The following is a 52,230-nucleotide window of genomic DNA, read 5'->3' as shown; positions in this document are numbered from 1 at the left end:
CGCTCGACCGTGAGGTCGAGCGGCGGCGTTGTGGTGATACGGGTTGGGGAACAGCCGGTCAGAGGTGATGGCCCAGAAACGCGCGGACGAGAGGAACGACCTCGTCCAGAGCGCTCTCGAGCAGGAAGTGGCCGCCGGGCACCAAGTGGACCTCGGCGTCGGGCAGGTCGGTGGCGAAGGCGAGCGCCCCGGCGGGTCCGAAGATCGGGTCGCCCTTTCCCCAGATGGCGAGCAGCGGGACCTCCCGCTCGCGGAAGTACTGCTGCACCTTTGGGTACAACGCAAGGTTGGTGGCGTAGTCGAGGAACAGCGCCAGCTGCGCGCGGTCGTTGTCGGGCCGCGACAGCAGGTCGTGATCGTGAGTCCAGGTGGTGGGGTCGATCAGGCTCTCGTCGGTCACGCCCGCGAGGTATCGCCAGCGGGTCAGCTCCAGACTGAGTGCCTCACGAACGCCGGCCTCGGTCTGGGGGGTCTGCTCACGCCAGTAGTCGCGCACCGCGGTGAAGAACTCCGGCTGCAGTCCCTCGTCGTACGCGTTGCCGTTCTGGGTGATGATCGCCGTGACCGCGGCCGGTGTCCGCAGGATGAGCCTCCACCCGATCGGTGCGCCGTGGTCGTGGACGAACAGGCAATAGCGCTCGATGCCGAGCTGGGCGAGTAAATTTCCGGTGATGTCGGTGAGCGAGTCGAAGGAGTACGTGAACTCGTGTGCCGTCGGCGCGTCGGAGAGTCCGAAACCGAGATGGTCGGGTGCTACCAGGTGCCAGCGGTCCGCCAGCCGTGGCAGGAGGTGCCGGAACATCAGAGAGCTGGCGGGGAAGCCGTGCAGAAGCACCACGGTGGGCCGGTGTCTCGGTCCGGCTTCTCGGTAGAAGATCTGGTGGCCATCGACCATGGCGTACCGGTGATGAATCTTGACCATGCGCTGTGCCGCCTTCGCCCGGTGTGCCCGCTGCATTGGGGGTGCTCACTGGAATGTAGGAACCCCGTGTGGACGAATTCTGAAGTCGCGGCACAGCGACGCGTCTGCCCGGTGTCAGCCTTTGAGGATTGCGGCCGCAACCCGTTCAAAGAGCCACTTTTTCGTGCGGTCGACGCCCCACCCGAACCCCTCCACGGCGAGGTCGATCTGAGGAATGCGGAAGTGGAAGTAGATGATCTTTGCCGTGTCCTCGATCGAGAGCCCCTCGGCCAGGTCGCCGTCGGCGGCGATGCCTCTGACTATCGTCTCCAGCGCCTCGATGTGGCGTTGGTTGGCGATGTCGAGAAATTCCTGGGTGGCCGGAGAGCTGGCGGCGGCGCGCTCGACGATGCGCACGATGTCGCCGGCCTCCGCGCGGATGTCGAAATAGCCGTCGGCCAGGACCTCCAGCTTGGCCAGACCTGTGGGCGGGGCCAGCGAGTCGATGATGATCCGTTCCACCGTCGGACTCGTCGTCCAGATGTCCATCAACGTCCGAAGCAGACCCTCCTTGCCTCGGCACTGGGCGTAGACAGTGGCTGGGGAGACACGCGCCTCGCGTGCGATCTTCTCGACCGTGGTCTGTGTGTAGCCGTGCTCGGCAAACAACTTCCGCGCGGCTTTGACGACTTCCTGCCGAGTCATCATGGCGTACTCATCGCGACGGCTCAGTGCCTGCCCTGACAACGTCTCACTCCTCGTCCTGGCGGCGACCTGTGTCGCCGGACCATGCACGGCCGAATGCTCTCATCAAGGTCCAGGCGGCACCGGTCGCGCTCTCGGACTCGAACGCGTCACGTCCCAGATCGGCCGAGACGCGGGTCCGAATCATGTCCAGTTCGCGTGCGTCGTCGGGGTCAGGTACCTGGCCCAGGGAGACAAAGGCCTGGTCGGCGAACCCGAGCAGCCGCGCGGCCAATGTCATGTCGCCGTCCGCCGACGCGAGGGCGGCGCCGGCAAGTCCCAGGTAGGGCAGGAAGTCTCGGTAGCCGGATCGGAAGACGCGCTCGCGGCTCTCCTCGATCAGTTGACGTGCCCGCTCCACGTCGCCGAGGTGCAACTCGACGAGGGCCAGGTTGTGGTACTCGGAGTGCACGTGCTCGTCCTGGCCGAGCGCCCGGTTGAGTTCGATGCCGGCCTCGTAGAGGTCCCGCGCCCGCTCGTGGTCGCCGGACAGCCGGGCCACGGCGGCGAGCACGTGGCGCGGCCGTTCCTCCAGGCGACGCTCACCCGCATCCTGTGCCACGGCGAGGGCACGCTGCGCCAGGCCAGTGGCCCGCTCCAGGTCTCCGCCGCGCAGGGCGACCCGGGCCAGGCCGTACAGCCCCTCGATCTCACCGGCCGGATCGCCTGCCGCCCGCGAGCGCTCGACCTCCGCGTCCGCCATGCGACGCACGGCATCGGTGTCGCCCTGCCTGAACGTCGCGCGGAGGTGTTGTCCGTCCGTCACCGTGCCTCGCCTGGTGGAAAACTGGGACTGGCTAGAGTAACACTCCAGCGACTAGAGTATGAATGCATTCATGCTAGCGCGACTCCACCCCTGCGTAAAAGCGAGTGGTGGGACCGGGGCGGGGCCACCTAGGAGGTCGCACATGACATCACCGCTCGCCCTTGCCGGAAGCGCCGACGAGGCACGGGGACTTCCGCGCAACGACACCCTCCGCCTGCAGGTACTGGGGCCGTTGCGCGTATGGCGGGGCGAGAGCGAGGTCGAGGCCGGACCGCGCCAGCAGGCGTACCTGCTGGCCCTGCTCCTCGCTCGCGGAGGCCGGCCGACCGGCGTCGATGAGCTGATCGAACTGATCTGGGGCGAGAACGCGCCGGCCAGCGCCCTCAACGTGATCCACAAGTACGTCGGCTCGATACGACGCCTGCTGGAGCCCGACCTGCCCCCTCGGGAAGCGGGCGCCTACCTGCTGAAGCGGGGCAACGGCTACCTGTGCACGGCCGGAGCGGACCTTCTCGACCTCACGAGGTTCCGGCAGCAGTCCCGCGCCGCCCGGAAGGCGCGGGCGGACGAGCACGATGCCGCGGCACTGGATCATTACCTCGACGCACTCCGCCTGTGGAGCGGCCCGGCCGGCGACGGGTGGGCGCACGGACCCGCAGCCGCACCGATCTTCGCCGGCCTCAACGACGAGTACTTCCAGACCTGCATGGAGGCCGCCGATGTCGCGCTGCCGCTCGGGCAGCCGGCGCGAGTGCTGTCGGCCCTGAACCTGGCTGCCACGATGGCCCCGCTGCACGAACCCGTGCAGGCCAGTCTCGTCACTCTGCTGGGCAGCGCAGGCCGACAGGCGGAAGCCCTGGCCGTCTACGACACCGTACGCACACGCCTCGCCGACGATCTCGGGATAGACCCCGGGCAGGCCCTCAAGGCCGCCCACCAGCGGGTGCTCACCCAGACTCCCACGACCCGGGCTCCTGCCACCCGGCCTTCGGCCGCCGAGGCCCCGACCGCCGAGATCCCGGTCGCCGCACCCTCGGGCACGCCGACCCCATCACTGCCGCCGATCCCGCCGATCGCGCCGACTCCCCCGCCGGGCGAAGTCGACCGGCTGGTCGGTCGGACGGAGGAGCTCGCGGCGCTGCGACGCGCTGTCGAGCCGGCCCTGGAGAACGGCACGGCAGTGGTGCTGCTGGAGGGTGAGCCCGGAGTCGGGAAGAGCCGGCTCATGGAGGAGATCGCCGACCACGCCGAGGATCGCGGCGCCCTTGTGGTCTGGGGCCACTGCCTCGAAGGCGAGGGCAGGCCGACGATGTGGCCGTGGGTCGAGACCGTGTCCAGCCTGTTCGACGTCATGCCACCGGCACAGCGGGAGCAGTGGGCGGCTCGCGATCTCGGTCACCTCGTCGGCTCCCGCGTGGAGAGGCCGGCCGCACCGGCGATCCCGGACAGCAACGCCCGATACCGTCTGCTCGAGCAGGTCGTCGACCTGATCGCCGAGGCGTCCGGCGAGCGGCCGGTCGTGTTGATGTTCGACGATCTGCAGTGGGCGGACTCGAGTTCGCTACAGCTTCTGGAACATGTCATCTGCCGCCTCCCCGCCGGCACGGCTGTTGTCGGCGCGCTGCGCAACCCAGGTCCCTCGCCCAGCCTGGAGCTGGTCCGGACGCTGGCCGCCGCCAGTCGCGCGACCGGTCACCGGCGGCTGTCGGTCGGTCCCCTGAGCCCCGCCGAGGTGGCCGAGCTCATCCACCTCGAAACCGGTGTCCGCCTTGCCCCTGACGTGGCCAGATCAGTGCACACCCGCACGGCCGGCAACCCGTTCTTCGTCCAGGAGCTGGGTCGGCTGTGGGCCGCCGACGGCGAGGTCACCCCAGAGACCGTGTTGGGCAGCACCGTCCCGATGACGGTGCGCGACGTCGTACGCGATCGCCTCGTCGTGCTCGACACCGACATGCAGGAACTGCTGGACATCGCGGCACTGGTCGGCAGGAGCGTCGAGCTCGTGCTGCTCGCCCGGACGGCCTCCCTCGACGTGGGCTCCTGCCTCGAGCGCCTCGAACCCGTCCGCAGCCTCGGTCTGGTCGGCCCGACACCCGGCGACCCGTTCTCCTACCGCTTCACCCACGACCTGGTGCGCCAAGCCGTGTCGGAGGCGATCCCGCCCGGTCGCGCGGCAGCTCTGCACGGCTCCATCGCGGACGCCATCGAAGAGGTCGGCCTGAACGACGAGTCCGTCCCCGAGCGGCTGGCACACCACCTGTGGACCGCGGGCCCCGTGGCGGACCCGGCCCGTACCGTCGCGGCCCTGGTTCGCGCCGGCGCCCAGGCCAAGGCGAAGACGGCGTTGGGGGCAGCCGAGCGCCACCTCGGATCCGCGGTGGAGCTGACGCGCAAGGCGTCGCTTCTCGAACTGGAGCTCGGGGCTCTCTCACAGCTGATCGCGGTCGTCGGGATGCGCTCGATGTACGGCACCGCCTCCGTCAGCCTGCTGGAGCGAGCAGAGCAGATCGCGCGGCGCCTCGGGCGCGACCGCGAGGCGGCCGGGTTCCTCTTCTCCCGCTGGACCGCGCACGGCCAGGCCCTCGAGCTGCACCGCAGCAGTCCCCTCGCCCGTCGGCTCGAGGAGTTGGGCAGCACCTCCGAGGACCCGGTGGTGAGGTGTTACGGCAAGGCCGCGGTGGGAATCCACGAGTGGTGTCTGGGGAACATCGGCGCGTCCTATCAGCAGCTGAGCGCGCTGAGTCCCGACATCTTCTCCGCCGACGACGACGATGAGTACGATCCCGTGCGAAGCGGCGTGCAGCTGATGACAGCGGGGCTGTTCGCGGAGATCGCGGGCTACCACGGACAAACGGCCCAAGCGCGCGCCGTGCTCGGCACCCTGGCGAAGTCGGCAGGCGACGACCCGTACGCGGTCACCGTTGCGTCGTCCTTCGAGGTGCGGACCGCCTCGGTGATCGGTGACCCCGTCTGGGCGCTGCGCGCGGCCGAGCGCGGGATCGCCGTCGACCCGCACTTCTCCTTCGCTTCCCTCGGCACCTACCTGCGCCTGGCCCGGTGCTGGGCGCTGGCGATCACCGGGCAGGGCCCGACGGACGCCGCGGACGAAGCCGAACGGCTCATTCGCACCCACCTGGTCAGCCCCGCCCGTACCTGCGTCTCGACCTGGTACGCGTTGCTGGGCGAGATGCGCATCGCCGCAGGCTCGCTGGACCGGGCCGCGGCAGCACTCGACAGCGCCGAGGAGTATCTCGAGCGCTACGGACAGCGTTCCGCAGAGGCGCTGATCATCCTGGTTCGCGCGCACCTGGAGCACGCCAACGGCAACGACCGTGCCGCCGTACGCGTGGCCGAGCAGGCCCGCACCGTGGCCCTTCGGCAGGGGGCCCATCTCTTCGCGCAACGCGCCGCCCGCTTCCTCGCCCGACGTGGTCAGCCAGGCGCCCAGGCGCGCGGCGGTCCAGAATTCCTTCACTCCTCGTCCACCGCCCACTCCTAGGTTCTCGACCCAAGAACGGCGGGCCCCAAGCAGCGTCCCCGCCCAGTGAGCGAGGTCGACACCAATGACTACGTCCGTTGTCTTCGTCCATGGCCTGTGGATCCACTCCGTCTCCTGGCGGCCCTGGCAACAGCTCTTCGACGAGCGGGGCTACCGCACCCTCGCGCCCGACTGGCCGGGCGACGCAAGCACCGTCGCTGCAACACGTGCAGACCCGGGGCGGCTCCTGGACGTCGGCGTCGACGCCGTCACCGACTCCTACGCACAGGTCGTCGAGAACCTGCCCGAGGCCCCGATCGTGGTCGGCCACTCCTTTGGAGGCCTGATCGCGCAGAAGTTGCTGGACCGCGGTCTGGCCGCCGGCGCCGTGTGCATCTCACCCGCTCCGATCAAGGGCGTCCGGGCCGTGCCATTGAGTCTGCTGCGCTCCAGCTTTCCGGTGCTCAGGAGCCCCGCCAACAAGCAGAAGGCCGTTTCACTGACGGAACGTCAGTTCGCCTACTCGTTCGGCAACGCGATCTCGGCGGAGGAGTCCGAGGAGTTGTACCGCGATCTCACGATCCCATCCCCAGGGCGTCCCCTCTTCGAGGCTTCCACCGCGAACTTCCGAAAGAACTCGCCGACCGCGGTCGACACCCGGCGTGGCGACCGCGGGCCCTTGCTGCTGATCGCCGCCGGCAAGGACCACACCGTGCCGGCCGTCGTCGTAGAAGGAACACACCAGCTGTACGCTCGCGGCGGCGCACCCGCCGAGCTCCGCACCTACGAAGACCGCGGCCACAGCGCTCCGTTCGACCACGGCTGGCGCGAACTCGCCTATGACACGCTCACCTGGCTCGATGGTCACGGTCTGAAGCCATGACGCGGTGACGACTGACCGGCTGGACGCCAAGGGCGCAGCCAAGGGTGCGGCGACTTCCGCGAGTGGCAGGTCTCGCTGCTCACCGTATGGGGAAGGGGCGAGCCGATCCTCGGACCCGCCGGGGCCCGCGCCTACGCCACAGACCTGCCGGTCGCCCAGGTCCACATGCTGCCCGGCGGCCACTACCCGCTGGACATCGCCCTCGACGAGACCGTGCCTTTCGTCCGGGCATTGCTGAGCAGCCACCTCTGACAGTCCCTGCCCCGTCGACGCGGTTCACAGATCGGTCACTGGCCGTCCACCGCTCCTCCTTAGCGTAGTGAGCGGTCGCAGGGGCTCCCCACGAGGAGCAACCGACATCTCATGTACGCGCCGGACAGCGCGTTCCCAATACCGCCAACGGCGGTTCACCAGAGGAGAAGTCATGTCCAACACGCCTACCGTGGTCCTGGTTCACGGAGCTTTCGCCGATGCTTCCAGCTACGCCCCCGTCGTCACGGAACTGCTCGCCGACGGCACCCGCGTGCTCGTCCCTCCCGTACCCAACCGCGGTCTCGCCGACGACGCGGCGTACGTCGCCTCCGTCGTCCGGCAGATCGAGGGACCCGTCCTTCTCGTAGGGCACTCCTACGGCGGCGCGGTGATCACCGTCGCCGGCCGTGAGGACAACGTCGTGGGACTGGTGTACCTGGCCGCCTATGTCCTTGACGAGGGTGAGAGCCTCGGGGAACTGCAGGGCCGTTTCCCCGACTCACCTCTGGCCGGGGCCCTGGTCTTCAAGCCTTTCCCCGTCGAGGGCTCCGACGAGCCCGGCACCGATGTCTCGGTGGACATCTCCGCTTTCCCGGAGATCTTCGCCGCCGACGTGGAGGATGCCCTCACCCGTGTCCTGGCCGTCTCCCAACGACCGCTCGCCGCTGTCGCCTTCGGCGAGCCGGCCGGCACGGCGGCCTGGAAGGACCGGCCTTCCTGGGGGATCGTCGCGTCCTCCGACAAGGCCATCAACCCTGACGTCCAGCGGTTCGGCTACGAGCGGGCCCAGGCCAAGGTCACTGAGGTCGACTCCTCGCACCTGGTGATGCACGCCCACCCGGCAGAGGTCGTCAGCGTGATCCGCGACGCACTCGCCGCCGTGACCGTGTAACCACGCAGGCATCCGGCCAAGCGGTTCAGCATCGGGAAGTACGGGTGGGGCGCGCGGGTCGTTCCCGGCGCCGGCGGCGACATCTGATCCTTCGCCCAGCCTGAAGGTGGTGGTGACCCCGCGGTCGAATTCGCCGCCGTTCTTCGCCGGCCGGAACTCCCTATGACTTGCACGTCGACCAGATGTCGAGGCGACGTGGCAGTCGTGGCTGTCCGGACTCACACCGTCGAAGCGAGCCGCAGCGGAGTCGCTTCCTCCAAAGGCCCTGGAGGGACGGCCGGCGGGTCCTCGGCGCAGGGCCCCGGGCCCGATACTCCCGAAAGGATGGCGTGAGGCGATGCAGTCAACCCAGGCCGGCGAGCACTCCGTCGCTTGTTCGGCAAGTGCCACCAAGACTTCCTGATGGACTGTCGCCTCACCTGGGAATCAGCCCCAACCCGGCGAAAGATCTGATAGTTCACCAACGATAGATTTCACAATGAAAGCGAATGAGAGGCCACCCCCGGCCACTGACACGGAAATTCCATGCTGCCGGCTTATCGGCCTGATTCGCCGAGCGGGCCACGAGAGAAGCTCCCTGTTGTAGCATCAACCCCAATATCACCCGGGCCCACAATGGGTCGAAATTAAGGAGTTCCATGCGATCACGCGCACTTTCTCTCACCCTTGGCATGGTCGTGATGATTGGCGGTGCAATTTTTGGGGTGACACCGGCCCAGGCCCAGACATCGGACTGCCGGGCAGGGCACTTCTGCATGTGGAATGACGAAAGAAGGAGCGGTGCGCTGGACAGCATGTACGCGATAGCCTGGCAGCGCGGCAGAATATCGCAGCAATACGTTGACAGGGTGTCGTCGGTTTTTAACAATTCTCCTCGGCATGTGCGAATATATCAGGACTACGATCAGGGTGGAAAATTCATCCAGCTCGCCCCGGGTGATTTCTTGCCCGACCTGAGGGGCGTAGTGATCTACAACCCAGATGGCTCTTTCTTTGATGTGAACACCTTCAACGATCGCGCGTCTTCGTACTACGTGATTTAAATCCCGTGGCTGCGTAGGTTGCAAGCGAGAGCACTTGTCGGTGGGTTCCAGCAGCACCCGTTGGCCGGGAGGCCGAGGAATGTCGGTGAGAAGTACAACTCACTTATAAAGCCAATGGCGTCCAAGCGAGTCGCGGGCCGGTACACACAGACCCGGCGCCTCATGGAAGCCGAGATGTGGGCGCCGCGGTGTAGGTGCCGACCCCATGTGGGCTTGAGCTTCCCGCCGAACAGCTCCCGGCCGCTCGCGTCGCCCTCCGCCATCGCCTCCGCTGCCCGATTGCGCCGCGTCCGACCGGGGCGGATCATCCGGCCACCGTTGCGAGGGCGCCGTCGCGTGGAACGGCCGGCGTGAAGCCGGCCCGCAGCGCGAGACGAGGCAGCGGGTCGCCGAGCACGCGCAGCATCGTGCGATCGCCCGTGAAGGCGGCGCGGGCGTGCAGCCACCGGTGGTTGTCGATCACGTAACCGCACCCCGGTGACGTCTCCACCGTCACCGTGTTCTCCTCGATCACCTCCCGCAGCAGGGCCAGGTGCAGGTGGGCCGCGGGCGAGAATCGCGCGAGCTCGTCCTGGCGCAGCCGTATAGCCCAATGTCCCGGATTCACCCGTGCGAACACCGACCCCAGGTGCCCGTCGCCGCGTCCGAAGAACGCCGACCGGGGCGCCGCCAGCGCGTGCGCGGCGTCCGGCGACCGATGGGCCAGGTCCGCCAGGACGGCCCGCCCGTCCACGAGCCGGCACTCGCCGCCCGAGGTTGCGGGCGTCACGCAGACCAGGAGCATGAGGCGTGGTGGGTAGGGCAGTTGGGAGCGTTCGGTGTGGTGCAGGAGTTCTCCGGCGCCCAACCCCGCGTATCCCGGCGTGTGGGCCTGGGCGCCGATGTCGTGGATCACGGTCGCGCCGTCCGGGTCGGCGTCGGGGTGGGGGCGCGTCGCCATCAACTTCTCGGCGAGCCGTAACACCGCTCTACGGGAATCCGCGCCCAGCACGAGCGCCATGCCGTGCTCGCGCACCTCCCGTCCCACGCCCGCGACACCCTGCGGGTCACGCACGTCCAGCACGTCGGGCAGCGTTGACACCTTGGGCATCCGTGTCTCCTTCGACAGCCGTCACTCGGTCCGGGAACGACACCCTGGCCCCACGCCCGGCTGGCCGTAAAGTGACAGATTGTCAACACGGCGTGATCGGCGAAGCCCTCCCGGACCGGTCCGGACCGGTGCTAGGTTCCGAAGGTCCCATGCCCGAACGACTGCCTGCGAAGGACCCCATGGACACCTCCACACCCCATGCCTGGCCCGTCTCGGTCAAGGGCGTGGTCGTCGACCACGAAGGCCGGGTCCTGCTCCTGCGCAACGAACGCCAGGAATGGGAACTCCCGGGCGGACGCCTGGAACTGGGCGAGGAACCGGCTGAGTGCGTGGTCCGCGAGATCGCGGAGGAGACCACCTGGAAAGCCAGGACGGGGCCGCTGCTCGACACGTGGGTCTACCAACCCATCCCCGACCGGCACGTCCTGATCGTCACCTACGGCGTCCACCCCCTCGACACCAGCACGGCCCCGGTCCTCAGCCACGAGCACAAGGAGGTCGGCCTCTTCACCCGCGCCGAGATCCCCGACCTGTTCATGCCCGACGGATACAAGCGATCCATCCAGACGTGGTTCGACCACCCCCGGCGGGCCTGACCCGGGCATGCGCGGAGCAGTCGACCCGGCGACGATGTGGCGGTGGGCCACGCCCGCCGGACAAGCAGTCCTCGCCAGCCGCGACCTCGCCCGGATCCTGCGCCACCACCGCACGGTCAACGCCCTGTCCCAAACGGCGCTGGGCGAAGTCCTCGGCTACGACAAGACGTTCATCTCCGCTGTGGAAAACCACCGCCGGGTCATTCCCGACGTCGAGTCCCGGCGGCGCGTCGCGGCCCGCCTCGGCATCCCGCCCCACGTGCTGGGCGTCACCGACGCCGCCGACACGGACTTCGCCGCGATGCTCCAGTTCGGGGACTCCACCCTCCGCCTCGCCGAGATCGCCCGCCAAAGCGGCCAAGCCACCACGGCAGTCAACGAACTCTGGCCACTGGTCGCCCGCCTTGAGGCCCGCGTCGCCGACGGACACACCGAACGCGACGTCCTCGCCCTCCTCGGCCGCGCCCGCACCAGCCTCGGGGTCGCCCTCGGACACATCCTCCCCGAGGAACGCATGGCCACCGCAGCCCACTGGACCGGCAAGGGACTCGCCGTCACCCGACGCCTCGACGACCGCCCCGCACTGGTGCACGCCCTGCGCATGCACGGCAACGAACTCCGCAAGACCGGGCTGCATTGGGCCGCCCTGGACAGGCTGACACACGCTGCTAACCTCGCCACCACCGATGCCGAACGCGCTGCGGTCCAACCACTGCTCGCCCGCGCCGCAGGCGCCGCAGGCCGCTCCGGGCTTTTCGACCACACCTGCGCCATCAACCGGCGACTCCTCGACCGCGCGGAACACGACGCGCTGTTCAACCCGCTCGCCCACCACGAAATCCACCTTCGCGGACTCATGACAACCGGCCGCATCACCCAAGCCGCCGGCCTCGCCGCGAACGCGCCCGACCCCACATGGCACGTCACCCCACAGTGGCGCGTGATCGAACACGTGACCACCGGGCGGGTCCTCCTCGCCGCAGGTGACACCACCGGCGCCCGAGACCGCCTCCTCGCTGCTGTCACTCTCGCCACCACGCTACGCCTGCCGCACCAGCTCCAACGGATCATCCGAGCCTCCACAGGCCAAGCCCATGTGCGCGACCAGGCACTGACGTCTCTCGCTGAGCTGCGTTCCGCGATGGCGGCGTAGGTCTCACAAGGCTCCCCGACGGGCGTCGCGGTGTGATTCGGGGTGGTGGTCTTCGGTGGGTGGGTTGTCCGTCCCGGTGGTTCGGTCATCGGGCGGAGGCGAAACGGTCGCTGGGCTGGGTGGTGGGCGCTCGCTCACGGCGGGGGACCCTTCTGCGCGGAGGGGGCTCGTGCTCGGTGTCAGGTCCAGCCGATTTCTGTATAGAGGCAGCCCGCTTGGATGGCTTGGATCGCGGCGCGTGTGTAGGGGACGGTCGGGTCCGGCAGGTCGTGGGGGTGCCACCACCCCCAGCCGAGGCACTTGTCGGGTTCGAGGACTTCGGGAGTGCCCGTCCACCGCCGGGCCCGGAAGATCATCTGCATGCGCGGTCGCGTTCCCGGCGGATCCACGAGGTGGACTACGTGTGCGAACTCGACGTCGTCGGGGCGGATCACCAGTCCGGCTTCCTCCCGGGCTTCGCGCACGAGGCAGGCGACGGCGGACTCCTGCTCGCAGTGCCCGGCCAGGAAGTGGTGGGTCGAGGGAGCGTAGAGGGAATCGGGGTGCCGCAGCCCCAGCAGGACCCGGCCCTGGGAGTCCTCCAGATAGAGGTGGGCGCCGAGGACGTTAAGGACGCCCCGCAAATCGGACCCGATGCGCCGGTTCGGTGCCGTGACGCGTTCCTCGCCGCTCATCGAGACACCCCCAGCGACCGGCAGTCCCCGGCTTCGACCTGTGGTCTCGTGACTGCGCCGTCTGTGCAGGCCGGATCGAGAAGAGCGGTGTACGGACGACGGAGGATCGATCTGGGTCTCATTACGCGGAGTGTAGAGACCCCTACTGACAGACACCGGTGTGCGTAGGCAAGACGGGGCTGCCTCTCTCGCCGCCGCTGCGGGCCGCAGGCCGCGCGAACGATCGCCCATTGGGCAGGTCACAGTTGCCGGCGGAGTGCGCTTTCGGCCATGTCCACGGCCGCGGTCAGGGCGTGCGAGTGGGTCGTGGAGAGACTTCCGGCGCCGAGCCCCGATGTGGTCAGCACGGCATGGAGTGTCCGTGCCTGCCCACTGGTCAGATGGGAGCGCATCGGCTGGTGGTTCAGGACGTCGCGGGCGGCGTATGCATCGAGGGCGCCCACGTCGACGAGAGCGTCCCGCACGAGAGCGGCGTCGGGACTCGCGGGGTCGCGGCTCAGGTCGAGCGCGGTGAGCACTGGGCCGCCTCCGCGTCGGTTTCGACCGTGGGCAGGCCGAGATGCATCGGGCCCGTCTGCGGGAACAGGTGCCAGAACCGGCCCGTCATCGACCCGGCCGCGCGCGAGACGGTGGCCACCCGAAGCCGGAAGTCTGCACGGTCCAGGGCCCGCGTCGAGGCGGCCTGGACCTGCACACACAGTTCGAGGTGCGGCGGGCAGCACGTGGGCTTGCCCGCCGCGGCCTCCAAACGCTCGATCTCCACGCCGGAGAGCACCAGCGATCTGGTGCCCTCGACGGCCGCGGTGCCGGCCAGTTCCAAAAGCAGCCGATCGCGGCGGGTCATCGGGCGGGGGGCTCGAAGACGTGGTCGAATCCCTCGGGGAAGCCCAAGCCCCTGTCAGGGTCCGTCACCAGGTCCAGCGGCACCTCGACGCCCTCCCCGAACCGGTCGGCGAACCGCTCGGCGTAGCGGCGCCATGCCCCGATCCCCGTCGGGTGCGTGGCGAGCCTGGTCAGAACGGTCGCGGCGGTCTCCGCTTCCGTCTCCACCACCGCCGGCAGCCGAATCGAGGCGTCCAGTCGCAAGTCCGGTGCCGTCGTGCTGGTGTGGATGTTCCGGAGCAGGTCCGGCGGCAAGGCCTCGGTGGGTTCGACGACGGTGGCGGGTGCGCGCAGCGACGACCGCAGCAGACGCACCCGCAGAAGCTGTCCCAGCAGCCCGATCCGGTGGCGTTCGTCCGCGTCCGGGAATTCGGCGGCGAGCTTGTCCGCCAAGGCCGAGTACCGGATCGGTGACCGGGCCGCGTCGAGCACCAGTGCGACCGCAGGCGTCAGCGCGAGTGAGAACTCCGAAGCGCCCTCGGACGGGACGTGGACGCGGCCGTTCCGCAGACTGGCCAGGTTGTTGGCGCACACGTCGACGTCCGCCATCCTTGCGCCGTCCGTCTCCCACTCCCCGATCGCCGCGTCCAGCGCCACGGGGTCCGGCCGGGCGACAACCCGGTGCCGGTCGCCGAAGCGTGCCTGCGCCACGTCGCCGAACTCGATCGGGGCCAAGCCGGCGAACAGCCCGAAGGGCGTGGAGCGGTGTGTGTACCTGATCGCGTACCGGGCGGTCGCCAGGGCCGCCCGGCGTACCCGACGTACCTTCGCCGGTCGCCCGTCAAGGATGGCCCCGACGTGGCGCTCCAGATCGGGGCTTGCCTCGGACACGGCCTGCCGGAAGGTGTCGTCGGCCCACACCGCGCCCAGCCACGAACGCCAGTCTTCGAGCGAAGCTGCGGGCCCCGGCCAGGGCGGCATGTCCGGCCCGGTAAGGTTCACCGCCGCGCGCAGCATCCCTGCGCCGGCACCCCGGTACAGGCTGTGTCGTAAGCGCGTCATCACCCACACTCCGTTCGTGGAGGAGGGGCGCTCGGGCCGGACGGACGGCTCCGTCCGGCCCGCGCTCCCGGGCCGACCTGGGCTACGAGGTGGTGCAGGCGCTTGGGCAGGAACTCCCGCAGTTGTCGCCGGTGCTGCACATCAGCACCGTCTCGGTCGCCGGCGTGTTCTCGATGATGGTGATGTCGAGCCGGAACGGGTCGTCGGCGGCGGCGCCGAAACCGGCGTCGTCCTTCGGCGGCTCGACGTTCGGCGCGATCGTCTGCGTGGTCATCTGTGCTCCTGATCCTTGTCGGAGGAACCCTGACGGGACGTGCGGCGGCGGCCTGGTGCCACCGCGTGGCCCGGCATCGCCGGGCGCGGACTTCCACGGCACCCGGTGACGAACCCGGGGATTGAGCACACCGCCCCGGGCCGTTGCGGGCATAGGGCGCGCACTGCTGCGAACCGTCGCGGACCGTTGCGCGCCGCGTGGCGAAAGGGTGTTGCGAATCGTTGCGAATCCCGCTCCCACCTCCCCACGAACACCCGCCACGGCTACGGTCGAGAGGCAGTGCCCAGGGCGTGGAAAGGAAGACGGGGATGACACCCAAGAGTCCTCGGGCGACACGTCGCAACGACGCGCTCGCCGCCTGGATCCGCCAAGCCGGGGTCAGCTACCAAGAGCTGGCCGTGGCGCTGCGCCACACCGCCGCGGACCAGGGCCGCAGCGACTTGCGCCCCGATCGCACCCGCATCGGACACTGGGTGTGCCACGGCGAACCCGACCACCCTTGCCGCGCATCCTCGCGCTGACCCTCAGCCGATTATGCGATCGCCCGCTGACTCTCGGCGACCTCGGCTTCCCCGAACCGGCCCTACCCAGCGAACCCCAAAGCCCAGCCGCGCCACGACCGGTCACGGCGCCCGCCCGCGAATCAGGTGATCCCACGAACCGCCGTCAAGCCCTCGCGCTCCTCGGCGGCGTCACCACGGCACCCCTGCTGCTCCCGGGCAAGGCCGCCGCCGACACCGCCACCCTCTACACCACCGCAGCCACCACCAGCGATCTCCAACCCGCGGACCTGAACGAGATCGACTTGGCCGTCCACGACCTGAGTGCGACCTTCTCCGCACGCACCCCCGACCAGTTATGGCCGATCGCCGCCGCGTACCGCCACCAGGTTCACCAGCTCCTGCGCCGACCCCACACCCTGCGCGAGGGCCGCGAACTCACCCACCACGCCGGCATGTTGTCGGTCGTCCTCGCCTGGATCGCCCACGACTACGGCGACACCGCGACCGCCTTCGCCGCCGACGCCTGGGCCCACGGCGAACAGGCCGACGATCCCGAGGTGTGCGCGTGGGCCGAAGACGTACGCTGCACCAACGCCCTGTACGCGGATCGCCCCTACGACGCGCTCACCGCCGCGACACGCGGGCTCGCGGTCGCGCCCCGCAGCGGCACCGCCATCGTGCGGCTGTCGACGCAGATCGCCCGCGCCCACGCCAAAGTCGGCCAACGCGACGCGTTCGAGACCGCCGCCGCCGGCGCACGCACCTACATGGACCGCATCCCCACCCACGGCGCCGGCCTCTTCGGCGTCGACGCCGTCCGCATCCTCAGCTACGAGGCATCCGCCCACGGCTGGCTCGGAAAACCCCTGGAAGCCGGACGCGCCGCCGAGGAAGCGATCCGCGAATACGAGGCCGTGACCGGGCTGCGCCAAGCCCCCACCCGCCTGGCCATCGCCCAGCTCGACCTAGCCCTGTCACGCGTCGCGTTGGGCCAACCCGACAGCGCCGTCGAACTGGGCCGAAGAGCCCTGTCCGGCGACCGGGTCGTGGACTCGATCCGCTCCCGCGCGCGGGACCTGGACCGAGCACTGCGGCGCAACTACCCCACCGTGTCCGACGTGCGAGAGTTCTCCGGTCAGGTGCACGCCCTGCGCGGATGACGCCCGTTCACCACGCCGAGGTCACCCAGGGCGAGACATCAAGCGCGTCCATCCCCGCAGCCCGCGCGGCGGCCAGACCCTCCTCGGCGTCCTCGACCACCAGACACCTGCCCGGAGGCACCCCCAACCGGCGAGCCGCCTCCAGGAACAGGTCCGGTGCCGGCTTGCCCCGCGCCGCGTCCTCCCGCGTCACCACGACATCGAACGCACCCTCCAAACCAACGGCTCCTATCGCCGCGCGGACGATGACGCCCGCACCACCGGACGCCACAGCACACATCCGCCCCTGCGCCCGAGCGCGCCCCAGCATCGCCGACACGGGCGCGTGGACGGACAGACCCGAGAGCCGACCGGCGATCAGGAATCGGCAGGCGTCGAGGATCTCGGCCAGCGGATCCTCCACACCGAGCTGCACGAGCAGATCGTCGGTGGACGTTCCGATCCTCTCCCGGTACCAGTCCCGATCCAGGACGATGCCGCGTGGCGCCAGTACCTCTCGCAGGCAGCGGTAGTTCAGGGGCTGGGAGTCGACGACGGTACCGTCCCAATCGAAGAGCACGGCGTCGTAGGGGGCAAGGTCCATGTCCATGGGCAGACCTTCCGGTTCTCGTGCCGTGGCGGTCAATACCCACGGCCCTCAACGAGATGTCGAGGTATCGGGCGGATCTGGCCGCCGCCGCGGCGGCCCTGTACCCCCAGGCTGAGCGAGTTGAGGGAACGTCCCTCCTGGCGAACTCCTCGTGGACACCGAGTGGTCCGGTTCCCCTGGACCGAATCAGCCTCGTGTGGGGGCCGGACGTCCCCGCTCCCATGCTGAACGGAGGTTCCGAGCAGGCCCGTCACGTCCTGCCGCCGTATGCGCCGGGGCGGTTCTTTCGCCAGTACAGCAGTGCGATCCGCCACCTCGACAGGCCCCGGCTGTTCGAGAACCGCCCCAGCTACCGCCTCACCGCAGTGGACTGGGAGCGGGCCACTCTCTCGTTCGCCGCCACGACGTACTAACCGCAAGAGGAAAGGCAGCGGGGGCGGCAGACCCGTCGGCCACGACGCCGACCTCTACAGGGAACGGAACACCGTTGAGCGCCTGATCAACAGGCCCAAGGCCTGGCGCGGCATCGCCATCGGATACGACAAGACCCCCGAGAGCTACCTCGCCGCCCTCCATCTCCGCGCCGCGATGATCTGGATCAAAGACCTCAGCCGGGGCTCCTGCTGATCTCAACTGGATACGCGCCCTAGCGAGGTCGGGGAAGTCTGCGTACGGTCTCCCAGGGTCATGCGCGGGTATTGGAAGCGCCCCGAGGAGACCGCGGAGGCGCTGCGCGAAGGATGGTTGCACACCCGAGACCTCGGCCGGCTCGACGCCGATGGATACCTGACCCTGGTCGATCGCATCGAGGGCAACATTCGACGGATGGATGGTGACGTCCACACCGCCGTCGTGGAACGCGTCCTGGAATCCCACCCTCTCGTCCGCGACGCCGTCGTTCCCGGCGTCCCCGACGCCGACCTCGTCGAACACGTACACGCCGTGGTCGTGCCCGCTGCCGGAACATGCGTCCGTACACGGGTCCTGCGCGAGCTCGTACGCGCCGAACTCGGCGACGTGTACGTGCCCACCGGCGTCACCCCCACCACCGAACTACCGCTCACCCCCATCGGAAAACCGGACAAGACCGAACTGCGCCGCCGGATCGTGCTCGCGAACGGGGAATGACGCCGACGGCTCGCCGGGATCCCGACAGGAGGGAGATCGTCTCCGGAGCCCCGCTCGACGCGACGCCGGGTGCCGATCGGTCCGGAACCGTTGTCGGTTCGACATCCTGTGGCCCCGATTCGGGCGGGTGCCCCGACCGTGCGCCCCCTGGTACGGCAACGCCCCGCGGCGGCGCTTCGTTCGTGGTCTGTCGAAAGTTGTGGGTGTACGCGACGTTCGGGAGATGTGGTGGGAGTCGGTCGCTTCGTAACGTCGGGGCATGATCACTTTGGAACGGGTCGACAAACGCTTCGGGGACACGGTCGCGGTCGACGATCTCAGTCTGGTCGTGCAACCGGGCCTGGTCACCGGCTTCCTGGGGCCGAACGGCGCCGGGAAGTCCACGACGATGCGGATGGTGATGGGTCTCGACCGACCGACATCGGGGCGGGCCCTGGTCAACGGGCGGCCCTACGCGCAGTTGCGTCGGCCGCTGTGCGAGGTCGGCGCACTGCTCGACGCGAAGGCGTTGCACCCGGGGCGTTCGGCCCGGGATCATCTGCGGGTCTTGGCCCGCACGCATCGCATCCCGATCCACCGAGTGGACGACGTCCTCGCCCGGGTCGGGCTGTCCGAGGTCGCTCACCGCCGTGCGGGGACGTTCTCCCTGGGAATGGGACAGCGCCTGGGCATCGCCGCGGCGCTGATCGGGGATCCGGGTGTGCTCGTCTTCGACGAGCCGGTCAACGGACTGGATCCGGACGGGGTGTTGTGGGTGCGAGGGCTGATCCGGTCGCTGGCCGGCGAAGGGCGCACGGTTTTCGTCTCCAGCCATCTCATGAGCGAGATGGAACTCACCGCCGACCGACTCGTGGTCATCGGCCGCGGCCGGCTCGTCGTCGACGCGCCGCTCTCCGAGGTACTGGCGAACGCCCGCGGCACGGGCATCACCGTCCGGGGGCCGGAACTGCGCACACTCGCCGAGGTGTTGACGGCGAGCGGTGCCCGGGTGCGCGACGAGGGCGAGCGATTGCGGGTCTCGGGCGCCTCCCTCGAAGAAGTGGGCCGCTGTGCGCACCGTCTCGGTGTACCACTGTTCGAGTTGAGCCCCGCACAGGCCTCGTTGGAAGAGGCGTACATGGAACTGACCGCCGACGCCGTGCAGTACGGAGGCACCCGATGACCGGAATCCGCGCCACGTTCTCGTCCGAGTGGCTCAAACTGTGGACGGTGCGCTCGACATGGTGGTCGACGGGTACGGCCGTCGTGTTGATGCCCGTGTTCGCCGCCGTCATGGGCGCGGACTTCGCGGGTGACGTGTCCGAGGGCGAGATCACCGACGGCGTCACGAGCATGGCGATCACCGAGCCCGCCGCCAACGCGGCGATGATCGCGCAGTTCGGCCTCCTCGCGTTCGCGATGATGTCGGTTACTGCGGAGTTCGCCACCGGCGCCATCCGGAGCACCTTCGCAGCCGATCCGGCGCGGGGCCGCGTCCTGCTGGCCAAGACGTTGGCGGTCGCCGCGGCCGCCCTGCCCGTCGCGCTGGTGATGGTGGTCCTGGGCGTGGTGGTGGGCGATGCCGCGCTCGGCGAGTACGGCCGCGGTGGCGGAGTGGTTTCGGCGGTTGCCTCGTTCAGCGGATACCTGGTGCTGTCCGCGGTGTTCACGGTCGGGGTGTCGGCGCTCGTGCGCAGCGCCGTGGCAACACTCAGCACGGTGATCGTGCTCCTGCTGGCACTGCCCATGATGTTCACCACCGGTGTGTGGAACTTCCTGCCGGGTGGCGCCGGGTATGTCCTGCTGGGACGCGAGGACCCGCCGTTCTCGCGGATCACGGCCGCCGTCGTGCTCGCCGCCTGGGCGCTCGCGGCGCAGGTCGTCGGCGTGCTCGCGGTGCGACGGCGCGACGCGTGAAGGACCGCTCTCCCGAGGTCCGCGGCCCCGCCGATTCCTCGTGCGTCGGCGGGCCCGCGGTGGCGGGTGGTTCAACCGACCATGCCGGCCTCGTAGGCGAGGATCGCGGCCTGCACGCGGTTGCGGACGCCCAGGCGGGTCAGGATCGCGCTCACGTGGGTTTTGACGGTGCCCTCGACCAGGCCGAGGCGTCGGGCGATGTCGGCGTTGGACAGGCCCTCCCCGACGAGGGTGAGCACGTCCCGCTCGCGCGGCGTGAGGACCAGGACCCGCTCCGCGGCCCGCGAGGCGCGTACCGTTCTGCCCATCGCGTCGAGGACTCGTTTCGCCACGCGCGGCGACAGATAGGCCGCGCCCTCGGCGGCGGCGCGGATGCCCGCGACCAGTTCACGGGGATCACCGGACTTCAACAGGAAGCCGGTCGCGCCGCCGTCGACGGCCCGATCGATGTGCGCGTCCTCGCCGAACGTCGTCAGGATCACCACGGCGACCTCCGGCAGCAGTCGGCGGATCTCCGCCGTCGCCGCCAGGCCGTCGAGCCGGGGCATCCGGATGTCCAGGACCGCCACGTCGGGGCGGTGCTTGCGGGCGAGTTCGACCGCCTGGGCGCCGTCCTCGGCCTCGGCGACGATCTCGATACCGGGATCGCCGGCCAGGATCGCACGCACACCGGCCCGGATCAGCGGTTCGTCCTCGGCCAGCAACACACGGACGCGAGCAGTCATCGGGCAGGGTCCTTCCCGGACACGGAAGCGGGCGTGGGCACAGCGGAGGAGGTGGGGGCGGACGTGCGCGCGGTGGATGTGGTGGGCAGGGGAACGCGCGGGTACGCGAAGCGGGCGACCACCTCGAACCCGCCCCCCTGCGGACCCGCCCGGAACGTGCCGCCGGTCAGCCGGACACGTTCGTCGAGGCCGATCAGCCCCATGCGGCTGCCGGGCGCCGCGCGCGGCGACGACACGGGGTCGTGGTGCTGCGACCGGAACGCGGACGCCGCGCGGTCGTCGACCGACGCGGGGCCCCCCTCGCCCGCGCCGACCTGCCCGTTACGGCCGCCTGGCGGCCCGTTGACCACCCGGATCTCGGCTGCGTCCGAGCCGTAGTCGACCGAGACCCGAACCGCGGCGCCCGGCGCGTGCTTGGCGGCGTTGGTGAGCGCCTCGCGGACGACACGCTGCACCGCGAGGGAAAGCGCCGGGACGTTTGGTGACCGCCCGGCCGTCTCCAGGACCACCTCCATACCGGACGCTCGGGCACGGGCCACCAGGTCGGCCGGCGACTGATGTACCGGTTCGACGGGCACGCTCGCCGCCGCGACGTCCTGGGCCGCCCGCGGGTCGAATCCGCCGGTGAAGTCCGCGTCCGCCTCGCCCTCCGAGCGCAACACGCCGATGATCTCGTGCAGGCGATCCGTGGCCACCGCCGCGCTCCGCCGCAGGTCGGCTGCCTTCGCCCGCTGCTCGTCGTCCAGACCGGGGTCGACCTCGAAGACGGCCGCGCGCAGCGCCAGAAGACTCAGGTCGTGGCCGAGCGAGTCGTGCATGTCCCGGGCGATCCGGGCCCGTTCACGCAGTCGCGCCCGGTCGGCGTGCATTTCCTGCTCGCGCTCGAGGTGGCGGGCGCGCTCCCAACCCGCCGCGGCGAGCTGGCGCCGCTGGCGCAGGTTCCGGCCGAGCAGCCAGGGCAGGATGGCGCTCGCCGCGAACTCGGCGACCAGGGCCCCGAGTGGCCATACCCCGTCGACCATCCCGCCCACGAGCACCGCGGGTACCGCCAGTGCGGGCGACCAGGCGAGCGGCCTGATCCGGCCGGTGCGCAACGCTCCCAGGAAAGCCACCAGCGCAACCACGCCGTAGTAGCGCCCATCCCACTGCGCCAGCCCCACCCCCACCGCCAGAGCCGCCGCCGGCCACAACCACGACAGCACCCCGGCCACCATCACCAGTGTCAACGCCACGGCCAATTCCGCCGTCAGGAAGGGATGTGGCGAATTCACCGACAACACCGACGCGGTCACCAGCGTCCACGCCGCGACATCACGCAACACCGCGTTTCCCCACGGCCCCCGGCGAGCGCCGGCGCCCACGTCCCGGTCCGCGTGCCCGCGACTCTCCCGACCCCATATGTCGATCATCGACCGGACGCTACCCGACCGCGCCCGTCCGGTGGCTCTGTCGAAAGTCATGGATGGCGGGCCCATGGGCCGGCGCACGACAAAGGCCCCTGCGATGTCCTCTTCCACATCGCAGGGGCCTTCGTCATCTTTTGGGGCGTGCGGGTCGGCCGCCGTCCTGGAGGAGACCTCGGCGGTGGGTTCGGACCCGCCACCGCCGCCACCGCGTGCCGCATCGGCGCCGCCGTTGCCGCCGGAGGTCGATGCCCCGGTCGCGGCGGCCGGCGGCGCGATCGGCGAAGAGCCTTGCGCGGCCCCCGCGTTCGAGTCCGATCCATGGCACGCCGTAAACGCCGACATCCCCCCGCCCCGGCCTGCCCGACACCGTGTCCGGTGCCGTCGGGCGGTCGGGACCGTCGGAGCGGTGCTCGTCCACCGATCGCAGCAGCAGCGGTCGCAAGAGCGCGGGCGGGTTCCTAGCGTGGGTGGGCACCCTTTTTCGAGGCACCACCTGATTCTTCGGGTTTCCCCGTGCCGTCCGGAGCTTGGAGCCCCGAGTCATGAGCAGTGATGCCATCCACGCCGAGATCGACACGCCGGCCGAGAACGTCGAGTCGCAGGTGATCGCGTGGCGGCACGACATCCACCGGCATCCGGAGCTGTCCAATCGGGAGGCGCGCACGGCGGGGCTGGTCGAGGCCCACCTGCGCTCGCTGGACCTGGACGAGGTCCGCACCGGGATCTCCGGCCACGGCGTGGTGGGTGTCCTCCGGGGAGGCATGCCCGGCAAGCGGGTGATCGCGCTGCGCGCGGACATCGACGCGCTGCCGGTCGAGGAGGACTCCGGCGAGGCGTTCGCCTCCACCGTCGTGGACGTGGAGTACCCCGGCGGGCCGTTCCACGTCGCGCACGCCTGCGGCCACGACGGTCACACCGCGATGCTGATGGGAGCCGCCACGGTCCTGGCGGGCCTGCGCGACCGACTGCCCGGCACGGTCCTGTTCGTATTCCAGCCCGCCGAGGAGGGAGCTCCCGTCGACGAGAAGTCCGGGGCCGAGGAGATGATCGCCGAGGGAGCGTGCGACGACCCGGTGCCGACGATGACGTTCGGCATGCACCTGGGCCCTGCACCGGACGGCTGCGTGGGTTACCGGGCCGGCAACCGGTTCGGCGCGTCCTGCACGGTGAAGATCGTCGTCACCGGCCGGCAGGTGCAGGGCTCGACGCCGTGGATGGGCATCGACCCCATGCCCGCGGCCGGTGCGATCAGCGTCGGCATCGGCCAGCTCTACCGGCAGGTCCCCGGATTCGACCCGGTCACGGTCCATCGGGCACATCGAGGACGTCGGCCGCTTCAACATCATCGGCGAGAGCGTCACACTGTGGGGCACCATCCGCTGCACGGTCGAGGACGACATGGCCGACCTCCGGAAACGGCTGGCAACCCTGGCCGAGCAGACCGCCGCCGCCTACAACTGCACCGCCGCGGTCGACTACCTCCAGGACGTCCCGGCTGTGCACAACACCCGGGAATGGGTCGGCGCCGCCCTGCCCACCCTGCGGCGAACCGTGGGCGAGGCCAAGGTCTTCCCGACCCCGCCGACTCACGGCTACGACGACGTCTCCGAGTTCGTCAACACGTACGGCGGCCTGTATGTGATGCTCGGCGCCCGGGACGGCGAACTGGCAGACGACGGAAGCGTACGACCCATCCCCGGAGGCCGCGGCCTGATCCCCAACCACAACCCCGGGTTCTACGTCAACGACGACTGCCTCGTGCAGGGCGTCCGCCTGCACTGCAACGTCGCCTTCGACCACCTGACCGGCACGCTCACGCCCGCGCAGTGACGCCGGGACGGCACCACGCACATCCTCGTCGCGCCGGCGACGGCCTCGGCGTCCACCGCCGAACCGTCGCCCTCGGTTTGGGGGCCATTCATGGGCCATTCCCGGGCAGGCGAGACGGCGGGCCACCGCAGGCCGGGCCCCGTAGCCGAGGAGCTTTGCGTGTTCGAGGAGTTCGATACCAGGACGGTGCGCACCGGCGAGGCGTCCGTCTTCGTTCGGTACGGGGGCGAGGGCCCGCCTCTTCTGTTGTTGCATGGCCACCCGCGCACGTCGGCGACCTGACACCGGGTCGCGCCCATCCTGGTACGGCGTGGCTTCAGCGTCGTGTGCCCCGACCTGCGTGGTTACGGGCGCTCCTGCGGCCCGGCGCCCACTGCCGATCACGCCCCGCACTCCAAGCGCGCCGTGGCCGAGGACATGATTGAAGTCATGCAGGCGTTGGGGCACCGGCGCTTCGGGCTCGTCGGCCACGACCGCGGGGTCGCCGTGGCGCTTCGCCTGGTGCTGGACCACCCTTCGGCGGTGACCCGGGTGGCGTTCGTGGACGGCCTTCCTCTGAGCGAGCATCTGGCCCGCGCCGACGCTCGGTTCGCCACCGCGTGGTGGCACTGGTTCTTCTTCGCCCAGCCGGAAATCCCCGAACGCGTCATCAACGCCGACCCCGACGCCTGGTACCGCGGCACCCCCGAGGCCATGGGGCAGGAGAATCACGACGAGTGGCGGGCCGCCACCAGAAATCCGGAGGTGGTCCGCGCCATGCTGGAGGACTATCGTGCCGGGCTCACGGTGGATTGCCGACACGAGGAGGCGGACCGAGATCGCGGCGCACGGATCGACTGCCCCGTCCTGGTCCTGTGGTCGCTACGGGACGACCTGGAGGAGCTGTACGGCGACCCGCGCACCATCTGGCGCGACTGGGCCGACGACGTCCGGGGCTACGGTATCGACGCCGGCAAGCCGAGGAGATCTTCGCCGCCGCAGTCGTGGACATGGTTCCGCGCGCCGGCTCGGAGAAGGCGGTGCTCGTGCCCGACGTAGACGATCGCGAAGATCCGGCGCGCACGCACGACATCAGTTGTATAGACCAACGCGCACGCAGCGCGCACGCACGGCATTCGAGAAGGCCCCTCGACGGGCGAACTCACCGTCACGGACAGCGATAAGCCCAGGTCAGCGGTCTGACCTGGGCCTCGCTTCGGGTGGGCACAGACAGACTCGAACTGTCGACCCCTGCTTTGTAAGAGCAGTGCTCTAACCAACTGAGCTATGCGCCCGGATGCGAGAGGACAGCCTATCGAATCCGTGGGGGTGGTTCGTGACGTTGGGCCGTGGGGACGGTCACGTCGTCGCGGGGCGGTGGGCGGTGGCGGGGGTCGTGGCGGGCATGCGGCGGAACCAGGGGAGGCGGGTCAGGGGGGTGTCGACGGTGATCTCGGTGGGGCCGTGGTGGGTGGTGCCGTCGTCGGCCTGCCAGGTGCCCGGGGGGATGGTGACCTTGCGGGAGCGGGTGCCCTTGGTGGTCACGGGGGCGACCAGGATCGTGTCGCCGAGGAGGAATTGGTCGGTGACGGCGGCGTAGCCCCGGCCGGGGTAGACATAGTCGAGGGGGAGTTGGATCGGCTCGCCGGTGTGTGCCGCGGCGCGGGCCAGGGCCAGGATCTCCGGGCCCAGGTCGGTGTGCAGGCGGGCCGCCGCGCGGCACATGTCGAGGTGTTCCGGGCCCAGCACGCGCCACGGCGCCGCGGAGAATTGCATCATCGGGAACAGCGCGGCCGTTTGCGCGTACCGGACGAACAGCTCGGGGTCGAAGCCCTCGCCGTTCGGGCCCGGGACGAAGCGGAACTCGCCGCCGCCGATCATGTCCGGGCAGGTGAACGCATGGCCCGTGATCGACTGCGCCAGCGCGTTCGGGATCAGGCTGTCCAGGCCGAACCGCCCCTCCCACAGGTGGTACTTGTCCTGTTGGCGCTGGGCCAGCGGCAGCCCGGCCGCGCGCCACGAGTCGCGGAACTCGTTGAGCGGCCACTGGGCGCCGAACCGGTTCCACGCATGCGTGTACGCCTCCGGGTCGGCGACGCCGAGCGCGCGCCAGAACGGCGCGTCGCCGCCGTCGAACTTGAACCCGTCGATGCCGATCGACTCCTGAAGCTCCGTCAACTGCGCGCGCAACCACGCGGTCGCGTTCGGATCGAGCAGGTCCAGCCCGGCGCTGTAGCCGTTCCACCACGCATGCACGCCGAAGTACCCGTCCGGGCGCCGGATCAGCAGCCCCCGATCGTTGAGTTGCCGGCAGGTCGGCGAGTCCGGGGTCACGTAGGGCACCAGCCACAACATCACTCGGAAGCCGAGTTCGTGCAGCCGGGCGACCATGCCGGCCGGGTCCGGGAAGCGCCCCGGGTGGAACGTCCAGGTCCCGTAGTCCTCGCTCCACCGGTCGTCGATCATCAATACGCCGGGCGGGAATCCGTTGCGCAGCAGGTCTTCCGCATAGCGGAGCACCTTGTCCTGGGTGGGCTCGAAGACGGTCTCGATCCACAGGTTGTACTGCGGCGCGGTGAACAACAACGGATCCGGCAGCGCACCCGTGGCCGGGTAGTGACGCCGCATCACCTCCAGGTACGCGCCCCGCAACGTGCCGCCCGCGGCCACACCCGTATCGATGACCACTTCAGCCTCGGACGTCCCGAATGCCGGCGGCACTTCGGACGCCTCGCGCCCCCCAAGCGCCCCGAGCCCGGCGCGTCCGTCCGACACATCGCGCGCCTCGCGCCCCCCAGGCACCTCGATCACCGGCCGCCCGTCCTGGATCCGAAACGCGAACGGCCGGGTGCAGTGCACCCATCGGCCGTGATCGGAGAGCAGCACCGGCATGCCCTGATTGGCCTTCACGTCCCGCAGGTCGATCTCGTACCCCTCGGCGAACGGCATGTGGCGGCCGTCTGCGGCCGCTCCGCCCCACCAGTGTTCGCCAGGGCACGGATCCAGCGCGAGCACACCACCGTCGACCGACCCGCGATTCGTCATGCCGCTCAGCTCTCCCACGTTCTCGGTCCCTTCACGCCCACCAACCGGTGGCGGCGAGCCCCCCGTCGAGCCCGCCGCCACCGACCCACCGCCCGACCGGCCTCGACTCGCCGGCCGATCGGGCGGGGAATCACACCCGGTCGGGCCGCGATCCGCCGCTCGCCCAACCAGGTACAAACCACCGCCGACCAGGCATCATCCATCACCTGATCACGCGTCACTTCATGGTGAAGCCCTGCTCCTTGCCGAACGTGGTGATCCGCTCCTGCCAGGTGGACAGCGCACCCGGCAGATCGCCACCGGGCTTGTAGACCTGGCCGATGGTGTCCTTGAAGATGCTGTTCGCGTACACCTGGAACGGCAGGTACTGCCACTCCGGCCGCACCGCGCCGGACATCTGCGCGAACACCTCGTTCGGCTTCGTACCCGGGAAGTAGGGGAGGTCGGCTCCGCGGAAGGCCGGGTCGTCGAGCAGCAACCGGGTCGCCGGGAACAGGCCGACGTCGGAGTTCAGCGACTTGACTGCCTCGGGGTCGGAGTTCAACCAGGTGGCGAAGGCGACCGAAGCCGCCTTGTTCTTGGCCTGCTTCGTCACCGAGACCGACGAACCGCCGTTCTCCGCACTGCCCGGCGCGCCGTCACCGGTCGGCATCGGCGCGACGGCCCACTGACCCGCACCCTGCGGGATGTTCTTCTGCAACACCGCGGGCGCCCACGCACCGGCAAACCACAGCGCGTACTTGCCGGCCCCCATCGACTTCCACCACTCCTCGTTCCAACTCGGCGTGGACTCCACTGTCTTGTCCGCCAGCATCGGACCCCACGTGGCCGCCCACTTCGCCGTCCCCGGATCGTCCTTGAGCTTCACCGCGGCCGAGGCCTCGCCGGAGACCTGGTACGGCTTGCCGCCCTGCTGCCAGATCAGGCTGTTCGCCTGTCCCGCGTCGCCCGGGTCGAGGTAGGTGACGAAGTTCCCCGGGTCGGCCGCCTTGATCTTCTTGCCCAACTCGGCCACCTCGGCCCAGGTCTTGGGCGGCGTCGCGCCGAACTTGTCCAAGACGTCCTTGCGGTAGAACATCGCCATCGGTCCGGTGTCCTGCGGTACGCCGTAGATCCCGCCGGCCACATTGACCTGCGACCAGGCGGACGAGGCGAACTTGTCCCGCAGCGAGGCGGTGCCGAAGTCGGCGAGGTTGACCAGCTGCTTGGTGATCGCGAACTGTGGCAGTGCGTAGTACTCGATCTGTGCCACGTCCGGGGCGCCGCTGCCGGCCTTGAGCGCGGCCTGCAACTTCGTGTACTCGTCCTTCGATTGGCCCACGTTGACCAACTTGACGTGCACCTTCGGGTACTTCTTCTCGAAGAGCGCCACCGTCTTGTCGATGTTGGGCACCCAACTCCAGAAGGTGATCTCGGCGGGCTGGTCGAGAGCCCCCGCGACCGCCGCCGGGTCGGCCTGCTTGCCGCCCTTGTCGTCGTCGGACTTGGAGTCCGACCCGCACGCGGCGAGCGACAGGGCGAGCGCCGCGACGGTGACCGCGGCGGTCATCGAGGTCGACCGACGCGAGCCGAGACGACCCGCAATCGACGATTTTGCGTTCATGTGTAGCCACTCCAAAGGGGATTCGCGAACTCGGGGACGTGCGAAAGAGGCATGCGAGATACGAAGGAGAAAGCAAGCCCGACTGCGGAGCGGGAAAGCGCTCCTGCGGTAGGACGAAGCACCGCGACGGAGAAACGAAGCAACGCCGCGGAAGGCGAAGGCACTGCCGTGAGCACGAGCCGTAAACAGGAGCCGTGGCAGGAGCCGTGCGACGAACCACCGGAGGAGCGGTGGGAGCACGAACCGCCGCCGGGCCGCACTCACGGCCCATGCCCGCAGACCGAGCCACCGGACCGAGCCCGCGGGCCCGCCCGGGCCGCGCTACTGCTTGACCCCACCCGCCGAAAGGCCCGACTGCCAGAACCGCTGCAGGAACAAGAACGCCACGATCAGCGGCACGATCGCCAGCAGGCTGCCGGTCAGCAGGATCGGATAGATCGCCGTACTGCCGGCCACGCTGCCGCCGTTGGCCTGCCCGTTCCACCGATTGAGGCCGACGGTCAGCGGGAACCAGTTCGGGTCGTTGAGCACGATCAACGGCAGGAAGTAGTTGTTCCAGGTCGCCACCAGCGCGAACAGCAGCACCGTGACGAAGCCGGGTGCGAGCAGGCGCAGCGAGATGGTGAAGAAGATCCGCAACTCGCCCGCGCCGTCCATCCGGGCCGCCTCCAGCATCGCGTCCGGCACCGCGTCCGCCGCATACACCCGCATCAGGTAGAGCCCGAACGGGCTGGCCAGGGACGGCAGGATGACGGCCCACGGGGTGTCCACGATGCCCACGTCGCTGAACAGCAGATACGTCGGCACCGCCAGCGCCGTACCCGGAATCGAGATCGCGCCCAGTACCAGCGCGAACATCAGCCTGCGCCCGGCGAATTCGAACTTGGCCAGCGCGTAGCCGCCGAGTGTGGCGATCATCGCGGCGCCGCCCGCACCGACCACCGAGTACAGCAGGTTGTTCGCGAACCAGCGGAGATAGATGCCGTCTTCGTAGGTGAAGACGTCGTGGATGTTGTCGAAGAGGTTGAAGTCGTCGGCGAACCACAATCCGCGCGACGAGAGCAGGCCCTCGTTGGACTTGGTCGCGCCGAACATCAGCCAGACCAGGGGTAGCAGCGTATAGCCGAGCATCAGCGCCATCGCGACGGTCAGCGCCGTGCTCTTGCGATCGCGACGGCCGCCGCTCTTGCCGGTCCCGCTGCGCCCACGGTGCGGCCGTCGACCACGCGGGCGGAAGAACCGGGTGGACGCGTCGCCGGCCGCGCTCGGGCGATCCGGCAGGATGGAGGTGCTCACTGCATGCGCTCCCGTCGGGCGGTGGCCAGCTGGACCAGATACGCGACGAACACGGTCACCACACCGAGAACCACCGCGATGGCGGCCGAGTAGTTGAACTGGCGTCCGTTGAAGGCGAGGTTGTACGCGTACAGGTTCGGGGTGTAGTTGGTCGGCACCGACGCCGGGGCGAGCGCGGACAGGATGCTCGGCTCGTTGAAGAGTTGGAAACTGCCGATCACCGAGAACGTGGTGGCGAGCAGCAACGCCGGTTTCAGCGCCGGGAGTTTGATGCTCCACGCGGTACGGAACGCGCCCGCGCCGTCCATCTCGGCTGCCTCGTAGAGCTCTTCCGGGATCGCCCGCAGTGCCGCGTACAGGATCATCATGTTGTAGCCCACGTAGGACCAGGTCACCACGTTGCCGATGGACGCGAGCATCCAGTCCGGGCTCAGCAGATCGGGCAGGTCGGTGCCGAGCAGGTCGCCCAACTCGGCGGACAGACCGAACCGGTTGCCGTACATGTAGCCCCACATCAGCGCCGCGACCACGCCGGGCACCGCATAGGGAACGAAGATGCCGACCCGGAACAGGCCCGCGCCGCGCAACCGGCCGCTGTCGATGGCCAGCGCGGCGAGCAGCGACAGGGTCAGCATCAGCGGTACCTGGATCGCGAAGAACAGCGCGACCCGGACCAGTCCGGCGGAAAACAGGTGGTCGCTCAGCGCCTTCGAGTAGTTGTCGAAGCCGACGAAGACCGTGCCCCCGATCATCCGGTCCTCGTACAGGCTGAGCCGGAACGCGTAGGCGAGCGGTGCCGCGACGCCGATGACGAAGACCACCAGGAACGGGAAGAAGAAGGCGTGGCCGGTGAGGTTGCGCCGCAGGGCGCCGCGCTTCACCGCGTGCCCCGGCGGCGGCACGGGACCGGGTCGACTCTCACGGAAGGTCCTCCGGGACGCTCGGGGGATTTCGGGGACAGCGGTCGCAGGGTCGCCTCCCGCACCGAATGTTTGCGCCAACATCGCGGCGCGTTTCGAGAGTGTTCCGTCAGGCTGACGACCTGTCAATAGCCATCCCTGCGGGAAGTTTCCCGCGTAAATATGGCTTTTGACGGTTCTTCGGAGTTGGTCGCGACACGCTGTTGACCCTGCGTCATGTTTGCGCGAACATGAGCGCATCCGCCGCCCGGAGCGGATGCCGTGAGTGAAAGGATCGGGGCATGGCGAAGGACGGAGAGGTGGCGAAGCCGGGATCGGGCGGGCCGTTCGAAGCGCGTACCCGGCCTCCGTCCATGGCCGATGTCGCCGAGATGGCGGGCGTCTCCAGCCAGACCGTCTCGCGCGTCGCCAACAACCGCAGCAACGTGGACGAGGCGACTCGCGAACGTGTGCTCGCCGCGATGCAGATGCTCGGCTATCGGCCGAACACGGCGGCGCGGGCTCTGGCCACCGGCAAGTTCCGGATGCTCGGCGTGATCAGCTTCGGCCTGAACGCGTACGGCAACGCCCGCACGCTGGAGGCCATCGTCGCCGCCGCGCAGGACGCCGAGTACTCGGTGAACGTGGTGAGCGTGCGGGCACAGACCGAAAGCGCCGTGCGCGACGCCTTCGATCGACTCACCATGCAGGCCGTGGACGGAATCATCCTGATCGAGGCACAGATCCTGGACACCCCCGCGCTACGGCTGCCGTCCGGTCTGCCGGTGGTGGTGGTCGACGGCGAGGAGAGCCGCCGGCATCCCGGCGTGGACACCAATCAGGCCGAGGGCGCCCGACTGGCCACCACGCACCTGCTCGACCTGGGCCACCGCACCGTGTGGCACGTCTGTGGCCCACAGGACTCCTATGCCGCCCGACGGCGCGCCGAGTCCTGGCATCGCACGCTCAAGGCGGCCGGGGCACCCGTCCCACCGCTGCTGTACGGCGACTGGAGCGCCGCCAGCGGCTACGCCGCCGGCCTCGAACTGGCCGCGAATTCGGAGGTCTCGGCGATCTTCGCGGGCAACGACCAGATGGCGCTGGGCGTGGTGCGCGCGTTGCACGAGGCCGGTCGCTCGGTGCCGGACGAGGTCAGTGTGGTGGGCTTCGACGATCTCGCCGAATCGGCCTGGTTCCTGCCCTCGCTCACCACCATCCACCAGGACTTCGAGGAGGTCGGCCGGCAGTGCGTGGCGCTGCTGCTCGACCAGTTCCGCTCCGGTCACGGCACCGTCCACGGCGCCACCCCGGTCGCCCCGACCCTGATCGTCCGGGACAGCACCTCGGCGCCGCCCGCCCCCTGACGAGCCGTCACCGCGGCGCCCCGGCCGCCCCGTTCCCCCGACAACACGCACGCCTCATCACGCGCCTGCCTCACACCTGTGCACGCCTCACCACGTGCTCGCCTCAACACGCTCACGACACAGCCGCGCACCACACAGGCCCCGCGCGTCAAAGCCCCACAGCGCTCGCCCCCGGCAGGGCGGTCCCCACCTGCCCGCACTCACCGAAGACCGGCGCACCCGCCCCGATTCGCCACCCGTACGAACCCTGCTCGCCCGCGCACCCACTCGTCCTCAGCGGCCCCGAAGTGATCCCGAAGGAGAAGTGGCGCCCGACCGAACGGCCTTCGGCTCCGGCGCTCCACAACGCACCGATGAACGACACCACACACAACCCCGCCGGCCGGATGGCCGCCCTACGCGCCCGCCTCGGCGGGATCGGCTTCGGCGCCGACTACAACCCGGACCAGTGGCCCGACGCCACTCGCGCCGAGGACCTGGCGCTGATGGCCCGGGCCGGGGTCACCGTGGTCAACCTCGCGATCTTCGCCTGGGCGCGGGTCGAACCTGCCCGCGATGCCTACGACTTCGGTTACTTCGACCGGGTGATGGACGACCTGGCCGCGCACGGGATCACCGCCGACCTCGCCACGATGACCGCCGCACCGCCGCCGTGGCTGGTCACCGAGCATCCCGAGGTGCTGCCGGTGACCGCCGACGGCACGGTCCTGTCCCCCGGCGGCCGGCAACACTTCTGCCCGTCCTCGCCGATCTTCCGCGACCGCGCCGCACGCCTGGTCGAGGCGGTCGCCACGCACTACCGGGATCACCCGGCGCTCGGGCTCTGGCACGTCGGCAACGAATACGGGTGCCATGTCGCGGAATGCTTCTGCGACACATCGGCCGCCGACTTCCGGCGCTGGCTGAGCGAGCGCTACAAGAGCGTGGACGCCCTCAACGAGGCGTGGTCCACCGACTTCTGGTCGCAGCGCTATGCCTCCTTCGAGCAGGTGTTGCCGCCGCGTACGGCGCCGACCTACCCGAACCCCTCCCAACAACTCGACTTCAAACGGTTCGGCAACGACGCGCTGCTCGCCTGCTTCGCCGCGGAGACCGCAATCCTGCGCCGGATCACCCCCGACGTGCCGGTCACCACGAACTTCCTGGCCGGGCTCAAGAGCGTGGACATGTACGACTGGGCGCCGGCCATGGACGTCCTGTCCCTGGACAGCTACCCCGACCCGAACTGGGAGCAGGCGCACGTCGGCGCGGCGATGAGCTACGACGTGATCCGCTGCGCGGGCGGCGGCGAACCGTGGCTGCTCACCGAGCAGGCGCCGTCCGCGGTCAACTGGCGGGCCCGCAACGCCGCCAAGTCGCCCGGGCGGATGCGGCTGTGGAGCTGGCAGGCAGTCGCCCAGGGCGCGGACGCGATCATGTACTTCCAGTGGCGGCAATCCCGGGGCGGCGCCGAGAAGTTCCACTCCGGCATGGTGCCGCACGCCGGTCCGGAGACCCGAGTGTTCCGGGAAGTGGTGGATCTGGGCGCCGAGTTGTCCCGCGTCCCAGAGCTGGTCGGCACCCGCATCCGCAATCGGGTCGCCCTGCTCACCGACTGGCACAGCTGGTGGGCCCTCGAACTCGACTCGCATCCCTCCGACGCGGTCCGGCACCTGGACCGCGCACTCGACCACTACGCACCGCTGTTCGACCTGGGCGTCGGCGTGGACGTGGTGCATCCGGGAGTCGATCTTTCCGACTACCGCCTGGTGATCGTGCCGAGCCTGTACCTGCTGTCCGCCGAACACGGCGACAAACTCTCCCGCTTCGTCGCGAACGGCGGATCGCTGGTCGTGTCGTTCTTCAGCGGAATCGTCGACGACTACGACCGGGTGCATCTGGGCGGATACCCGGGTCCACTGCGCGAGGCGCTGGGTGTGTCGGTGGAGGAGTTCTGGCCGGCCGACGCCGGCACGGCGTTCCCGGTACGGGGAGTGGCCGAGTCGGGCGACGTGCTGCCGACGGGCACCGGCGACCTGTGGCGCGAGGACGTCACACTCAAGGGCGCACGGGTCGAGCTGGAATTCGCCGGCGCCGAGTGGGCCGGCCGCCCCGCCGCGACCGTTCACACCCACGGGGCGGGCATCGCGCGCTACATCGCGACTCGCCCGGACGCCGCGACCATGCGCGGCCTGATCGCCCGGGCCTGCGCGGACGCGGGCGTCGAGCCGGTGTTGCCGGTGCTGCCGCGCGGCGTCCAGGCATCCATCCGTGCCGGCGACGGGTACGACGTGCTCGTTGTGCTCAACCACACGGACGCGACCCACGAAATCGATCTCCCCGACGTCCGCCGGGACTTGCTCACCAAGGATCGAGCGATCACCCGCCGGGTCACCCTAGCCCCGCGCGACGTGGCAGTCCTCGGATCACTGCCGCCCGAGACCGAGCCCGAGCCGGCACCCGAATAGGCGTCGCCCCCAAACCCCCGGCCGCACGAACCGCACGAACCGCACCAGTCGTACCGCCGCACCGCATGCAGATCCCTCAACCCTCAACCGAGGCAGGTACCGATGCAACGCACCAGGCACCGACGCACCCCGGAGGCCCCCGGTCTCCCCCGCACCAGGCACCGACTCCTCACCCGCTCCGCCCTCGCCCTCACCGCCGTCGCCGCCGGCCTCCTGATCGGCCCACCGGCCGGCGCCGCCACCCCCGCCGCACAGGCAACCCCGCCGACGACCCCGCAGGCGTCCGCCCTCGCCGCGTCCTGGACAGCCCCCCTGTCCGCGAGCGGCCGCTGGATCGTCGACGCGAACGGCGATCGGTTCAAGCTGCGTTCGGCCAACTGGGCCGGCGCACAGGGAACCTGGAACGGTTCCGGTGACATCGGCAACGCCGCCAACCACCACAGCGGAGAGAACGCGAACGGCATGCCGCTGGGCCTGGATCGGGCAAGCCTGCCGACGATCCTGGCGGGCTTCCACGCGGTCGGGATCAACAGCATCCGACTGCCCTTCTCGAACGAGATGGTGCACGCGAGCACGACCGTCCCCGACGCGGCCGTCGCCGCCAACCCGCAACTGCGCGGCAAGACCCCGCTCCAGGTGTTCGACGCGGTGGTCGCCGCGTTGACCGCCGACGGCTTCGCGGTGGTGTTGAACAACCACACCGGCACAACCCGTTGGTGCTGCGGCGTGGACGGCAACGAACGCTGGAACACCTCGCGCGGCACCGCCGACTGGGTGGCCGACTGGATCACCATGGCCAACCGCTACAAGACCAACAAGCGCGTGGTCGGCGCCGATCTGTACAACGAGGTCCGTCGCAACATCACCGACGACCCCAACTGGGGCTGGGGCAACGACAAGGACTGGCAAGCCGCGTCGCTGGAGGCGGGCAACCGGATCCTGACCGAGGCCAACCCGGACCTGTTGATCATCGTCGAGGGCATCAACTGGACCGGGATCCCGGTCGACGGCCTGCCGCACGGCCGCCCCACGCTGACTCCGGTCCGCACCCTGTCACACACGCTGGTCAACCCGAACAAGCTGGTCTACTCGGCCCACTTCTACGGGTACACCGGCCCCAACCACAGCGGCGCGTACGGCGTGGGCGAAACCCACGACGCCCGCTACCAGGACCTGACGCGTGATCAACTGTTCGCCGAGATCGACCGATCGGCGCAGTTCGTGACCACCGACGGGCAGCACCACACCGCTCCGGTGTGGATCAGCGAGTTCGGCACCGGCGCGGAGGAGACCGACCCGGTCGCCCGCGCCTGGTTCACCAACTTCACCGACTACCTGGTCGCCCGCGACCTGGACTTCGCCTACTGGCCGCTGGTCGGCTGGAAGGGCAACGGCCAAGGCGACTCGTGGGCCCTGCTCCGCTTCGACCCGACCGGCGCCCGCAGCGGCATCGCGGACGACCCGACCGACTGGCGCGCCACCGCCTGGACCAAGCTGATCGGCGCCGCCGGCCGTACCGGCCCCATCCCCGGGTCGGCACGCTGGAACATGCTGAACCTGGACAGCACCGACGCCCAACCGTCGCTGCGGATGCGGATTCAACCGGACTGGGACTCCGGCGCCCGCAAGGCCGTCTGCCCCGACGGCGAGCGCATCATCGGCCTGTCGCACACCGGCAACCGCGGGCTGTGCACCACCACCGGCGGCCCGGACCTGTCCGCGATCGGCGCCGGCTACACGGTGGTTCGCGACCAGTCGTACGTGCAGAACGACTGGGCCACGGGCTACACCAAGCTCGAATGCCCCACCGGCCGGATGATCACCGGCTACAGCGTGCGCGGCGCGGCCGTCTCCGCGATCCTGTGCACTCAACCCACCACGGCGCTCGGCACCCAGGCCCGCACCCTGTGGTTCGACCGGAGCGACAACCGGCCGACCGGCAACCCCGGCGGCGAGTTCGCCTCCGGCACGTACAAGGGCCAGTGCAACGCCGACGAATACGCGGCCGGCGTCGCCTACACCGGCCGGGTCGGCTCGGCCAAGACCCCCGACGCCCTCCTCTGCAAGCGTTTGACCTGACCGACCCACCGCGAGCGCTCGACCCACCCGGCTGCGCCGCTCCCTCCCCGGGGGCGGCGCAGCCGCGTCATCGGTCCGACACGGCGCGCCGACCTCAAGGGTGAAACCTCAAGGGTGAACCTCAGGGGTGAATACGACTAGGGCGTCGGAGCCGGACGGCTCGGCGGACTCACGGGCGGGAACGAGGTCAGCGGCGCCCGGGATGCCGTGTGGGGCGGTTTGCCGGCCTGGTCCTCGAAACCGACCACCTTCCCCCGCGCGATCCGATTGACCTCCGGGTCCACCCAGAGCTGCCACACGGTCGACAGGGCGGTTTCCTTGAGCCGATCCATCGCAAGCGGCATCGTGGCCCCCACGACACCTGCGGGCGCGCGCTCGGCCGCCGCCGTCACCGAGATCTCCACTCCGTCCGGGCGCGTCAATCGCACAGACCGGACCAACGCACCCGGCGGAACCGCCCCCGATTGCCCGCTCCCCCCGACCGTCGAGCCACCGCCCGAGATGTACTCCGCGATGTATCCACGCGTGCCGTCCGGCTCGGCGAAGGGCCGACAGATGCCGCCGGCCTTGGTGGCCTCCGAGCAGTCGGACGCGAAAGACTTCGGTGTACTCGACATCACCTGCACCGTCAGGCGGGTGAATCCGTTGACGTTGTTGAGCAGGATGGAGGCGGAAGCGCCCACCGGGTTCGTGGCATCGCCCGGATTCAGTGGGAGCGAGGCCCCCTTGGGCTCCACCTGTTTGCCGTCCGTCCATTGAATCTGCAGCAGTATCAGGGCGATCGCCTGGGCCGAGACCGGTTCCTTCCCGGCCCGGGTCCCCCCGGCTTCCGGCCCGGGACTCGTACTCGGCAGGGTCGAGTCGACGACCACCGCCGCCGCCCCCGAGGCCTCCCGACTCCTCGGCGCCCGCTCCGTCCCGCTCGCCACCACCAGACCGGTGCCCGCCACGGCCAACACCGCCACGACCGAGGCGCCCATGCGAATCCGACGGGCCCGCCGCATCTGCCGGCCCCGGGTGATTCCCCCCGCGACCAACCCGGCCGGCAGCACCACCTCCGACGCCGCCGTCCGCATCGCGGCCGCCAGTTCCTGCTCCTCAGATCCCGGGGATCCCATCGGCCTGCTGTCTCCTCGACGTCCGTTCGACCAAGTGTCGTACTCCCACCCGGAGGCCGTGCCGGCAGGTGCCCCGAGGATCACTCACACGTCGACTGACCGGGCCGTTCCCACCGGGCACGATGCCTGACCCGGCCGACGTCTCCCCGACCCCGACCAGCGTCGCGCGTGTACCCACTAGATAGAACGCGTCGAACCCCCCGGGCCGTCACGCGAATGTGCCCGGAACATCAAGTGCGGCTCATATTCTGGCGTCCGCACGAAGAAGCCGTGCCGGGCAGACCCGGACCGATGATTCCGCGGCACGTGGGGGTCTCCCTACCGGACGCTCGACCGCGCGTACGCACGAGAGGGTGGCCCGATGACCGACCCGGCAAGCAGCCTGCACGAGCTCCTGAAGTCCCACGTCGAGACCGGACCGGTACCGGGAGCGGTGGCCCTCGTCGCGCGCCACGACCGGGTGGCGGTACGGGCGGTCGGCTCGCTCGACGCCGCCGGCACCGTCCCGATGGCCCGGGACACCACCTTTCGCATCGCGTCGCTCACGCGCGCGCCAACGAGACGCGGCCCACCTCTTCCTTGAGGGCCAGGGCTGGGGCTTCGGCGGCTCGGTCGACGTCGCGGCCGTCAACGCGTGGAACGTCCCCGGCCGCTACGGCTGGGTGGGCGGCACCGGCGCGGCGGCGCACATGGTCCCGTCCACCGGCACCGCCGCCGTCCCGCTCACCCAGCTGGAACTGTCCGGGCCCACCCCGCCCGTCCTGATGCGCGACTTCCGGCGCCTGGCGGCCGGCATCCGAACCCGGACCGCCCAGGAATCCCCCACTGCCGAAAAGCGTTGCGCCTCGACATGACGACACCACTCGATCCGAGGACGCCGGACGCCGGAACGCCACTGCGCTACACCGCCTTCTCCAGCGACCCGACCGGCGGCAACCCCGCCGGCGTCGTCCTGGCCGCAGACGGACTCGGCGATGCGGCGATGCTCGCGATCGCTGCCGAACTCGGCTACTCCGAAACCGCGTTCCTCACCCGATCCGGTACCGGCGAGGACGCTGCGGCGGCCCGGGCCTTCGACGTGCGCTACTTCAGCCCGCTGGCCGAGGTCTCCTTCTGTGGCCATGCCACCGTCGCGGCGGCGGTCGCGGTCGCCGAACGGATCGGCCCCGGCGAACTCGTCTTCGCCACCCGTGCCGGCATCGTCCCGGTCGACGTGGTCGCCGCCGCCGACGGCAGTCTCCGCGCCACGCTGACCAGCGTCGAGCCCCACCACGGCGAGGTCCCGGCCGCCGATGTCGCCCGGGCACTGGCCCTGCTCGGCTGGGCCGCCGGCGACCTCGACCCGGCCATCCCGCCGAGCTACGCCTACGCGGGCGCCCACCACCTGATCCTGGCCGCCGGCACCCGGGCCCGACTGGCCGAGCTGCACTACGACTTCGACGGTCTGGCGGAGTTCATGCGCGCCCGCGACCTGACCACCCTGCAACTGGTGTGGCGTGAGTCCGCGGACACCTTCCACGTCCGCGACCCGTTCCCGATCGGCGGCGTCGTCGAAGACCCGGCCACCGGCGCCGCGGCCGCCGCCCTCGGCCACTACCTGCGGTCCCTGGGCCTCGTCCGTCCGCCCGCCACACTCACGCTGCACCAGGGCGGGGACCTGGGCCGCCCCGGCGTGCTGACCGTCGACCTGCGCGCCGACGACTCGCGAGTGCGGGTGTCCGGCGTGGCCGTGCCGATCCCGGAACCGCTCGGCTGAGGACGCGGCTCGGGCACCTGCGGCCGCGATCGCCGTCGTCGGCCGCCGGACCGGCGACCCGAGCCGGGCAACGCCCGTCGGCCCACCTCGCGTTCGCCAGATTGTGCCGACGCTGGTCCAGACCATTGACCGCCTCGAAGCGACCCTCCTACCGTGAACGGGCGCTCCCGGTAACGAAGGCACGCGACTCGCGCAGGTCGCACCGACGGGAAGTTGTGCGCCGGCGCGGACGGCCGGTGGGCCCCGCTCGACGACCCGCGGAACGGCACCTGGCCGACCACCGCACTCACCTCGGGCGCCTCGTTCAGCTTCACCTGGGAGATCGAGGCCCGGCACTCGACCAGCACGTTCCGCTACTACATCACCAAGCCGAGCTGGAATCCCACCCAGCCGATCAGCCGCGCGCAGATCGAGAGCACGCCGTTTTTGACCGTCCCGTACGGCGGCGCCCTGCCCGCCGCACACACCGTGCACACGTGCACCCTCCCGGCCGGCCGCACCGGCCAGGCGCTGATCTTCGCGGTCTGGGACGTCGCGGACACCGAAAACGCGTTCTACTCGTGCTCCGACGTGAAGTTCTGACCGAACACCGCCGGCCAGGCGACCGAACGCGGCACACCACCCGCCCGGCAGTCGAACGCGACACACCGCGCCGCCGGGCCCGGCCGTGAAATGCGGCCCGGGCCCGGACCGGCGCGCCCGGGTTCAGCCCGGATACTCCACCACCCGATCGCACCGGCACCGCAACAACGGCGGATCGTGGCCGACCGCCGACAGCCCCGCACCCGTCGACGCGAGCCTGCGCTCCACGACGCCCGCCGGCGCGGCCGGCGCCGGCCGGCGCGAGGTCCTTGCACAGCGCACCCCCGGCCAAATACCGCAGGGTGAAGCGCGTGGCCCGGCCGTCCTCGACCCGGATGCCGCAGTCGCCCTTACGCCCACTGCGCCGAATCCGCGCCGCCCGCGAGCGGCACGCCACGCCGTACCGCGCCGACGAGCGTGGCGGCGAGTACGCCGCGCCGATGGCCGGAAAAGGACGGACGGTACTCGATTCGTCCTCGGCTGTCGCCGGTGGTTGACCGCGAACACGGGTGATCACACGCGGTGACCGCACAGGCTCGCGCACGCAAATACATCGCAATATCCGAACCCACCGCAGCCCATCCGCCCGGTCGGGCTCGCCCCACACGGACACTTGGTGGACCTCCATCGGACTGCACCTGGAAGGATGGGCAGGATGGAGTGGGCACGGTTCGCACGGTGACGGGAGCAGGCGTGGTGGTCGGATCCGCACGACGGTCCCTCGGGGTCGGCCTTCCGCTGTCGATCACGCTCGCGCCGCTGCTCTTGGCCCTGCTCCCGACCGCGTTCGCCGGCGGCGAGACGCGCCCGTGGCGTCGGCGCAAGGACGCCGCCCGCTCGGCGGCGCTGGCCGCCCGGGAGGCGGCGGGCGAGGCATTCCTCCAGCTCGACACCGCGCAGCGGGACATGATGCTCTCGCTGGAGACGGTCCGGGCCGTCCGCGGCGCGCGCGGCACCGAGGACGCACTGCGCAGCTTCGCCGCGGTCAGCCTGCGGATCGACGAGGCGAGCGCGGCATACATCGCGCTGATGGACCGGTATCCGCTGGACGTCGAACTGGAGACCGACGAATACGAGGCGGCCCGTCGGGACTTGACCGAGACCGCCCGCAAGCTGGACGCGGTCCGCCAGGACCTGGACCGGTTCGGCACCTCGCTCGGCCCGCTGCTCGTCGATGCCGAGCAAGCGCTCGGGCAGTTGCCGCCGGCTGTGGATCGGGCCCGCCGGGCCGCCGCCGAAGCCGCCGAGGCGGTCGCCGACACCGAGCGGGCCGGCCTGGGCACGAGCGGCCTCACCGCCCGCCTGGCCGCGATCCGGATCGATCTGGCCGAGCTGGACCGAGGCCCGGCCGCGCTCGGTATTCCGGGCACGCTGGAGATCGCGCGCCGAATCGAGACCTCGGCCGGCGAATTGCGCGCCGAGGCCGAACGGCTGCCCAGACAGCGCGAGGAGGTGACCAATCGGCTGTCCTCGCTGCGCACCCGCGCCCAGGCCCTGGAGTCCCGGCTGGTCGGCGTCGAACCCGCCCTGCACCGCCTGCGCCGCGACTACGTCCAGTCCTGTTGGACCGATCTGGAGCAGGTCCCGGCCAAGGCCCGCCAGTCGCTGGGTGTCGCGCACGCCCGCCTGGAGGAGGCCGGCGCCGCGGCCGGACGCGGCGAGTACGCCGACGCGGTCAGCCGCCTGGCCACCGCACGAGCCACCCTCAAGGACGCCGACGAGGCGATGGCCTCGGTCAACGACCGCCTGCGTGCGCTGGAGGAGGTGGCCCGCGACCCCGAGGCCGAGTTGGAGCGCACGCGATTCGCGCTGCGCGACGCCCAGCGGCTCGCGCTCGGAGGCCGCGCCAACGCCGAGGAGCGCTACGCCCGCCGGCTGGACGCGCTGGTCTTTCGTCTGGAGGCGATCGTCGCCGAACCGGAGAACCCGCGACCGGACTGGTGGCGCTTCCTCAGCGAGACCCGCGCCATCCGGGCCGAGGTCGCGGCCACCGTGCAGGTCATCCGCGAGGACCGGGCCGGCCCCGGACCGCACTGACATCACGGTGCGTCACTATTCGAAACAAGAAAAGCGACATTTTTCGTATTAAACGCACTTTACGCAACTCAGTGTAGTGGAATCGTCGCCATGTTCGACCAGTCGGGTAAAGAATCGGCACCTTCGGCCACCTTCCCGAAATTTAAGGTTTAAAGTCGTCGGACCGGCCGACTTCGGGACCTTGGTCCCGGTTCATGGGTCCGAAACCCCGTGCGCCGCGCCGTCGACCACTTGCCGACACCGGGAAGTCGCACATGTCCGTGCTCTTGATACTCCTGCTCGCCCTTCTCCTCGTGCTCGCGCTGCCGAGTCTGCGCGCGTTGCGCCGCGCCCCGGGGACCGCCCCCGCACTGCCGCTGCACACGAACGACATGACCGACATGCACCGCATGATGGTCCTGGCGTACGAGGAGGAGCGCGCGGTGCTGCATCGCCAGGCAGTCACCTGGCTGCACTCGCTCGGCCGCGGCCCGCTGCGGGTGACCGATGCCCAGGCGGCGGCCGGCAACCGCGGCTGCGACCTGGTGACCCTGGGCGACGGCACGGTGCTCGGCCTGTCCTCGACCGGGTTGGTCATGCACGAGTTGTGCGGCGCGCTCGACCGATTCACCGAGGTGGCACTGACCCGGGTGCGGGCGGCGCGCGACGGCTTCGAGCTGACCTTCGACATGGAGTGCGGGCGGCAGTTGCACGCCCGGGCCGAACTACTGACCGTGCGCGGCGCCTGCGTCTGAGCCCGGGCCCGGCCCGGGTCCGGACCCGGCTCCGACCACCGCGCCGGCACCGCACACCGCCCGAGCCCGCGCAGCGCCACGGTCGGGCACAGCCGGCCCCCCGGCGTCAGGTTTACATCCGCACCGCGTCCCGCTCACGGTGCGGATGTCGGCTTTCCGGGCTGCCCGAAGCCTCCCGAAGCACTTCCCGAGCCGGCACCCGACGCACCACCGGACCCACCCGCGCCGGGACGCCGGCGACCAGGGCGTTCGCCGCCGGATCCGGCCCGGCCGGCAACCACGGCGGCTCGCCCGCTCCATCCCGGCGCCGGGATCGCCCAGTCACTCGACCGGCAGGCGGCTCCGCTCCAGCAGCCAGGCCGCGATCCGCTCCCCCGCCGACACACCCTGGGCGGTCAGCGCCTCGACGTGCGGCGCCGACCAGTTCGTCTCGGCCAGTTCGCCGTGCCCCGGCCGCACCCCGGCATCCGCCGCACGCAGGAGTTCGATGTCCAGGAGCGAGTCGCCCGCCGCGAACACCGCTGCGGCGCCCGCCCGCCGAGCCACCTCGCGCACCGCGTCGCCCTTGGTCAGCGCCTCCGGAACGAAATAGAGCTTGCGACCCTGGAGCGAGACGCCGTAGCCGCGCTCGGCCGCCCACGCGGTCGTCTCGGGCACGAATTCGGACGGCAGCTCGGCCCGTTCCACCACCAGGTAGGTGAACAGGTCCTCGGCCACCCGGAGTTTGTGGGTCCACTCGGGACGGGCGACCCGTTCCAGATGGGCCACCACCTCCGGCAGCGGAGCGGCGTTCTCGGCCAGGCCCTTGTGCACTTGCGCATGCCAGTCCGGGTCGCTCTCGCCGTTCACGAGCAGGTGGCCGCCGTTCGCGCAGATCGCGAACTCCGGTGCCCGACCCGGCAGTACGATCCGGCCGTACTGCTCACGGGTGCGCGTGGTGGTGGGCACGAAAGTGGTCCGCTCGGCCAGTTCGGCGAGCAACGCGACGGCGTCCCGCGTGACGAACGACATCGGCCCGCCGTCGTACTCCTCCACGCACACCAGCTCGGGCGTCGGGTCCGTCGCCGCCAGGCCCAATCGGGCGGCGGCCCTGGAGTAGACGAGGGTGCGATCCAGGTCACTGGCCACCACGACACTCACGCGTCGCTCCCTTCCCGGCGAAAGCCCGGTTTGACCAGACCGACGCACGAGTACGGCAGGTCGTCCACGTCGACCACCGGCACCCCGCGCTGCGCGGCGAGCATTCGCACGTGGTCCAACTCCGCGCCGACGCCCTTGCGGGCCAGGATCTGCCACGGGACCCGGCGCAGCAGCACCCGGGTGGTCTCCCCGACGCCGGGCTTGATCAGGTTGATGTTGTCGATCTCGTACTCGACGCCGATCCGCTCGACCGCGCGCCACCCCTCCCAGGTCGGCGATCGGTCGCTCGCGGCCAGTGCCGGTTGATCGCGCGCGACGTCCTCGGTCACCGCGGCGAACCGCGCGGCGACCGCGTCCAGGAACAGGCCGGAAACGTCGGCGTCGGCCAGTTCGGCGTAGAACTTCGCGCCGTGGAACTCGTCCGGGCCGATCAGGTCGTCCCGCAGCACGGTGCGCGAAACCAGCCCGGACACCGTCGAGTTCAGGCACGCGGACGGGATCAGGAAGTCGTCCCGGGTGCCGTAGGTGCGCACGCACGAGCCCGGGTCGGCGAGCACGGCCAGTTCCGGGTCGAAGCGCATGCCGGTGGTCTCGGCGGTCAGCTCCAGCGCGTCGGACAACTCCCGGGTGATCGCGCCCTTGCCGGTCCAGCCGTCCACGAAGACGACCCGCGACGGGTCGAACTCGCGCCCCAGCCAGCGCAGCGCGGTGGTGTCCATGCCCCGTCCGCGCACGATCGACACGGCGAAGTGCGGCAGGGTCAGGCCGTGCGCACGCCGGGCCCAGCGGCGCATCAGCACACCCACCGGGGTGCCGGCGCGGGCGAGCGAGACCAGCACCGCGTCGTGGCCGCGTTCGGCCAGGATGGTCTCGGTGACCACGCCGACCGCGTGCGCGATCCGGTCCGCGGAGGCGTCCAACGCGGCGTGGAACAGCGCCTGGTACTCGGGCGAGGGCTGGTACTCGATCGGCAGCGACTCGGCGTAGTGCGCGCCCGCGTGCTGGATCGCCTCCTCGCGCTCCTCGAGCGGTGCCTCCAACTCCACCGCGGACAGGTCCTTGAGCAGCCAGGCGACCTCGTCGGCGGCGTAGGAGGAGAACGCGGGCCCGTACAGCGGGTCCGGCAGCTTGCCGGTGTCGTGCCCGTGCGGGCTCGGCTGGTGGTTCATGACCTGCGCACCTCGGGGGTGAAGGAGGGGACAACGAGCAGACCGACATGGTCGGTGACCCGGGACAGCACGTTCAGCAGCCCACCGGGCGCGTGCAGTTCGGGGGTGTCGGCGACCGAGTCGACGACGATCAGCACCTCGTCGAACCGTCGTGCGGAATCGGTGCCGGCCGCCACGTTGTACGCGTAGCGGGCACCGGGACCGTCCGACGGGTCGTCGTGGGCCGGGAATTCCAACCTGGTGCGGATCGCGTAGCCGGGATCGTCGACCGCGAGCACCGGCGAGCGGGTCGTGGTCGAGTAGCGCACTTCGACGTCCGCCGCCACGTGTTCGGCGAGCGCCCGGGCCAGCCGCAGCGGCGTGTACATCAGCTCCTCGAAGCCGAGCACCAGGATCCGCCGGCCGACCGCCTGTGCGGCCAGCGCGGCGCCCAGCGCGGGCAAGGCCCGCTCCAGCGCGTCCTGATCGGCCTGGGTGAACCCGTGCCGGCCGCCGTCGGGCAACCCGGCGGGCCAGTCCAGGTCGAGGGTGCGCACCGTGCCGGTCCCGTCCTCGGTCGCCCGGCCGCCGTCGTGCTCGGCCACCAGCGCGGTGCCGCGCACGAGCACGTCCTCGGGCAACTCGACGGTGCCCGCGGCCAGGCTCACCAGGTCCACCCGGGCGCCGAGTTCGGCCGCGAACACCTCCAACTCGGCCCGGTCGGCCGGACCGCGCACATCGATCAGCGCCGCAATCACGTAGTGCGCCCGCGGCGCCACCGCGTGCAGCTCCCGGATGGTGTTGGCGACCGTGAGTCCGGTCGACAGTTCGTCGTCCACCAGCACCAAGGGCCCGGTACCGGCCAGGAGTTGTGGATCGCGCGGCAGGATCAGATGCGAGGTGGCGTGCGAGTGCTCCTCCTCGAACGCACCGAACTGCGCGACCCCGGCCACCGGACGGCGGGTCGAGTGCAGGTAGGTGGCCCCGGGCAGGGCCTCGGCCACACAGTGCCCGAGGCCGGTCGCGGTCTCCGCGTAGCCGAGCACCACCGGCGTCGGCTCGCCGATCACAACGCTCGCCACGCGCGCGCCCAACTCGCGGCCCGCGTCGTGGACGACCGCGGGCAGTTGCGGGATGTGCTTGCCGAGCACGGTGGACACCAGCAGGTGGGCCCGGCGCGGATTGCGTCGCAGTGCGAGCCCGACCAGCGCGTCGAGGCCGTCCCCCGCGAGCGCCACGTCGAGTCGCTCGGCGACCCAACTCCCCGACCAGGTTTCCATCCGATGTTCACTCAACGCACGAACTCGCTTCCCTCGATACCCGATCGCATCCCACCGCCGCGGGGGCACCCGGCCCCGTCGGCCCTTCACCGCATGCCGATGCACTCCATGCCGGCCGCGAGCAGATCGACGAAGGTGACCTCCTCGCCCGCTACGCCGAACGCCTGCGCCCGTCGCAATATCGCCTGGGCCCAAGCCCGGTGCGGCTTCACCTCGTTCATCTTGTTCGTGTACGCCGAGCGCAGCACCCCGCCCCCCGCCGCGCTCTCGGCCAGGATGTCGGTGGCGTCGCAGTACTCCTCGTGGGTGACCACCGACATCGCGTGGATCACCGCCACGTGACTGGGGTGGATCGCGGTCTTGCCGAGCAGACCGTTGGCCTTGTCCAGCTCGAGTTCACGGATCAGCCCGTCCAGGTCCGCCGAGATCAGCCGGGTGCGCAGCTCGACCGCCTCGTCCGGGTCCTCGGCCTCGGCGAACGGGGTGCGGCGCAGCTGCGGCTTGAACAGTCGCTCGCCCTGCGGGAAGTACTCCCACACCGGTCCGCTGATCACGTGTCCGGTACCGTCCGCGCGGCCGAACACGTTGACGATGTCCCCGATCAGGCCGGCCACCAGGTGCACGTCGTACGCGGTCAGGTCGCGGGAGCGGCGCAGCGCGTACGCGGACTGGAAGTCGGTGGCACCGATCCGCACGGCGAGGATCTTGTCCCGGTGCGCGGCGACCAGCTCGGCAAGCTCGGCGAGTACCGCGCGCCGGTGTTCGAGGTAGGCGATCGAGGGCGATTCCAGCACCGGCATCGCGTACAGCCGGCGTCCGCTGAGCGCGATCGCCTCATCCAGCGCCTTGAGGTAGCGCGCGCCACTGTCCGGCTCGAACTTGGGCAGCACGAATCCGGACAGCACGTCCAGGGCTTCGCCGAGCCGCTCGGTCAGGTCGGTGATCTGTTCGGGGTGCCGGACCCGTATGAACAGCAGCGGGCCCTCGACGCCGGTGCGGGCGAACCCGGCCAGTTGCTCGACCAGATTCTGCTCGGCACCGACCACCTCGCGGTCGTCGATCGAGTCCTCCAGGCACAACACCATCGAGGTCACGCCACGGGCGGCCTGCTTGACGATGTCGGCCGCGAGCGTGCCGCGCGTCGCGGGGCTGTACAGCGTCGCACCGAGGGCCGCGGCCAGGACGGCGGAGTCGCTGTCCCGGTCGAAGGTCTCCGGCGGGCGGTGGAACAGATGATCGCGGACCGCATCGTCCAGGTAGTCGAAATGCCGCATCGTGATCTGATCCCCCTCGACTGACGGTGGTGGCAAAGGCGCGTCGGGGCGGGAACCCGTACGCGCCCTGGTGCTTCGAAAAAGGCGCATTCGCGCCGAGCCGGTGAGCCGCCGGCAGGCGCTGACTACGGTAACCGAAAAGCAAAATCGAAGGCGTACGATCCGGTTATAGGACCATGTGTTCACACAATCGTCACGAGCCCGCCCCACGTTGAGCGCAGCTCCTTCGGGACGGCAGGATGGGCCCATGACCCAGGTGATGTCCAAGGGAGCGAATACGGCCCTCCCTGCCCGGTCCGTGCGCGTGGTCCTCGAATGGCGGCCGGGAGCCGGTGTTCCGGACATGGACGCCTCGGCCCTGCTGCTCGGTGCGAACAACAAGGTGCGCGACGACAACGACTTCGTTTTCTACAACCAGCCCCGGCATCCGTCCGGCACGGTCGTCCACGAGGGCAAGCACATCGCCCCGAACAGCTGCACCGACGGCGTCCGGGTGGATGTCGCCGCGCTCGGCAACGACGTGCAGCACGTGATCGTGGCGGCGTCCGCGGACGGCGGCACGATCGGCTCGGTGCCCGGCCTCGTCCTTCGACTGTACGACGCCGACGGCGGCGGCGAGCTGCTCAACTTCCCGATCGCCGGAGCCACCACCGAGACGGCGTTCGTATTCGGCGAGATCTACCGACGGGCCGACCAGTGGAAGTTCCGCGCGGTCGGGCAGGGCTACGCGAGCGGTCTCGCGGGCCTGGCGACCGATTACGGCATCAGCGTCGACGACGAACCGAGCGCCCCGGCGCCCGCACCCGCCCCGATGCCACTACCGCCGGTGCACCAGTCCCCGCCCACCGCGCCGGCCCCGCCGCCGCCCCCGGCGTTCCGCGACGGGCCGCCCGCGCCGCCCGCCCGCCAGGAACCGGCTCCCACCGCCGTCCTGCCGCAGTACGGCCAAGGCACGCTGCCCGCACCGCCCACGCCGCAGCAGCCGGCCCAGCCGCAGGGCGTACTGCCGATCTCCGGCAACACGCCGTACGGCGGCGCCCCGCTGCCGCCGCCTCCGCCGCGCCACGACGGCCCGATGATCCCGCCGCCGCCGGCCCCGCACACGATCGGCGGCCCGCCGCACGGCTACCCGCAGACCCCCTCCGCCGGCGCACCGGTCCCGCCACCCCCGTTCGGCGGCACCCCGCCGCAGGCCCCGCACGCCATGGGCGGCCCGCCGCCCGGCACACCCGCCCACGGAATGGCCTTCCAGACCCCGCCGGGCGTGATGCACATGCCACCGGGCGGCCCGCAGCTGCCCGCCCCGGGCCAGTACTCGCCGGCCCACGGCGTCCCGCAGCCGCCCGGGCCGTACACGCCCTCGCACGGCGCTCCCATGCCGCACGGGACCACCCCTGCGCAGGGCATGGGCATGCCACCCCAGCAGCAATACCCGGGCACCCCGCCGCAGGGTCAGGGCGGCCCGCCGCAGCTGCGCCGGCTGGACTCACCGCCGCAGGGCCCGCAGTTCCAGGGCTGAGCCATCCGCCGTCCCCGGCCGCCGCCGCGCGTGGCGACGGCCGGGGACGGCCCGGCCGAGCGGGCTCGGCGATGCGTGCTCACTTGTAGCCGCGTGCCCACAGCAGCCCCCACCCGTACTCCCGGTCCAGCTCGGCCTGATAGCCGTGCACGTAGCGCACCTCGCGCCGGACCACGATCTCGTCGCCGTGGTTCTCCACCACCGCGACCGCACACGTGTGCGCCTCGCGAGCGTGCTCGTCCAGCCGCACCTCGATCGGCAGACCCGCGTTCGGGAACAGCGTGACCACCCCGTTGACCTGGTCAAACGCCGGGATGCCCTCGTAGATGTAGACGAAGATCAACAACCGGCGCACGTTGCGCGCCTGGTCGATGTTGATGAACAACGTCTCACCCGACGCCGATCCGGACCGGTCGTCGGTGTCCAGCCGGACATACGGCGGCTGACTGAACGCCCCGTACAGGTTGCCCAGCGCCTGGACCGCGCCCTTGGAACCGTCGCTCATCTCCCACAGGCAGCCGAGGTCGAGGTCGATCTTCTGCGGCAACGGCGGCGTCTGCACCGCGAGCGGCCGGAACAGGCCGCCGCTGCGCTGTCTCGGCGGCGCCTCCTCGACCTGCGGGTTCCAGTGCAGATTGACCCGCAGCGTCCCGGTCGCGGAACCGGCCTGGGTCAGTGAGACCTCGGGCGTCGAGCGGGTCAGCGCGACCTTGTGCCCGCCGTGCTCGGGCTCACGCTCCATCAATCCCCGACGCCAGTCGAAAAGCGGCATCAAGCCCTCCCTGATCCCCCGGCCGGCACGCGTACGCGTAGTGGCGGCTCCAGTACACAACATAACCGGGCCCGAAAAAACCGGTACCGCGCCCGAATCGTGCTCGGGCGCGGTACCGGTCGAGGTCCTGCGTGCGGGGTGCGGCCGAAAGCTAGGCGTCGACCTTCACACCGCTGTTGTTCTGCCCCGGAACATGTCCGATCCGCTTGTTGCGCATGATCGAGGAGATCAGCGCGATGCCGATGAAGCCGACCCCGACCATGCCGGTGATCACCTCGTGGATCTCCCACTTGATCGACACCAGCAGGATCGTCGCCAGGGCGCCGATCGCGTACATCGCGCCGTGCTCCAGGTAGACGTAGTCGTCCAGCGTGCCCTGCCGCACCAGGTAGACCGTGAGCGACCGGATGTACATGGCGCCGATGCCCAGACCCAGCGTGATCATCAGCAGGTCCTGGGTGATGGCGAACGCACCGACCACACCGTCGAAGGAGAACGACGCGTCGAGCACCTCGAGGTAGAGGAACATGAAGAACGCGGCCTTGCCGGCGGCGAGCTGCACGGGCTTGGGACCGCTGCGCCCCTCGGCCTTGGCCGGCTCCGCACCCGCCTCGGCGCCGTCCTCGTCCTCCTCGTCGTTGATGTGCGCCAGCGTGCCGTGCGTCTCGAAGTAGTCCGAGAGCCCGCCGACGCCCAGGTACGCGATCAGGCCGAGCACGCCGGCCACCATGACCGTGCCCTCCTTGTGCGCGGGCGACAGCGTCTGGGCGACGACCACGAGCGTGATCAGCGCGATCAGCGTGGAGAGCACGTCGAAGTTGCCGAGCTTGCCGGTGAACCGCTCCAGCGGGCCGATCCACCGGTGCTCGCGCTCGTCGTCGAACATGAAGTCCAGGAAGATCATCAACAGGAACAGGCCACCGAAGGCGGCAATCGCCGGATGCGCCTCGTCCAGGTGCTGTGCGTAGGTCAACCCGTCGATCATCTTGTCGTCGTGGAACGCGAGGTCGACGACGTCCACCGGGCCGATTCCGGCGGTCAGGCTGACGATGAGCAGCGGGAAGACGAGCCGCATGCCGAAGACGGCGATCAAAATGCCGACCGTCAGGAACATCTTCTGCCAGAAGGCATTCATCTTCTTGAGGATCGTGGCGTTTACTACAGCGTTGTCGAAAGACAACGAGATCTCGAGGATCGACAGGATCAGCACGATGCCGAATCCGGTCGCCCCCCAGAAATACGCGGCGACGGCGAGACCGACCGCCGTCACGCCGAACGACCAGCCGAACGTACGGATTACCACGGATGAGGTCCTTATCTACCTGGGGATTGCAGCTCCGGGTGGGTCATCAGGAAGACCGGCCCTCACTCCCCCACCCGAGAGACCTCGGGAAAGGCGTCAGGGCCGGCCCCACCGGGTGACCGACCCTGACGCAACGTCAGTACGTACTCATTGCACGCTGACGCCGAAGTCGAGTGCGATCCCCCGCAGGCCCGAAGCGTACCCCTGCCCTACTGCGCGGAACTTCCACTCCCCCTGGTAACGGTAAAGTTCTCCAAAGATCATGGCTGTCTCGCTTGACGCATCCTCGGTGAGGTCATAACGCGCCAGCTCGTTGTTGTCCGCCTGATTCACGATCCGGATGTAGGCGTTGCGGACCTGTCCGAAGGTCTGCCCGCGCATCTCGGCGTCGTAGATCGAGACCGGGAAGACCACCTTCTCGACCTGCTCGGGAACGGCCATCAGGTCGACGAGGATCACCTCGTCGTCGCCGTCACCGTCGCCCGTGAGGTTGTCGCCGGTGTGCTCGATCGAACCCTCGGGGCTCTTGAGGTTGTTGTAGAAAACGAAATAGTCGTCGCCGAGCACCTTGCCCGCACCGCCGCACAGCAGCGCACTCGCGTCCAGGTCGAACGAGGCGCCCGTGGTGGCACGCGCGTCCCAGCCCAGACCCACCAGCACATTGGTGAGATTGGGTGCGGCCTTGCTCAACGAGACGTTTCCGCCCTTGGCGAGGGTGACCCCCATCGATTCCTCCTGATCGTCGTACATTCGCTTCAACCTTGCCACGCCCCCGACCCGGCGGGACCCCCTTTTTGCACAGCTCAAGGCGTGCCCAGGGGCATATTTGACAGCGGTGTGCGCGACCCACCCGAGTCCGGGACGGCGAACGCCCGCCGACCGCGGATGCGGTCGGCGGGGGGTGGGGGTTTGTGGGGCGGTTAGACGTTGTGTAACAAGTACCTGGGGGAAACCCCCCCGCCCCAGGGCGAGGCCAGGGCCACCCCCC

At 70.2% G+C, this 52,230-nt stretch carries 43 protein-coding genes, 1 tRNA gene and 6 pseudogenes; 27 read left to right on the top strand and 23 right to left on the bottom strand.

All coding sequences use genetic code 11. The annotated features are described in order from the left end of the window. Positions 1 to 58 precede the first annotated feature (58 nt). The 3 genes from ABZS54_RS19835 to ABZS54_RS19825 all read right to left on the bottom strand — a co-directional run bounded on the left by ABZS54_RS19835 (position 59) and on the right by ABZS54_RS19825 (position 2,411). Positions 59 to 922: an alpha/beta hydrolase gene (locus ABZS54_RS19835; RefSeq protein WP_355537310.1), complete on the bottom strand. Its 864-nt coding sequence runs from the start codon at positions 920 to 922 to the stop codon at positions 59 to 61. Positions 923 to 1,036: 114 nt separating this feature from the next. Further along, positions 1,037 to 1,648, bottom strand: a complete 612-nt coding sequence (locus ABZS54_RS19830) for a TetR/AcrR family transcriptional regulator (RefSeq protein ID WP_355537307.1) — start codon at positions 1,646 to 1,648, stop codon at positions 1,037 to 1,039. A 4-nt stretch (positions 1,649 to 1,652) separates the two neighbouring features. Next, positions 1,653 to 2,411, bottom strand: coding sequence for a tetratricopeptide repeat protein (locus tag ABZS54_RS19825; protein WP_355537304.1), 759 nt, complete (start codon positions 2,409 to 2,411; stop codon positions 1,653 to 1,655). A gap of 142 nt (positions 2,412 to 2,553) precedes the next feature. Here ABZS54_RS19825 and ABZS54_RS19820 point away from each other — a divergent pair, with 142 nt between their 5' ends. The 4 genes from ABZS54_RS19820 to ABZS54_RS19805 all read left to right on the top strand — a co-directional run bounded on the left by ABZS54_RS19820 (position 2,554) and on the right by ABZS54_RS19805 (position 8,959). Then, complete coding sequence (locus tag ABZS54_RS19820) at positions 2,554 to 5,910, top strand: AAA family ATPase (protein ID WP_355537301.1); 3,357 nt, start codon at positions 2,554 to 2,556, stop codon at positions 5,908 to 5,910. A 64-nt stretch (positions 5,911 to 5,974) separates the two neighbouring features. Next, positions 5,975 to 6,772, top strand: coding sequence for an alpha/beta fold hydrolase (locus tag ABZS54_RS19815; RefSeq protein ID WP_355537298.1), 798 nt, complete (start codon positions 5,975 to 5,977; stop codon positions 6,770 to 6,772). A gap of 424 nt (positions 6,773 to 7,196) precedes the next feature. Further along, positions 7,197 to 7,916, top strand: a complete 720-nt coding sequence (locus tag ABZS54_RS19810; protein ID WP_355537295.1) for an alpha/beta hydrolase — start codon at positions 7,197 to 7,199, stop codon at positions 7,914 to 7,916. Between the two features lie 638 nt (positions 7,917 to 8,554). Next, on the top strand, positions 8,555 to 8,959 hold the full coding sequence (locus ABZS54_RS19805) for a peptidase inhibitor family I36 protein (protein ID WP_355537292.1): 405 nt from the start codon (positions 8,555 to 8,557) through the stop codon (positions 8,957 to 8,959). Positions 8,960 to 9,263: 304 nt separating this feature from the next. On the opposite strand, the gene ABZS54_RS19800 is transcribed toward ABZS54_RS19805, so the two are convergent. Beyond that, positions 9,264 to 10,049, bottom strand: coding sequence for a TauD/TfdA family dioxygenase (locus ABZS54_RS19800; protein ID WP_355537289.1), 786 nt, complete (start codon positions 10,047 to 10,049; stop codon positions 9,264 to 9,266). A 179-nt stretch (positions 10,050 to 10,228) separates the two neighbouring features. On the opposite strand from ABZS54_RS19800, the gene ABZS54_RS19795 reads away from it, so the two are divergent. Further along, on the top strand, positions 10,229 to 10,645 hold the full coding sequence (locus tag ABZS54_RS19795) for an NUDIX hydrolase (RefSeq protein WP_355537286.1): 417 nt from the start codon (positions 10,229 to 10,231) through the stop codon (positions 10,643 to 10,645). A 7-nt stretch (positions 10,646 to 10,652) separates the two neighbouring features. Beyond that, the gene (locus ABZS54_RS19790; protein WP_355537283.1) at positions 10,653 to 11,798 is read left to right on the top strand and encodes a helix-turn-helix transcriptional regulator; all 1,146 of its coding nucleotides are present in this window, start codon (positions 10,653 to 10,655) and stop codon (positions 11,796 to 11,798) included. Between the two features lie 179 nt (positions 11,799 to 11,977). Here ABZS54_RS19790 and ABZS54_RS19785 read toward each other — a convergent pair whose 3' ends face one another. The 4 genes and pseudogenes from ABZS54_RS19785 to ABZS54_RS19770 form a co-directional block, all read right to left on the bottom strand. Continuing rightward, positions 11,978 to 12,472, bottom strand: a complete 495-nt coding sequence (locus tag ABZS54_RS19785) for an NUDIX domain-containing protein (protein WP_355537280.1) — start codon at positions 12,470 to 12,472, stop codon at positions 11,978 to 11,980. Positions 12,473 to 12,711: 239 nt separating this feature from the next. Next, complete coding sequence (locus ABZS54_RS19780) at positions 12,712 to 12,990, bottom strand: hypothetical protein (RefSeq protein WP_355537277.1); 279 nt, start codon at positions 12,988 to 12,990, stop codon at positions 12,712 to 12,714. Beyond that, a pseudogene (locus ABZS54_RS19775) lies at positions 12,969 to 14,275 on the bottom strand (lantibiotic dehydratase family protein). The gene ABZS54_RS19780 and the pseudogene ABZS54_RS19775 overlap by 22 nt, the downstream one beginning before the upstream one ends. A gap of 163 nt (positions 14,276 to 14,438) precedes the next feature. After that, entirely contained in the window at positions 14,439 to 14,630 is a 192-nt protein-coding gene (locus ABZS54_RS19770) for an FxLD family lanthipeptide (RefSeq protein WP_355537274.1), read from the bottom strand. 308 nt (positions 14,631 to 14,938) lie between these two features. Here ABZS54_RS19770 and ABZS54_RS19765 point away from each other — a divergent pair, with 308 nt between their 5' ends. Further along, positions 14,939 to 15,151, top strand: a complete 213-nt coding sequence (locus tag ABZS54_RS19765) for a hypothetical protein (RefSeq protein ID WP_355537271.1) — start codon at positions 14,939 to 14,941, stop codon at positions 15,149 to 15,151. After that, on the top strand, positions 15,130 to 16,293 hold the full coding sequence (locus tag ABZS54_RS19760; protein ID WP_355537268.1) for a tetratricopeptide repeat protein: 1,164 nt from the start codon (positions 15,130 to 15,132) through the stop codon (positions 16,291 to 16,293). The genes ABZS54_RS19765 and ABZS54_RS19760 overlap by 22 nt, the downstream gene beginning before the upstream one ends. A 7-nt stretch (positions 16,294 to 16,300) precedes the next feature. On the opposite strand, the gene ABZS54_RS19755 is transcribed toward ABZS54_RS19760, so the two are convergent. Next, entirely contained in the window at positions 16,301 to 16,882 is a 582-nt protein-coding gene (locus tag ABZS54_RS19755) for an HAD family phosphatase (RefSeq protein WP_355537265.1), read from the bottom strand. 221 nt (positions 16,883 to 17,103) lie between these two features. Between ABZS54_RS19755 and ABZS54_RS19750 the strand changes: the two genes are divergently transcribed. The 5 genes and pseudogenes from ABZS54_RS19750 (at position 17,104) to ABZS54_RS19730 (ending at position 19,906) form a co-directional block, all read left to right on the top strand. After that, positions 17,104 to 17,295 carry a hypothetical protein gene (locus ABZS54_RS19750; RefSeq protein WP_355537316.1) on the top strand — a complete coding sequence of 64 codons (192 nt, stop codon included), beginning with the start codon at positions 17,104 to 17,106 and terminating at the stop codon, positions 17,293 to 17,295. A gap of 1 nt (position 17,296) precedes the next feature. Further along, positions 17,297 to 17,509: pseudogene (locus ABZS54_RS19745) on the top strand (IS5/IS1182 family transposase); the annotation flags it as partial. 60 nt (positions 17,510 to 17,569) lie between these two features. Beyond that, on the top strand, positions 17,570 to 18,010 hold the full coding sequence (locus ABZS54_RS19740; protein WP_355537262.1) for a hypothetical protein: 441 nt from the start codon (positions 17,570 to 17,572) through the stop codon (positions 18,008 to 18,010). A gap of 259 nt (positions 18,011 to 18,269) precedes the next feature. Next, a complete protein-coding gene (locus ABZS54_RS19735) occupies positions 18,270 to 19,172 on the top strand; it encodes an ATP-binding cassette domain-containing protein (protein WP_355537259.1) in 903 nt (300 codons plus the stop codon). Next, a complete protein-coding gene (locus ABZS54_RS19730) occupies positions 19,169 to 19,906 on the top strand; it encodes a hypothetical protein (protein ID WP_355537256.1) in 738 nt (245 codons plus the stop codon). Before ABZS54_RS19735 ends, ABZS54_RS19730 begins: the two co-directional genes overlap by 4 nt. Positions 19,907 to 19,977: 71 nt before the next feature. On the opposite strand, the gene ABZS54_RS19725 is transcribed toward ABZS54_RS19730, so the two are convergent. Further along, positions 19,978 to 20,631, bottom strand: a complete 654-nt coding sequence (locus ABZS54_RS19725; protein ID WP_355537253.1) for a response regulator transcription factor — start codon at positions 20,629 to 20,631, stop codon at positions 19,978 to 19,980. Continuing rightward, positions 20,628 to 22,040, bottom strand: a complete 1,413-nt coding sequence (locus tag ABZS54_RS19720; RefSeq protein ID WP_355537250.1) for a histidine kinase — start codon at positions 22,038 to 22,040, stop codon at positions 20,628 to 20,630. The genes ABZS54_RS19725 and ABZS54_RS19720 overlap by 4 nt, the downstream gene beginning before the upstream one ends. Positions 22,041 to 22,579: 539 nt before the next feature. On the opposite strand from ABZS54_RS19720, the pseudogene ABZS54_RS19715 reads away from it, so the two are divergent. The 3 genes and pseudogenes from ABZS54_RS19715 to ABZS54_RS19705 all read left to right on the top strand — a co-directional run. Next, positions 22,580 to 23,290: pseudogene (locus ABZS54_RS19715) on the top strand (amidohydrolase); the annotation flags it as partial. 145 nt (positions 23,291 to 23,435) lie between these two features. Next, the gene (locus ABZS54_RS19710; protein ID WP_355537247.1) at positions 23,436 to 23,867 is read left to right on the top strand and encodes a hypothetical protein; all 432 of its coding nucleotides are present in this window, start codon (positions 23,436 to 23,438) and stop codon (positions 23,865 to 23,867) included. Positions 23,868 to 24,026: 159 nt separating this feature from the next. After that, positions 24,027 to 24,821: pseudogene (locus tag ABZS54_RS19705) on the top strand (alpha/beta fold hydrolase); the annotation flags it as partial. Positions 24,822 to 25,067: 246 nt separating this feature from the next. Here the strand turns inward: ABZS54_RS19705 and ABZS54_RS19700 are convergent. The 5 genes from ABZS54_RS19700 to ABZS54_RS19680 form a co-directional block, all read right to left on the bottom strand. Continuing rightward, positions 25,068 to 25,141 (bottom strand) — tRNA-Val (locus tag ABZS54_RS19700). Positions 25,142 to 25,205: 64 nt separating this feature from the next. Then, the gene (locus tag ABZS54_RS19695; RefSeq protein WP_355537244.1) at positions 25,206 to 26,909 is read right to left on the bottom strand and encodes a glycoside hydrolase family 31 protein; all 1,704 of its coding nucleotides are present in this window, start codon (positions 26,907 to 26,909) and stop codon (positions 25,206 to 25,208) included. Positions 26,910 to 27,108: 199 nt separating this feature from the next. Then, positions 27,109 to 28,494: a sugar ABC transporter substrate-binding protein gene (locus ABZS54_RS19690; protein ID WP_355537241.1), complete on the bottom strand. Its 1,386-nt coding sequence runs from the start codon at positions 28,492 to 28,494 to the stop codon at positions 27,109 to 27,111. A 321-nt stretch (positions 28,495 to 28,815) separates the two neighbouring features. Continuing rightward, positions 28,816 to 29,790: a carbohydrate ABC transporter permease gene (locus tag ABZS54_RS19685; RefSeq protein ID WP_355537238.1), complete on the bottom strand. Its 975-nt coding sequence runs from the start codon at positions 29,788 to 29,790 to the stop codon at positions 28,816 to 28,818. Then, entirely contained in the window at positions 29,787 to 30,671 is an 885-nt protein-coding gene (locus ABZS54_RS19680; RefSeq protein WP_355537236.1) for a sugar ABC transporter permease, read from the bottom strand. The genes ABZS54_RS19685 and ABZS54_RS19680 overlap by 4 nt, the downstream gene beginning before the upstream one ends. A 392-nt stretch (positions 30,672 to 31,063) precedes the next feature. Between ABZS54_RS19680 and ABZS54_RS19675 the strand changes: the two genes are divergently transcribed. The 3 genes from ABZS54_RS19675 (at position 31,064) to ABZS54_RS19665 (ending at position 36,579) form a co-directional block, all read left to right on the top strand. Continuing rightward, positions 31,064 to 32,053: a LacI family DNA-binding transcriptional regulator gene (locus tag ABZS54_RS19675; RefSeq protein WP_355537313.1), complete on the top strand. Its 990-nt coding sequence runs from the start codon at positions 31,064 to 31,066 to the stop codon at positions 32,051 to 32,053. Between the two features lie 353 nt (positions 32,054 to 32,406). Continuing rightward, positions 32,407 to 34,500 carry a beta-galactosidase gene (locus tag ABZS54_RS19670; protein WP_355537233.1) on the top strand — a complete coding sequence of 698 codons (2,094 nt, stop codon included), beginning with the start codon at positions 32,407 to 32,409 and terminating at the stop codon, positions 34,498 to 34,500. 102 nt (positions 34,501 to 34,602) lie between these two features. Continuing rightward, positions 34,603 to 36,579: a cellulase family glycosylhydrolase gene (locus tag ABZS54_RS19665; protein WP_355537230.1), complete on the top strand. Its 1,977-nt coding sequence runs from the start codon at positions 34,603 to 34,605 to the stop codon at positions 36,577 to 36,579. A 137-nt stretch (positions 36,580 to 36,716) separates the two neighbouring features. Here the strand turns inward: ABZS54_RS19665 and ABZS54_RS19660 are convergent, their stop codons facing one another. After that, complete coding sequence (locus tag ABZS54_RS19660; protein ID WP_355537228.1) at positions 36,717 to 37,697, bottom strand: hypothetical protein; 981 nt, start codon at positions 37,695 to 37,697, stop codon at positions 36,717 to 36,719. A gap of 361 nt (positions 37,698 to 38,058) precedes the next feature. Between ABZS54_RS19660 and ABZS54_RS19655 the strand changes: the two genes are divergently transcribed. The 7 genes and pseudogenes from ABZS54_RS19655 (at position 38,059) to ABZS54_RS19625 (ending at position 42,806) form a co-directional block, all read left to right on the top strand. Beyond that, a complete protein-coding gene (locus ABZS54_RS19655; protein WP_355537225.1) occupies positions 38,059 to 38,280 on the top strand; it encodes a serine hydrolase in 222 nt (73 codons plus the stop codon). Positions 38,281 to 38,359: 79 nt separating this feature from the next. Continuing rightward, complete coding sequence (locus ABZS54_RS19650) at positions 38,360 to 38,551, top strand: hypothetical protein (protein ID WP_355537222.1); 192 nt, start codon at positions 38,360 to 38,362, stop codon at positions 38,549 to 38,551. Further along, positions 38,548 to 39,453, top strand: coding sequence for a PhzF family phenazine biosynthesis isomerase (locus ABZS54_RS19645; protein WP_355537219.1), 906 nt, complete (start codon positions 38,548 to 38,550; stop codon positions 39,451 to 39,453). The genes ABZS54_RS19650 and ABZS54_RS19645 overlap by 4 nt, the downstream gene beginning before the upstream one ends. A 195-nt stretch (positions 39,454 to 39,648) precedes the next feature. Beyond that, positions 39,649 to 40,035: pseudogene (locus tag ABZS54_RS19640) on the top strand (lytic polysaccharide monooxygenase); the annotation flags it as partial. A gap of 311 nt (positions 40,036 to 40,346) precedes the next feature. Then, positions 40,347 to 40,532, top strand: coding sequence for a hypothetical protein (locus ABZS54_RS19635; protein WP_355537216.1), 186 nt, complete (start codon positions 40,347 to 40,349; stop codon positions 40,530 to 40,532). A 181-nt stretch (positions 40,533 to 40,713) separates the two neighbouring features. Beyond that, positions 40,714 to 42,072 (top strand): hypothetical protein, encoded by a 1,359-nt coding sequence (locus ABZS54_RS19630; RefSeq protein ID WP_355537213.1) that lies wholly within the window; start codon positions 40,714 to 40,716, stop codon positions 42,070 to 42,072. A 254-nt stretch (positions 42,073 to 42,326) separates the two neighbouring features. After that, positions 42,327 to 42,806: a hypothetical protein gene (locus tag ABZS54_RS19625; RefSeq protein ID WP_355537210.1), complete on the top strand. Its 480-nt coding sequence runs from the start codon at positions 42,327 to 42,329 to the stop codon at positions 42,804 to 42,806. A gap of 321 nt (positions 42,807 to 43,127) precedes the next feature. Here ABZS54_RS19625 and ABZS54_RS19620 read toward each other — a convergent pair whose 3' ends face one another. From ABZS54_RS19620 to ABZS54_RS19610, 3 genes and pseudogenes are all read right to left on the bottom strand, one after another. Beyond that, positions 43,128 to 43,946, bottom strand: a complete 819-nt coding sequence (locus tag ABZS54_RS19620; RefSeq protein ID WP_355537207.1) for an HAD family hydrolase — start codon at positions 43,944 to 43,946, stop codon at positions 43,128 to 43,130. Then, positions 43,943 to 46,374, bottom strand: a pseudogene (locus ABZS54_RS19615) (phosphoribosyltransferase). Before ABZS54_RS19615 ends, ABZS54_RS19620 begins: the two are co-directional and overlap by 4 nt. An 86-nt stretch (positions 46,375 to 46,460) precedes the next feature. After that, positions 46,461 to 47,648, bottom strand: a complete 1,188-nt coding sequence (locus tag ABZS54_RS19610) for an HpcH/HpaI aldolase/citrate lyase family protein (protein ID WP_355537204.1) — start codon at positions 47,646 to 47,648, stop codon at positions 46,461 to 46,463. 247 nt (positions 47,649 to 47,895) lie between these two features. On the opposite strand from ABZS54_RS19610, the gene ABZS54_RS19605 reads away from it, so the two are divergent. Further along, the gene (locus tag ABZS54_RS19605) at positions 47,896 to 49,167 is read left to right on the top strand and encodes a TerD family protein (protein WP_355537201.1); all 1,272 of its coding nucleotides are present in this window, start codon (positions 47,896 to 47,898) and stop codon (positions 49,165 to 49,167) included. Between the two features lie 79 nt (positions 49,168 to 49,246). Here the strand turns inward: ABZS54_RS19605 and ABZS54_RS19600 are convergent, their stop codons facing one another. From ABZS54_RS19600 to ABZS54_RS19590, 3 genes are all read right to left on the bottom strand, one after another. Continuing rightward, a complete protein-coding gene (locus ABZS54_RS19600; protein WP_355537198.1) occupies positions 49,247 to 49,939 on the bottom strand; it encodes a Tellurium resistance in 693 nt (230 codons plus the stop codon). Positions 49,940 to 50,090: 151 nt separating this feature from the next. Next, complete coding sequence (locus tag ABZS54_RS19595) at positions 50,091 to 51,242, bottom strand: DUF475 domain-containing protein (RefSeq protein ID WP_355537195.1); 1,152 nt, start codon at positions 51,240 to 51,242, stop codon at positions 50,091 to 50,093. A gap of 147 nt (positions 51,243 to 51,389) precedes the next feature. Continuing rightward, on the bottom strand, positions 51,390 to 51,968 hold the full coding sequence (locus ABZS54_RS19590) for a TerD family protein (RefSeq protein ID WP_026219140.1): 579 nt from the start codon (positions 51,966 to 51,968) through the stop codon (positions 51,390 to 51,392). Positions 51,969 to 52,230: the final 262 nt, after the last annotated feature.

This window comes from Embleya sp. NPDC005575, from assembly GCF_040605455.1.
GTDB lineage: Bacteria > Actinomycetota > Actinomycetes > Streptomycetales > Streptomycetaceae > Embleya.
Note: the sequence above shows the minus strand (reverse complement) of the source record. Positions and strands in the feature narration are given on the sequence as shown.

Coding starts and splice junctions, on each gene's coding strand:
- ABZS54_RS19675 (WP_355537313.1), top strand. CDS start 31,064: ATGGCCGATGTCGCCGAGATGGCGGGCGTCTCCAGCCAGACCGTCTCG.
- ABZS54_RS19740 (WP_355537262.1), top strand. CDS start 17,570: ATGCGCGGGTATTGGAAGCGCCCCGAGGAGACCGCGGAGGCGCTGCGC.
- ABZS54_RS19795 (WP_355537286.1), top strand. CDS start 10,229: ATGGACACCTCCACACCCCATGCCTGGCCCGTCTCGGTCAAGGGCGTG.
- ABZS54_RS19765 (WP_355537271.1), top strand. CDS start 14,939: ATGACACCCAAGAGTCCTCGGGCGACACGTCGCAACGACGCGCTCGCC.
- ABZS54_RS19805 (WP_355537292.1), top strand. CDS start 8,555: ATGCGATCACGCGCACTTTCTCTCACCCTTGGCATGGTCGTGATGATT.
- ABZS54_RS19810 (WP_355537295.1), top strand. CDS start 7,197: ATGTCCAACACGCCTACCGTGGTCCTGGTTCACGGAGCTTTCGCCGAT.
- ABZS54_RS19590 (WP_026219140.1), bottom strand. CDS start 51,968: ATGGGGGTCACCCTCGCCAAGGGCGGAAACGTCTCGTTGAGCAAGGCC.
- ABZS54_RS19655 (WP_355537225.1), top strand. CDS start 38,059: ATGACCGACCCGGCAAGCAGCCTGCACGAGCTCCTGAAGTCCCACGTC.
- ABZS54_RS19755 (WP_355537265.1), bottom strand. CDS start 16,882: ATGGACATGGACCTTGCCCCCTACGACGCCGTGCTCTTCGATTGGGAC.
- ABZS54_RS19720 (WP_355537250.1), bottom strand. CDS start 22,040: ATGATCGACATATGGGGTCGGGAGAGTCGCGGGCACGCGGACCGGGAC.
- ABZS54_RS19670 (WP_355537233.1), top strand. CDS start 32,407: ATGAACGACACCACACACAACCCCGCCGGCCGGATGGCCGCCCTACGC.
- ABZS54_RS19665 (WP_355537230.1), top strand. CDS start 34,603: ATGCAACGCACCAGGCACCGACGCACCCCGGAGGCCCCCGGTCTCCCC.
- ABZS54_RS19725 (WP_355537253.1), bottom strand. CDS start 20,631: ATGACTGCTCGCGTCCGTGTGTTGCTGGCCGAGGACGAACCGCTGATC.
- ABZS54_RS19770 (WP_355537274.1), bottom strand. CDS start 14,630: ATGACCACGCAGACGATCGCGCCGAACGTCGAGCCGCCGAAGGACGAC.
- ABZS54_RS19790 (WP_355537283.1), top strand. CDS start 10,653: ATGCGCGGAGCAGTCGACCCGGCGACGATGTGGCGGTGGGCCACGCCC.
- ABZS54_RS19730 (WP_355537256.1), top strand. CDS start 19,169: ATGACCGGAATCCGCGCCACGTTCTCGTCCGAGTGGCTCAAACTGTGG.
- ABZS54_RS19610 (WP_355537204.1), bottom strand. CDS start 47,648: ATGCGGCATTTCGACTACCTGGACGATGCGGTCCGCGATCATCTGTTC.
- ABZS54_RS19690 (WP_355537241.1), bottom strand. CDS start 28,494: ATGAACGCAAAATCGTCGATTGCGGGTCGTCTCGGCTCGCGTCGGTCG.
- ABZS54_RS19645 (WP_355537219.1), top strand. CDS start 38,548: ATGACGACACCACTCGATCCGAGGACGCCGGACGCCGGAACGCCACTG.
- ABZS54_RS19735 (WP_355537259.1), top strand. CDS start 18,270: ATGATCACTTTGGAACGGGTCGACAAACGCTTCGGGGACACGGTCGCG.
- ABZS54_RS19800 (WP_355537289.1), bottom strand. CDS start 10,049: ATGCCCAAGGTGTCAACGCTGCCCGACGTGCTGGACGTGCGTGACCCG.
- ABZS54_RS19710 (WP_355537247.1), top strand. CDS start 23,436: ATGGCCGACCTCCGGAAACGGCTGGCAACCCTGGCCGAGCAGACCGCC.
- ABZS54_RS19750 (WP_355537316.1), top strand. CDS start 17,104: ATGCTGAACGGAGGTTCCGAGCAGGCCCGTCACGTCCTGCCGCCGTAT.
- ABZS54_RS19820 (WP_355537301.1), top strand. CDS start 2,554: ATGACATCACCGCTCGCCCTTGCCGGAAGCGCCGACGAGGCACGGGGA.
- ABZS54_RS19815 (WP_355537298.1), top strand. CDS start 5,975: ATGACTACGTCCGTTGTCTTCGTCCATGGCCTGTGGATCCACTCCGTC.
- ABZS54_RS19835 (WP_355537310.1), bottom strand. CDS start 922: ATGGTCAAGATTCATCACCGGTACGCCATGGTCGATGGCCACCAGATC.
- ABZS54_RS19660 (WP_355537228.1), bottom strand. CDS start 37,697: ATGGGATCCCCGGGATCTGAGGAGCAGGAACTGGCGGCCGCGATGCGG.
- ABZS54_RS19785 (WP_355537280.1), bottom strand. CDS start 12,472: ATGAGCGGCGAGGAACGCGTCACGGCACCGAACCGGCGCATCGGGTCC.
- ABZS54_RS19625 (WP_355537210.1), top strand. CDS start 42,327: ATGTCCGTGCTCTTGATACTCCTGCTCGCCCTTCTCCTCGTGCTCGCG.
- ABZS54_RS19605 (WP_355537201.1), top strand. CDS start 47,896: ATGACCCAGGTGATGTCCAAGGGAGCGAATACGGCCCTCCCTGCCCGG.
- ABZS54_RS19600 (WP_355537198.1), bottom strand. CDS start 49,939: ATGCCGCTTTTCGACTGGCGTCGGGGATTGATGGAGCGTGAGCCCGAG.